This window comes from Larkinella insperata, from assembly GCF_026248825.1.
In the GTDB taxonomy this organism is placed as follows: Bacteria; Bacteroidota; Bacteroidia; order Cytophagales; family Spirosomataceae; genus Larkinella; species Larkinella insperata.
In genome coordinates, this window is sequence record NZ_CP110973.1 from 3,927,501 (window position 1) to 3,985,171 (window position 57,671).

Annotated in this window: 45 protein-coding genes and 2 rRNA genes (1 of these 47 only partly in view); 26 read left to right on the forward strand and 21 right to left on the reverse strand. The window is 51.7% G+C overall.

Going from position 1 to position 57,671, the window contains the following annotated elements:
* Together OQ371_RS15750 and rrf are read left to right on the forward strand one after the other, a co-directional pair.
* A 23S ribosomal RNA gene (locus OQ371_RS15750) occupies window positions 1–993 on the forward strand; it begins 1,907 nt to the left of the window's first position.
* A gap of 110 nt (window positions 994–1,103) precedes the next feature.
* A 5S ribosomal RNA gene (rrf, locus tag OQ371_RS15755) occupies window positions 1,104–1,215 on the forward strand.
* Window positions 1,216–1,660: 445 nt separating this feature from the next.
* Here rrf and OQ371_RS15760 read toward each other — a convergent pair.
* From OQ371_RS15760 to OQ371_RS15770, 3 genes are read right to left on the reverse strand one after another with little or no spacing between them, the layout of a single operon-like run.
* Window positions 1,661–3,319: a M1 family metallopeptidase gene (locus tag OQ371_RS15760; protein WP_374761418.1), complete on the reverse strand. Its 1,659-nt coding sequence runs from the start codon at window positions 3,317–3,319 to the stop codon at window positions 1,661–1,663.
* Between the two features lie 37 nt (window positions 3,320–3,356).
* Entirely contained in the window at window positions 3,357–5,534 is a 2,178-nt protein-coding gene (locus OQ371_RS15765) for a S9 family peptidase (RefSeq protein WP_265989058.1), read from the reverse strand.
* Window positions 5,535–5,539: 5 nt separating this feature from the next.
* A complete protein-coding gene (locus OQ371_RS15770) occupies window positions 5,540–6,403 on the reverse strand; it encodes an AraC family transcriptional regulator (RefSeq protein WP_265989059.1) in 864 nt (287 codons plus the stop codon).
* A 279-nt stretch (window positions 6,404–6,682) separates the two neighbouring features.
* Between OQ371_RS15770 and OQ371_RS15775 the strand changes: the two genes are divergently transcribed.
* The 12 genes from OQ371_RS15775 (at window position 6,683) to OQ371_RS15830 (ending at window position 22,102) form a co-directional block, all read left to right on the forward strand.
* Window positions 6,683–7,594, forward strand: coding sequence for a dihydrodipicolinate synthase family protein (locus OQ371_RS15775; protein ID WP_265989060.1), 912 nt, complete (start codon window positions 6,683–6,685; stop codon window positions 7,592–7,594).
* A 45-nt stretch (window positions 7,595–7,639) separates the two neighbouring features.
* A complete protein-coding gene (locus OQ371_RS15780) occupies window positions 7,640–8,641 on the forward strand; it encodes a 4-hydroxyproline epimerase (RefSeq protein ID WP_265989061.1) in 1,002 nt (333 codons plus the stop codon).
* Entirely contained in the window at window positions 8,638–9,885 is a 1,248-nt protein-coding gene (locus OQ371_RS15785) for an NAD(P)/FAD-dependent oxidoreductase (RefSeq protein WP_265989063.1), read from the forward strand. The genes OQ371_RS15780 and OQ371_RS15785 overlap by 4 nt, the downstream gene beginning before the upstream one ends.
* A 158-nt stretch (window positions 9,886–10,043) precedes the next feature.
* The gene (locus OQ371_RS15790) at window positions 10,044–10,361 is read left to right on the forward strand and encodes a hypothetical protein (RefSeq protein WP_265989065.1); all 318 of its coding nucleotides are present in this window, start codon (window positions 10,044–10,046) and stop codon (window positions 10,359–10,361) included.
* A gap of 455 nt (window positions 10,362–10,816) precedes the next feature.
* Entirely contained in the window at window positions 10,817–11,950 is a 1,134-nt protein-coding gene (locus OQ371_RS15795; RefSeq protein WP_265989066.1) for an FIST signal transduction protein, read from the forward strand.
* 4 nt (window positions 11,951–11,954) lie between these two features.
* A complete protein-coding gene (locus tag OQ371_RS15800; protein WP_265989067.1) occupies window positions 11,955–13,481 on the forward strand; it encodes an ATP-binding protein in 1,527 nt (508 codons plus the stop codon).
* Between the two features lie 29 nt (window positions 13,482–13,510).
* On the forward strand, window positions 13,511–13,903 hold the full coding sequence (locus tag OQ371_RS15805; protein ID WP_265989068.1) for an Hpt domain-containing protein: 393 nt from the start codon (window positions 13,511–13,513) through the stop codon (window positions 13,901–13,903).
* Between the two features lie 311 nt (window positions 13,904–14,214).
* The gene (locus OQ371_RS15810) at window positions 14,215–14,649 is read left to right on the forward strand and encodes a response regulator transcription factor (protein WP_265989069.1); all 435 of its coding nucleotides are present in this window, start codon (window positions 14,215–14,217) and stop codon (window positions 14,647–14,649) included.
* Between the two features lie 83 nt (window positions 14,650–14,732).
* Window positions 14,733–15,839 carry a sugar transferase gene (locus tag OQ371_RS15815; RefSeq protein ID WP_265989071.1) on the forward strand — a complete coding sequence of 369 codons (1,107 nt, stop codon included), beginning with the start codon at window positions 14,733–14,735 and terminating at the stop codon, window positions 15,837–15,839.
* A complete protein-coding gene (locus tag OQ371_RS15820; protein ID WP_265989073.1) occupies window positions 15,818–16,771 on the forward strand; it encodes a glycosyltransferase family 2 protein in 954 nt (317 codons plus the stop codon). The genes OQ371_RS15815 and OQ371_RS15820 overlap by 22 nt, the downstream gene beginning before the upstream one ends.
* 11 nt (window positions 16,772–16,782) lie before the next feature.
* Window positions 16,783–17,991 (forward strand): glycosyltransferase family 2 protein, encoded by a 1,209-nt coding sequence (locus OQ371_RS15825; protein WP_265989075.1) that lies wholly within the window; start codon window positions 16,783–16,785, stop codon window positions 17,989–17,991.
* Between the two features lie 754 nt (window positions 17,992–18,745).
* Window positions 18,746–22,102 carry a carbohydrate-binding protein gene (locus OQ371_RS15830; protein ID WP_265989076.1) on the forward strand — a complete coding sequence of 1,119 codons (3,357 nt, stop codon included), beginning with the start codon at window positions 18,746–18,748 and terminating at the stop codon, window positions 22,100–22,102.
* 119 nt (window positions 22,103–22,221) lie between these two features.
* On the opposite strand, the gene OQ371_RS15835 is transcribed toward OQ371_RS15830, so the two are convergent.
* From OQ371_RS15835 to OQ371_RS15875, 9 genes are all read right to left on the reverse strand, one after another.
* Entirely contained in the window at window positions 22,222–22,995 is a 774-nt protein-coding gene (locus OQ371_RS15835; protein WP_265989078.1) for a glycosyltransferase family 2 protein, read from the reverse strand.
* A 48-nt stretch (window positions 22,996–23,043) separates the two neighbouring features.
* Window positions 23,044–23,829, reverse strand: coding sequence for a glycosyltransferase family 2 protein (locus OQ371_RS15840; RefSeq protein WP_265989080.1), 786 nt, complete (start codon window positions 23,827–23,829; stop codon window positions 23,044–23,046).
* 44 nt (window positions 23,830–23,873) lie between these two features.
* Window positions 23,874–25,112 carry a T9SS type B sorting domain-containing protein gene (locus tag OQ371_RS15845; RefSeq protein WP_265989082.1) on the reverse strand — a complete coding sequence of 413 codons (1,239 nt, stop codon included), beginning with the start codon at window positions 25,110–25,112 and terminating at the stop codon, window positions 23,874–23,876.
* An 88-nt stretch (window positions 25,113–25,200) separates the two neighbouring features.
* Window positions 25,201–26,106 carry a glycosyltransferase family 2 protein gene (locus OQ371_RS15850; RefSeq protein ID WP_265989083.1) on the reverse strand — a complete coding sequence of 302 codons (906 nt, stop codon included), beginning with the start codon at window positions 26,104–26,106 and terminating at the stop codon, window positions 25,201–25,203.
* 25 nt (window positions 26,107–26,131) lie between these two features.
* Window positions 26,132–26,965, reverse strand: a complete 834-nt coding sequence (locus OQ371_RS15855; protein WP_265989084.1) for a PKD domain-containing protein — start codon at window positions 26,963–26,965, stop codon at window positions 26,132–26,134.
* A gap of 27 nt (window positions 26,966–26,992) precedes the next feature.
* Window positions 26,993–28,141 (reverse strand): acyltransferase family protein, encoded by a 1,149-nt coding sequence (locus tag OQ371_RS15860; protein WP_265989086.1) that lies wholly within the window; start codon window positions 28,139–28,141, stop codon window positions 26,993–26,995.
* A gap of 1 nt (window position 28,142) precedes the next feature.
* Complete coding sequence (locus OQ371_RS15865; RefSeq protein WP_265989087.1) at window positions 28,143–29,579, reverse strand: MOP flippase family protein; 1,437 nt, start codon at window positions 29,577–29,579, stop codon at window positions 28,143–28,145.
* Window positions 29,580–29,596: 17 nt separating this feature from the next.
* On the reverse strand, window positions 29,597–31,825 hold the full coding sequence (locus OQ371_RS15870) for a GumC family protein (RefSeq protein WP_265989090.1): 2,229 nt from the start codon (window positions 31,823–31,825) through the stop codon (window positions 29,597–29,599).
* 12 nt (window positions 31,826–31,837) lie between these two features.
* Window positions 31,838–32,563: a TolC family protein gene (locus OQ371_RS15875; RefSeq protein ID WP_265989092.1), complete on the reverse strand. Its 726-nt coding sequence runs from the start codon at window positions 32,561–32,563 to the stop codon at window positions 31,838–31,840.
* A gap of 474 nt (window positions 32,564–33,037) precedes the next feature.
* On the opposite strand from OQ371_RS15875, the gene OQ371_RS15880 reads away from it, so the two are divergent.
* Both OQ371_RS15880 and OQ371_RS15885 read left to right on the forward strand, forming a co-directional pair.
* Window positions 33,038–34,273 (forward strand): glycosyltransferase, encoded by a 1,236-nt coding sequence (locus OQ371_RS15880; RefSeq protein ID WP_265989093.1) that lies wholly within the window; start codon window positions 33,038–33,040, stop codon window positions 34,271–34,273.
* Between the two features lie 5 nt (window positions 34,274–34,278).
* Window positions 34,279–34,899: an acyltransferase gene (locus tag OQ371_RS15885; RefSeq protein WP_265989095.1), complete on the forward strand. Its 621-nt coding sequence runs from the start codon at window positions 34,279–34,281 to the stop codon at window positions 34,897–34,899.
* A gap of 4 nt (window positions 34,900–34,903) precedes the next feature.
* Here OQ371_RS15885 and OQ371_RS15890 read toward each other — a convergent pair whose 3' ends face one another.
* Together OQ371_RS15890 and OQ371_RS15895 are read right to left on the reverse strand one after the other, a co-directional pair.
* Window positions 34,904–35,752: a beta-1,6-N-acetylglucosaminyltransferase gene (locus OQ371_RS15890; protein ID WP_265989097.1), complete on the reverse strand. Its 849-nt coding sequence runs from the start codon at window positions 35,750–35,752 to the stop codon at window positions 34,904–34,906.
* A gap of 100 nt (window positions 35,753–35,852) precedes the next feature.
* Window positions 35,853–37,280: an O-antigen ligase family protein gene (locus tag OQ371_RS15895; RefSeq protein WP_265989098.1), complete on the reverse strand. Its 1,428-nt coding sequence runs from the start codon at window positions 37,278–37,280 to the stop codon at window positions 35,853–35,855.
* A gap of 604 nt (window positions 37,281–37,884) precedes the next feature.
* Here OQ371_RS15895 and OQ371_RS15900 point away from each other — a divergent pair.
* Window positions 37,885–38,403 (forward strand): response regulator transcription factor, encoded by a 519-nt coding sequence (locus OQ371_RS15900; RefSeq protein WP_265989099.1) that lies wholly within the window; start codon window positions 37,885–37,887, stop codon window positions 38,401–38,403.
* 271 nt (window positions 38,404–38,674) lie between these two features.
* Entirely contained in the window at window positions 38,675–39,868 is a 1,194-nt protein-coding gene (locus OQ371_RS15905; protein ID WP_265989100.1) for a glycosyltransferase family 2 protein, read from the forward strand.
* A 67-nt stretch (window positions 39,869–39,935) separates the two neighbouring features.
* Here the strand turns inward: OQ371_RS15905 and OQ371_RS15910 are convergent, their stop codons facing one another.
* The 3 genes from OQ371_RS15910 to OQ371_RS15920 all read right to left on the reverse strand — a co-directional run bounded on the left by OQ371_RS15910 (window position 39,936) and on the right by OQ371_RS15920 (window position 43,161).
* Entirely contained in the window at window positions 39,936–41,648 is a 1,713-nt protein-coding gene (locus tag OQ371_RS15910; protein ID WP_265989101.1) for a GMC oxidoreductase, read from the reverse strand.
* A gap of 13 nt (window positions 41,649–41,661) precedes the next feature.
* Complete coding sequence (locus tag OQ371_RS15915; RefSeq protein ID WP_265989102.1) at window positions 41,662–42,216, reverse strand: gluconate 2-dehydrogenase subunit 3 family protein; 555 nt, start codon at window positions 42,214–42,216, stop codon at window positions 41,662–41,664.
* Window positions 42,217–42,288: 72 nt separating this feature from the next.
* Window positions 42,289–43,161, reverse strand: coding sequence for a helix-turn-helix domain-containing protein (locus OQ371_RS15920; protein WP_265989103.1), 873 nt, complete (start codon window positions 43,159–43,161; stop codon window positions 42,289–42,291).
* A 455-nt stretch (window positions 43,162–43,616) separates the two neighbouring features.
* Here OQ371_RS15920 and OQ371_RS15925 point away from each other — a divergent pair, with 455 nt between their 5' ends.
* Complete coding sequence (locus tag OQ371_RS15925; protein WP_265989104.1) at window positions 43,617–44,156, forward strand: YfiT family bacillithiol transferase; 540 nt, start codon at window positions 43,617–43,619, stop codon at window positions 44,154–44,156.
* A 100-nt stretch (window positions 44,157–44,256) separates the two neighbouring features.
* On the forward strand, window positions 44,257–46,686 hold the full coding sequence (locus OQ371_RS15930) for a glycoside hydrolase family 2 TIM barrel-domain containing protein (protein ID WP_265989105.1): 2,430 nt from the start codon (window positions 44,257–44,259) through the stop codon (window positions 46,684–46,686).
* On the opposite strand, the gene OQ371_RS15935 is transcribed toward OQ371_RS15930, so the two are convergent.
* Complete coding sequence (locus OQ371_RS15935) at window positions 46,683–47,108, reverse strand: energy transducer TonB (protein WP_265989106.1); 426 nt, start codon at window positions 47,106–47,108, stop codon at window positions 46,683–46,685. The genes OQ371_RS15930 and OQ371_RS15935 overlap by 4 nt on opposite strands.
* 216 nt (window positions 47,109–47,324) lie before the next feature.
* Between OQ371_RS15935 and OQ371_RS15940 the strand changes: the two genes are divergently transcribed.
* The 5 genes from OQ371_RS15940 (at window position 47,325) to OQ371_RS15960 (ending at window position 52,601) form a co-directional block, all read left to right on the forward strand.
* Window positions 47,325–48,377, forward strand: coding sequence for a sensor histidine kinase (locus OQ371_RS15940; RefSeq protein WP_265989107.1), 1,053 nt, complete (start codon window positions 47,325–47,327; stop codon window positions 48,375–48,377).
* A complete protein-coding gene (locus OQ371_RS15945; RefSeq protein ID WP_265989109.1) occupies window positions 48,352–49,161 on the forward strand; it encodes a LytR/AlgR family response regulator transcription factor in 810 nt (269 codons plus the stop codon). Before OQ371_RS15940 ends, OQ371_RS15945 begins: the two co-directional genes overlap by 26 nt.
* A 106-nt stretch (window positions 49,162–49,267) precedes the next feature.
* Window positions 49,268–50,716, forward strand: a complete 1,449-nt coding sequence (locus OQ371_RS15950; RefSeq protein ID WP_265989111.1) for a S41 family peptidase — start codon at window positions 49,268–49,270, stop codon at window positions 50,714–50,716.
* An 18-nt stretch (window positions 50,717–50,734) separates the two neighbouring features.
* On the forward strand, window positions 50,735–51,550 hold the full coding sequence (locus tag OQ371_RS15955) for a hypothetical protein (protein WP_265989112.1): 816 nt from the start codon (window positions 50,735–50,737) through the stop codon (window positions 51,548–51,550).
* A 19-nt stretch (window positions 51,551–51,569) separates the two neighbouring features.
* Window positions 51,570–52,601: a S41 family peptidase gene (locus OQ371_RS15960; RefSeq protein WP_265989114.1), complete on the forward strand. Its 1,032-nt coding sequence runs from the start codon at window positions 51,570–51,572 to the stop codon at window positions 52,599–52,601.
* A gap of 73 nt (window positions 52,602–52,674) precedes the next feature.
* Here the strand turns inward: OQ371_RS15960 and cydB are convergent, their stop codons facing one another.
* Both cydB and OQ371_RS15970 read right to left on the reverse strand, forming a co-directional pair.
* Window positions 52,675–53,709: a cytochrome d ubiquinol oxidase subunit II gene (gene cydB / locus OQ371_RS15965; protein ID WP_265989115.1), complete on the reverse strand. Its 1,035-nt coding sequence runs from the start codon at window positions 53,707–53,709 to the stop codon at window positions 52,675–52,677.
* Between the two features lie 90 nt (window positions 53,710–53,799).
* Complete coding sequence (locus OQ371_RS15970; RefSeq protein WP_265994320.1) at window positions 53,800–55,170, reverse strand: cytochrome ubiquinol oxidase subunit I; 1,371 nt, start codon at window positions 55,168–55,170, stop codon at window positions 53,800–53,802.
* Window positions 55,171–55,382: 212 nt separating this feature from the next.
* On the opposite strand from OQ371_RS15970, the gene OQ371_RS15975 reads away from it, so the two are divergent.
* Complete coding sequence (locus OQ371_RS15975) at window positions 55,383–56,147, forward strand: creatininase family protein (protein WP_265989116.1); 765 nt, start codon at window positions 55,383–55,385, stop codon at window positions 56,145–56,147.
* Window positions 56,148–56,218: 71 nt separating this feature from the next.
* Here the strand turns inward: OQ371_RS15975 and OQ371_RS15980 are convergent, their stop codons facing one another.
* Complete coding sequence (locus tag OQ371_RS15980) at window positions 56,219–57,595, reverse strand: PQQ-dependent sugar dehydrogenase (protein ID WP_265989117.1); 1,377 nt, start codon at window positions 57,593–57,595, stop codon at window positions 56,219–56,221.
* Window positions 57,596–57,671 lie beyond the last annotated feature (76 nt).

The following is a 57,671-nucleotide window of genomic DNA, read 5'->3' on the forward strand; positions in this document are numbered from 1 at the left end:
GAAGCCCCAGTAAACGGCGGCCGTAACTATAACGGTCCTAAGGTAGCGAAATTCCTTGTCGGGTAAGTTCCGACCTGCACGAATGGTGTAACGATCTGGGCACTGTCTCAGCCATGAGCTCGGTGAAATTGTAGTTCCGGTGAAGATGCCGGATACCCGCCACGGGACGGAAAGACCCCGTGCACCTTTACTACAGCTTATCATGGACGCTGGCACAAGCATGTGTAGGATAGGTGGGAGGCTATGAGCCGGTGTCGCTAGGCATCGGGGAGCCAACGTTGAAATACCACCCTTGCGTGTGTTGGCGTCTAACCTGACAAAGTCAGGGACCGTGGTTGGCGGGTAGTTTGACTGGGGTGGTCGCCTCCGAAAGGGTAACGGAGGCTTCCAAAGGTTCGCTCAGGCCGGTTGGTAACCGGCTGTGGAGTGCAATAGCAGAAGCGAGCTTGACAGTGAGGCAGACAAGCCGAGCTGGTGCGAAAGCAGGGTATAGTGATCCGGTGGTTCCGCATGGGTGGGCCATCGCTCAAAGGATAAAAGGTACGCCGGGGATAACAGGCTGATCTCCCCCAAGAGCTCACATCGACGGGGAGGTTTGGCACCTCGATGTCGGCTCGTCACATCCTGGGGCTGGAGAAGGTCCCAAGGGTTCGGCTGTTCGCCGATTAAAGTGGCACGCGAGCTGGGTTCAGAACGTCGTGAGACAGTTCGGTCCCTATCTGTGGTGGGCGTTAGAAGATTGACGGGGGCTGCCCTTAGTACGAGAGGACCGGGGTGGACTCACCGCTGGTGAACCGGTTATTGTGCCCACGGTACGGCCGGGTAGCTACGTGGGGTTTGGATAAGCGCTGAAAGCATCTAAGTGCGAAGCCGGCCCGGAGATGAGTCTTCTATTGAAGGACGTTAGAGACGATGACGTTGATAGGCGGCAGGTGCAGGACGGGAGACCGTTACAGCCGAGCCGTACTAATGACCTGAGGGCCGAAGCGTTGACATTGTTGGTGGGAGTCTGGTGATTGTGAATCTCTTTCTTCTTAAAGAAGCTTAAAAAAGAACCATCCACGGTAGGTGTGTCCGTTGAGGCACAGCACCGCACGAGCTGGGATGGTGGCAAGGGTGCGGGGGAACACCTCTTCCCATACCGAACAGAGCCGTTAAGCCCCGTTACGCCGATGGTACTGGAGTCACTTCCGGGAGAGTAGGTTGCCGCCACCACAGATTATCCGTCCCCATTTCAGCAATGAGATGGGGACTTTTTTTTGCGTTTATATTTCCAATATCTTTCGGTCGCTAACTTGGTGCTTCTGTTTCGAATTTTATAACTAAGTGGCTTCCAGCTTCATTTATTATTCATTAGTGATTTTACAAGACGACAGATTTCCTCCCAAACATTTTATTGATGAAACTCCGAGTAAAGTATGCCTGACAATAGATTGTTTCTGTTTATAATTCCGTATCGGAGTGGCTATTTTCCTTATGCTTAACTAGAAACTATTTTAATCAAATCAATAAGAGTAGAGGCAGTTAGGAGCAGATATAAGAAAAATTAGTACGAATAGGAGAGTTGTCGGCCTTTCGCTCCCTTTTTAAAATAGCAACTGAGTCGTTTCAGTTGCTATTTTAAAAAGGGAAAAGTTATTTACCCAAAATAATACCAGCGTCAAGATTTCGGCTGAACCAACGAACGAACCAGAACATAGTAATTTGGATCACTGGTTAGAGTAGTTATGCCGGGGGTAGGCACGGTTTGCCACTGGGTGGTCGGTTTTAAAATCTTGTTGGGACCGTTCTTATTAAAACATACTTGCACCGGCATGTCAAAGCCGTTTACGCAATTTGCCCAACGGTACTGCAGCTTGTTGTTCGCAATCCGGTATTCTAGCGTTGGAATGCGGGTATCGCGTAGATACTGATCGAAGACTTTCTGAAAATCGATGCCAGATTGCCGACTGATGTATTGCTCAATTTGCTTCCCTTCTACGGTTTGATGATAAAACGTTTTATTCATTCCCCGCAGAATAGCCCGCCACTTATCATCATTGCCAATAATCTGGCGAATTGTATGTAGCAAGTTCCCACCTTTGTAGTACATGTCTCCGGATCCGGCATGGTTGACGTTATAAACACCAACGATAGGGCGATCATTGCGGATGAGAGCCCGGCAACCTATCACGTAAGCCGCCCCGGCCTCTTTGCCGTAGTAGTATTCCGTGTAAAGGTTTTCGGAATAGTTGGTGAAGCTTTCGTGCACCCACATATCCGCAACATCCTTATACGTAATGTTGTTAGCAAACCATTCGTGGCCGGATTCGTGAATAATGATGAAATCCCACAGCAAACCGAAACCGCTGCCCGATAAGTCTCTGCCCAGATAGCCGTTCTGAAAACGATTTCCGTAGGTAACAGAACTTTGGTGTTCCATGCCCAAATACGGTGTTTCAACTAATTTGTAACTGTCTTCGTAAAACGGATATGGCCCAAACCAATGTTCAAATGCTTTAAGCATCGGCTTTACCTGCTGAAATTGGCGACGCGCTGAATCTTCATGTTCCCGTAGCGCATAGAACGTCAAGTCCAATTTACCTTTTTCGCCTTGCAGCGTATCCGACCAGTGAATGTAATCCCCTACGTTCAGATTGACCCCGTAATTATTGATTGGGTTGCTAACGAACCAATCGAACGTATGAGTGCCATCGTTGTGCTCCGTAACGCGCCGTAGCCGTCCGTTCGAAACGTCGGTGAGACCTTTTGGCACGGTGACGCTGATCAGCATGCTGTCGGGTTCGTCGTACATGTGATCCTTGCAAGGCCACCACGAACTGGCCCCCAGGCCCTGGCAGGCCGTAGCGATAAACCACTTCCCGCCTTTATCGCGCTTCCAGACAAAACCGCCATCCCAGGGCGCCCGTTTGGCCTTTCTGGGTTGGCCAGCGTAAAAAATTTGAACGGACTCGGTTTTTCCAGTCTCCTGCTTTTTCTGAAGGGTCACAAAGTACGCATTACCGTCTTGCCGGAAAGATAGCTCTTTGCCATCCTGTACCACTTTCTGCACTTTCAGTGGACGCTGTAAATCGACCTGCATGGTTTGGTTAGGCTGCAAAACACGGTATTGAATCGTGGTGCTACCGCTGATGGAACTGTCGGCGGTGTTGAGCTTGACCTGCAAATGATAATAGGCCAGATCCCACCAAATCCGCTGGGGAGTGATGGACCCGCGCAGCGTATCATCGTGCGTAAACGCATACTTCTGGGCCGAAACTGATAAGGAGAGAAACAGACCTGCACTGATCCAGATGATTTTCTGAAGGGCATTCATCATAAAGGCTTTAAAACTTTCAGGTTTTGGATGTCGCAAATTAACGGGCTCCCGGAGGGCAGTGCTCCAGTAAATAATTGGTATAAAGGGTACGCAGGTGCTGGCTGGTACCTTCCCCCTCGGAGATGCTGTGTGTGCGATTCGGATAGGGCATGACCTGGAACTGCTTGTTGTGCTTCACCAGTTCATCAATCAGTACTTCGGCATTAGAGTAGTGAACGTTATCATCGCCCGTGCCATGAATATAAAGCAAGTTTCCCCGCAAATTTTTGGCGTACGTAATGGGTGAACCCGCTACAAAATCTTCCCGGTTTTCCTGCGGTAATCCCATGTACCGTTCCTGATAGATATTGTCGTAGAAGAGCTGGTTGCCAACAGCCGCAATGGAAATCCCGGTTTTGTAAATCTCTGGATACTGAAACAACAGATGAAGTGTGGTGGAACCGCCCCCGCTCCAGCCCCAGACGGCCACCCGGCTTGTATCCAGGTAAGAACGTTGCTCAAAAAGCTTTTTAGCACCCATCGCCTGATCGCGTACGTTGATCCGGCCAATTTGCCGGTATATAGCTTTGCGCCAGGCCGTACCCTTGAGCGTTGGTGTACCGCGGTTGTCCAGCGCAACGTAGCAATAACCGGCTTTAGCCATATCACCTTCGAAGAGGTTATTGTAGCCCGCCGAAAACACATCGTTGGTGGTCGTGCTGGCAGGTTCACCGTAGACGTAGAAGACGACCGGATATTTCTTGGTACTATCAAAATTGGCGGGTTTTCGCATCCAGCCGTCCAGCGTCACTCCGTCGGCGGTGGTAACCGTGAAAAATTCCATATTCCGGGGTGTTTGGATGTTCGGTGCACGGCGGGAAGCAGCCGCCCGCAGTACCTGATGATCCGCTAGCCGAATCCAGTTGCTGGCCGGAGGAGTCTGGTGGCTGTTGAACGAATGCATGGCAAACTGTCCACCGGGCGCGATGTCGTAAGTGTGCGTACCCACCTGGTTAACCGGAGAAATGCGTTCCAGCTTACCTTTACCGTCCATTCTGGTGCGGAACAAATACCGCTGGGTGGGATTGATGGGGGAAGCGATGAAGTAGATGTACCGGTTGCGTTCGTCGATGGCGCTAATGCCGGCGATGTCGTAAGAACCCGGCGTAAGCAACACGGTTTTCTTTCCATCCCGGCTTACCTGGTAAAGGTGCCGCCAGCCGTCTTTCTCAGATACCCAAATAAATGATTTGCCACCTTCGAGCCACGGCCAGCCCCCCGGGGTGCCGGCGTGTGCCTCAATCCAGGTCGTGCTGGTTTCGCGGTGAATGGGAGTGATTGTGCCGGTAGACGGTTGGGCGACGAAAAGCAGGCTTTGATTTTGCTTGCGGTTGAGCTGCTCAATAATCAGATCATTACCGGTTGGAAACCACTCCATCTGGACCAGATAGTGCTGCTGTGGATCGCCCGGAACGGCCAGCCAGCGAGTTTCTCCGCCGGTAGCCTGCACCACCCCAACGCGGGCCGGTGACGGTGATTCGCCCACTTTCGGGTATTCAACGGGAATGACACGGGAGTAAATCGAATCGGTGGTGTTCAGCATCAGATAATCGCGGATGGCGCTGGCGTCGATCTGCCAGTAGGCAATCTGCTTGCTGTCGGGGCTCCAGCGAAAACCGTCGCGGCAGCCGAATTCCTCTTCATAAGCCCAGTCGAAGGTACCGTTGATGCGTTTACGCGTACCGTCAGTGGTCAGCGGAGTTGTCTGGCCGCTTGCAACGTCTTCCACAAACAGATTATTCCGGCTTACGTAAGCCACTTTTGTACCGTCGGGCGACAACTTGGCGTAGAGCAGCGACTGACTCGGCTGGCTTTTGCCGATCTGCCGCAACTGGTTGGTTTTCCGGTTGAGCAAGTAATAGTCTCCCCGGCTGTTGTAGCGCCAGACGCGGGCGGTGTTGGTGAAGACCAGGACCGTTGATGAGTCCGGGCTGAACGCAAAACTGGCGATTTCCAACGGTTTTCCGGAGCCGGGCGGGGTCAGTTGTTCTTTGGTAACTAACGGAGTTTCCCGACCAGATACCACGTCGGTTCGCAGAATGGCTTCCCGATTGGACGACAGGTAGGCCTTTCCGTCGGGAGTCCAGCGAATGCCCTGGAATTGGGCCGTCGAAGTCTGGCTAAAAGCGGTAAAAAAAATGCCGATGAAGAGTAATGTTCTTAAGTTAAGCGTCATAATTTTTAGAAGAGGGCTTTAATATACTGACCCGGTGTCAGGTTGGTGATCAGTTTAAATTGTCGGTTAAAGTTGGATAAATTAGTGTAGCCGCACGAAAAAGCAATTTGACTAATGGGTAACTTCGATTCCTGCAACAACCGGCAGGCGTGTTCAATCCGTACTTCGTTGAGTAGCTGTGAAAACGTTTTCCGGGTGTGGAGCCGAAAAAAACGGCAAAAGGCACTCGGTGTCAGGTGCGCCTGGGCGGCAACTTCTTCCAGCGTAATGGGAGTGGCATAATGGTTCAGGATGTAAGTAAAGACATTGTCGAGACGCTGGTGATCGTCGGGACGCCGGGCCTGTTCGTAAGCCGTGATCGACAGGATTTCACGCCTGGAATCGGAGGCCATGCCGTCCAGAACCGTCAGCAGTGTTATTAATTGCTCGAAAGGCCGCAGCTTGTGCAACTGTTCCATGTGTGTTGTCAGGGAAGCCGCTTCACTGAACCGGATTCGAACGCCGTGCCGGGCTTCCTGAAAAAGCTGGTCCAGGTGGTCCAGTTCGGGCATCCCGAAAACGGTTTGTTTCAGGTGATCGGGGTGCAGGTAGACCGAGTACGATAAAGCCCGGTGAGCCGTATCGGGCGCAAAATAGTCGGGGTCGTTCCGAAAAACATGCGGCAGGTTTGCTCCCAGTAATAAAAGATCGTAGGGGCGAAACCGGTCGATGCGGTCGCCAACCACCTGCGTTCCCACGCTTTCCCTGATCAGGGTCAATTGCAGCTCCGGGTGAAAATGTAGCCGGTCGTAAAAATGCGGGCCGTCGTCGACCTGCACCCGAAACGAGCGATCATCCACTGTAGGAACCCGGAACAACAGTGGCTTCATCCGATGCAGTTAAAGTAGTAAATAAAACCGAAGAGGAACGTGAAACGCAGTGTCATATGATCTGAGGGCTTAGGGTGATGAAGTTTACCAAAGTAGCAAAAGAAATGGAAATTGATACTGAATTAGTCTGTTTTTTGTGGCTGATTAATGAAAGTGGCAAAAAAAGTACTAGAACTAATCAATCTTTGTGAAGTGCTACCCTGATTTATTCCCCAACTTTGTTCTGGCCAAAGCCGCCAATTTCTTCTGTTTCGTTTAACTGACTTATCCTCAAATCTCATGGCAACTTCTGTACAATGGCAAGGTGTTTACCCTGCGCTCCTCACGCCGTTTACGGCTTCCGATGAACTGGATCTGCCGCTGTTTGTCAAAAATATTCATGCCCAACTGGATGCGGGTGTTCACGGATTGATCATTGCCGGATCGCTGGGGGAAGTCAGCACGCTAACGGGTTCGGAGAAGTTGTCGTTGCTGGAGTCGGCGCGGGAAACCGTCAATGGCCGGGTGCCGGTCATCATGAACATTGCCGAAACCACCACCCGCGAAGCCGTACGGGGCGCCCGGGAAGCCGAGGAAAAAGGAGCCGACGGACTCATGGTGTTGCCGCCCATGCGGTATTTTGCCGACGCCCGCGAAACCGTTGCGTTTTTCAAGGCCATTGCGCAGGAGACTTCGCTGCCGATCATGATCTACAACAATCCGATTGATTACAAGATCATGACCACGGTAGCCATGTTTGAAGAACTGGCTAAACTGCCCAACATTCAGGCCGTTAAGGAATCAACCCGCGACCTGACCAACATCGCCCGGATGCGGAATGCATTTGGCGACCGGTACCGGCTGCTCGGTGGGGTCGATACGCTCGCGCTGGAGTCGCTGTCGGCCGGAGCCGATGGCTGGGTGGCCGGTCTGGTCGATGCGTTTCCGCTGGAAACCGTTACCCTTTACGACCTGGTGAAAGCGGGCCGGATGGATGAAGCCCGGAGCCTGTACTTCTGGTTTATGCCGTTGCTGGAGCTGGACATTCACCCCAAGCTTGTGCAATACATCAAACTGGCCGCGGCCGCGGTGGGTATTGGTTCGGAATACGTCCGGGCACCGCGTCTGACACTGGTGGGCGAAGAACGGGAACGGGTTTTGGGAATCATTGAAGCCGCTCTGGCCGTTCGCCCGAGCCTGCAAACGGCGTAACGTTTCTTTGTTGCCTATTTTCGAAAACGGTTTTCAACCAGTTTTATGAATTATAATTTTTTCTGCATCGACGCGCATACCTGCGGCAATCCGGTGCGGGTTGTAACCGGGGGCAGCATTCCGCACCTGACGGGAGCAACCATGAGCGAAAAGCGGCAGCATTTCCTGCGCGAGTACGACTGGATTCGCAAAAGCCTGATGTTTGAACCCCGCGGGCACGATATGATGTCGGGCAGCATTTTGTATCCGCCAACCGACCCGGCCAACGACGCGGGCGTGCTGTTTATTGAAACCTCGGGTTGCCTGCCCATGTGCGGCCACGGCACCATTGGTACGGTTACGGTCGCCATCGAGCAGGGGTTGGTCGTACCCAAAACGCCGGGGGTACTGAACCTGGAAGTGCCCGCCGGACTGGTCCGCGCCGAATACCGTCAGGAAGGCCGGAAAGTAAAATCCGTGAAAATTACGAACGTCAAGTCGTATCTGGCGGCTGAGAGTCTGACGGTCGAGTGTCCGGATTTGGGAACGCTGACGGTGGATGTCGCTTACGGGGGAAACTTCTACGCCATTGTTGACCCGCAGGCCAATTTTCCCGGTTTGCAGCACTTCAAGGCCGAACAGCTCATCAGCTGGGCGCGCGTGATGCGGCAACGGCTCAACGAACAGTACACGTTTGTGCACCCCGAAAATCCGACGATCAACGGCCTGAGCCACATTTTGTGGACGGGCGAACCGCTGGCGGCTACTTCGACGGCCCGCAACGCGGTTTTCTACGGTGATAAAGCCATTGACCGTTCGCCCTGCGGAACCGGGACCTCGGCAAGGCTGGCGCAGTGGTACGCCAAAGGCTGGCTAAAACCCGGTCAGGATTTTGTGCACGAAAGCATCATTGGTTCCATCTTCACGGGCCGGATCGAGCAGGAAACCGAACTGGCGGGCCAATCGGCCATTGTGCCGAGCATTGAAGGCTGGGCAATCATTCACGGTTACAACCACCTTATTCTGGACGAGGACGATCCGTACGTACACGGTTTTCAGGTCATATGAAGCACATCGGTATCATTGGGGGCGGAGTTATCGGTTTATGTTCAGCTTATTACCTGAACAAAGCCGGCTATCGGGTTACGGTTTTTGATAAAAATCCCATCACTGACGGTTGTTCGTTTGGGAACGCCGGAATGATTGTGCCGAGTCACATCATTCCGCTGGCCCAGCCGGGCATGATTGCCAAAGGAATGCGGATGTTGATGCGGTCGACCAGCCCGTTCTACATCAAACCACGTCTGAATGCCGATTTGCTCCGCTGGGGCTGGCTGTTTTATAAACATTCAACCCCCCAACACGTCGAGCGGTCGATTCCGGCTTTGCGTGACATCAGCCTGCTGAGCAAACAGCTCTACCAGGAACTGGCCCAAACCGAGGGACTGTCGTTTGGCTGGGAAGAAGTTGGCCTGCTGATGCTGTACAAAACCGCGTCGGCCGAACACGAAATGGCGGAAGAAGCCGAGGTGGCCAATCAGGCGGGAATTGAAGCCCGGCAATTGTCCGGCGCGCAGGTGCAGGAACTCGAACCAAACGTTCGCGTGAACGTACGGGGCGCTGTTTATTTCCCCGGTGATGCGCACCTGAACCCGGGCCAGTTGATCCGGTCGCTGGTAACGTACCTGAAAAAGCAGGGCGTAACCGTGCTGGAAGGGCAGGAGGTAACGGGAGTTGGCCGGTCGGGGGCGCGCATTACGTCGGTGCGGACAACAACCGCTGAGCATTCCGTCGATGAGCTGGTGATTGCCGCCGGAGCCTGGTCGCCCGGGCTGACGCGGTTGTTGGGCCTATCGCTGCCGTTGCAGGGCGGCAAGGGGTATAGTTTCATGGTGAAAAACCAGCAGCCGAACATTCGGGTTCCGGCCATCATGCTCGAAGCCCGAGCTACGGCTACGCCGATGGGGGCGGATTTGCGGTTTGCCGGAACGCTCGAAGTGGCCGGAACGGATTTGTCGGTGAACATGAACCGGGTGCGGGGAATCGTCAATTCCATTCAGAATTATTACCCGGAATTGCCCGCCGATCTGCCGGAGGTGTCGAAGGTATGGAGCGGGTTACGGCCCTGCTCGCCCGATGGATTGCCGTATATTGGCCGGACAACGGGCTTCGAAAACCTGACGCTGGCGACGGGGCACGGTATGATGGGCGTTAGTCTGGGACCGGCAACGGGGAAGCTGGTTGCGGACTGCGTCGGGAATCACACCCCGGATTTGGACCTGAGTGTTTTCGATCCGTTGCGATTTTCGTAAAAAATGGACCGTTAAATCGATAAAAAACCGTTTTTTTGTTCGGTCAGTGGCCTGAATGATCGGAACATTAAAAAAATGCTATCTTTCAGCACTGAATTTACTCGACGTATTTAAGCTCACGATCTTTCGCACACGGATCGCCCATAACTGTCTCGATCATGAATATCAGCTCTCCCCAAGCAGGCCGATATTATTATGTCGGAAATGAACCGACGCTGTTTACTGAAAAATTATTACAGGAAATCCTGCCTCATCACCGCCCACAGCCCATTCGTTTGACCAAGCAATGGTTGTCTCTCTTCGGTTTTAAACCTGATCCCCACCGCACGTTCTGGTATTTTCAGGATTTAAAGCTCGTGCCGGGTCTGAACTGCTGGCTGTGTGTGAGCAGCCGCCGGTACTTGTATTTCGTGCACGAGTTGCAGGAGTGTTTCGCTGATATCTACCAAATGGAGTTGCCGCTCGAAAGTCACTGACCGGCAGTTCTCCCATCCTTTTTTGCCCCATTCTCTAATTTAAACGAATCCCCAGCTACTGGACGGATCTAGCACGATATTTGCCACTTTCTCAGTGGCTGAGGGCAACCGGTAGTTGGGCAGATTTGCGCTTTTCATTTCAGATTTTTTCAGGTTTACATTTCGATTCGCTGCTTGATAGCTATTGAGCGCCAGAAGGTAGCGTTGCCGCTGTGTCACTCTCAACGGAACTGACCGGATATAACGTTACCCGGTTTGTTGCCGATGCATTCTACCGAATTGAACCAGGTTGATTGTGGGGTCAGGCATCAAAAAATAATCACCCGATGTGCCCGGGCAGTGGCACTAAACAGTCGTATGTCCATTTTTTGCACAAGACTACTTAGTGAAGTCACTGTCCCGACAGTAGGCGGTTGATGAAAGTACCTACCTAACTTTGACTGGTTGCTAGACGAATGAAATTGAATCAATCCGTTTATCAAGATCAGGCGTGGACCTTTTTGTCCGAAACGCCGGGCTTTTCTGCTACGAATGCTCAGTTGGTGCTGGCTTTCGGCGAACGGTTTCTCCTGGAGAAGCTAAATCTGTACGACGAACTGCGGCTTCGGTTTCCGGTTGCGGATATCATTATCAACTCCACGTCCGGGGAAATTTACCTGGATAAGGTTCACGATGATTCGGTCATTGTGACGGCTATCGAATTTGAGAAAACCCGGATTCAAACCGTTCAGATCGACATCAACAAGCATACGGAGAGTTACCAGGCCGGACAAAAACTGGCCGAAGCACTCGATGCGCCTGATCTGGCTGCTTTGTTTCTGATTTCCGACGGCGGAAAAGTGAATGGCAGTGACCTGACGCGGGCCCTCAATCAGCTTTTACGACCTTCCATTCCCATTACGGGCGGACTGGCGGGCGATGCGGCCCGTTTTGAACAGACTCTGGTGGGCCTCAATCAGAACCCGTCGGCCGGGAAAATTGTCGGTGTGGGCTTCTACGGCGAGCACCTGAAAATTGGCTACGGTTCCATGGGCGGCTGGGACGTGTTCGGCCCGGAACGCGAAGTGACCCAGGCTAATTACAATGTACTGTACCAGATTGACGACAAGCACGCCCTGGATTTATACAAAGAATATCTGGGTAAGTACGCCGAAAACCTGCCGGCGGCTGCCTTTCTTTTTCCTCTGTCCATGCGGGTGACAACCGACTCCGAGCCGTTGGTACGAACCATTCTGACAATTGACGAAGCAACCAAGAGCATGACGTTTGCGGGGGATATGCCGGAGAAAGCCCTGATCCGGTTTATGACCGCCAACCTGGATCGGCTCATCGATGCGTCGGCCACGGCTGCCCAGATATCCATGAAACAACTGGATTTTACGCCCGAACTGGCCATTCTCATTAGCTGCGTCGGCCGCAAACTAGTGCTGGGCCAGCGGACCGAAGAAGAAGTGGAAGCGGCCCGGGAAGTGTTTGGCCAAAATGCCGTGATGACGGGGTTCTATTCATACGGTGAGATTTCTCCCCTCAACACCCGCTGTGAACTACACAATCAAACCATGACCGTAACCGTCTTTTCCGAAAACTGAACCGATGGACGCAAATAATCTGCACAAGCTGCTGGCCCGGCAAATCAATAAACACCTGACGGAAGAATGCCTGCAACACGATCGCTTTCAACAGTTTCTGAAGGCTGTTAATGACTCCTATCAAAACTTCGATCGGGACAAAGAACTGTTTGAGCATTCGTCGTTTCTGAACGAACGGGAGTACGCCAACATCAATCAGAAGTTGAAGGAAGAGATCAGCCAGCGCCGGCAGTCGGAAGAAAAGCTGATTGAAGCCATTCAATCCCTGAAAACACCTGAAGGCGACGAAATACCGGAGTTTGGGCCGGAAAATCTCGTTACGCTGGTTGATTTTCTACAGCGGCAAATCGGACACCGCAAGCAGATCGAACAGGAGTTGCGGACGGCCAAGGAAATTGCCGAAAACGCCACGCTGGCCAAGTCGGAGTTCTTATCGATGATGAGCCACGAAATCCGGACGCCCCTCAACGGTATCGTCGGCATGACGTACCTGATGAGTCAGGAGGAAGTACCGCCCGGCCTGTCCGAGAACCTTAAAACGCTGCAATTTTCGATTGAACACCTGCAGGCGCTGATCAATGATATTTTGGATTTTAGCAAGATCGAAGCCGGGAAAGTTGAGCTGGAAGAAACTAACTTCGATTTCAAGCATCTGGTATCCAACATCAAACGGGCGCACCAGTTCAAGGCGGAGGAAAGCGGAACACGCATCAAACTAATGATCGACGACGACATTCCGGATATTCTTATGGGCGATTCGTTGCGGATCGGTCAGGTTCTGTCCAATCTGGTTTCGAATGCCATCAAATTTACCAAACAGGGGACCGTTACCATCGAGCTGTCGCTCCTGAAAAAGGATGACGAGGTGGCCTCCATGTATGTTTCGGTGCAGGATACGGGAATCGGGATTGCACCCGAAAAGCAGCAGGCCATTTTCGAGATGTTTACGCAAGCCAACTCGGCCACAACCCGAAAATTTGGCGGGACCGGACTCGGGCTCGTTATAACCAAACGTCTGCTGGAATTGCACGGCAGCACAATTGAGGTGGAAAGCCAGGAGGGAAAAGGCGCTAAATTCTTTTTCACGCTTGACCTGCGCATTGGTTACGCTGTCAAACAAACTTACAACCTGCCCACCGACACCATCAACGACCAGACGCTGAAGGGCATCCGGGTATTGCTCGTCGAGGATTATCCGGTCAATGTAAAAGTGGCGTTGAAGTTTCTGAGTCGGTGGGGCGTCTCGGTGGACGTTGCGGAGAACGGTTTGATTGGGCTGGAAAAATTCCTGGCCGGTTCCTACGACTTGATTTTGATGGACCTCCAGATGCCGGTTATGGACGGCTACACGTCGACGCAGCAAATTCGGGAAACCGATTCACAAATTCCGGTGATTGCCCTTACCGCTTCGGCCACGTACAGCAACCGCGACCGGGCCATCAGCGCCGGGATCAATGATTATGTTACAAAGCCGTTCAATCCCAACGACTTATTTCACAAGATAGCCAAACATTGTCAACGGCTGAATTGAAACCAATCCAAAACGAACTTGCATATCGTATGTCTATACTTACTGGCAGTAGGCCCCCTTCCACGGATACAATACCTGATAAGCTGGATCAAAAACGTTTGCTGCAACTTTATGCGGATGATACCGACATGCTAATCACCCACATCGAGTTGTTTCTGGGTGAAGTAATTCCGCAATTTCAGGAACTCGAAGAGCGGATTCATCTTATGGACTGGGCGGGGGTAAGGTCCCTGACCCATCAACTCAGGCCGTGGTTGAGCATGGTGGGCTTGACCGATCTGGAAAATAAATTATGGGAGATGGAAAGGATTGCCGGAAACCGTCCGGATCGCGAAACTCTGCTGGCGCTGTGGGGTACCTTCAAAGAAAAATTGCGGCAGATGACACTTGTGCTGAATAGTGAATTAGAACGGATGAAGTAAGAGCAACTGGTTGGTTTTCGAAGATTTTGGCGCACCCCGCTGCTTTCTCAAAACTGCGGAAATGGGAATGCAGGTTGATTAAAGTTTTATTAAAAAAGTGACTTTTTCGATTAAAAAACGTCATTTTAGAGCAAAAAAGGCCAATTGTCAGACAAAATCTGTATGCGTGCTTAGTTTGTGTACGATTTTTGTTACTGATATCAATAGATTGTAAATGGTAATCGTTGCCCGGGGCGGAGGGGCGTGATGGGTTGAAGAAGAACAGCCACCAGCCATGAAGCGTGTTAATTTGATTGGAACAACCTACTTATATGGAAAATAAATACAGTGTTCTTGTTGTAGAAGATGATACGTACATCCGGAAGGTACTACGTCACACCTTGCAAACGGAGTTTGAAGTAACAACCTTGAATAACGGAATCGAAGCGATGGATTGGCTGGAAGCGGGCAATCCGGTTGATATTATCGTTACGGATCTGCAGATGCCATACCTAAGCGGCCAGGATTTGATTCGGACGATTCGCGCCAGTTCGCTGTTGCGCCAGGTTCCCATCATTGTCTTGTCCACGTTTACGGATAGCGCCACTAAAATTGCCTGCCTGGAACAAGGGGCCGACGATTATATGATCAAGCCTTTTAATCCGCTCGAAGTGAGAGCGAAAATTAATGCGATCCTGCGCCGGACGAGCGACAAGAACGGTGCCGTTTATTCAGCACCCATGCCTAAAAACAGGCCAGCTTTTTGATATTTTAGCTTACCATCCTTATGCTAGCGGAATTGGCAAACGGAACTGCCTTTCGAGTTTTATACGTCGAAGATAACCCTCAGATGGCCGCGGATTTTAATCAGGCGTTCGGTGAAACCGCGTCGATTACCGTGGTGAGCAGTCTGAAAGAAGCTCTTTTTTACCTGGAAACCGAACCTGATATCGATCTGGTGGTTTTCAACGACCGGTTGAACAGTACGTCGTTTCTGAACGCTGTTCGGAACAATCCGAACAGCGGGAAAATCTCGACCATTCTGCTAACCGACGATCCCAGCATTGACCTGCAATCAGAACCGTTTCGGGGGCGCGTGATCGATGTATTTCGCTACGGGTATTCCGAGGAAGCTTTACAAACGCGGTTGTCGTATCTGATTCGCAAAAAGCAGTACGCCGAAACGGGCGGTAACGCCGAGAAAAGCGTTCAAGTTCGGATGCCAATCTGGAAACGGATTTTCGACTTTACGGGTGCTTTTATTTTGCTCCTGATCCTGTCACCCATTTTGCTGGTGGTTGCCATTTTAGTAAAACTCGATTCAAAAGGGCCTATTTTTTACGGTTCTAAGCGGGTTGGAATGGGGTATAAAGTATTCAGTATGTACAAATTCCGGACGATGCGAACCGATGCGGACAAGATGCTCTCCAGCATGTCGTCACTGAATATGTACAACACGAAAAAGGTGGATGAACCGGTAGATGCGCTATGTGAAGCGTGCCGATTGGCTGGAACGGGTTGTCAGCGGCCTCTTTTTCTGGATGATAAGCAAGTCTGTGAAGATGTCCATTTCCGTACCGAGAAAGCGAAAGCCATGTTCTCGAAGTTTAAGGAAGATCCTCGCGTAACCCGGCTGGGCAAGTTTCTGCGCAACACCAGCATCGACGAGCTGCCGCAGTTTTATAACATTTTACGGGGCGATATGTCCTTCGTTGGCAACCGGCCTCTGCCGCCTTACGAAGCCGAAAAGTTAACCGCGGCTGGTTACGCCCGCCGGTTTGCGGCTCCGGCCGGGCTGACGGGACTCTGGCAGGTGACCAAGCGGGGCGGGGCGGCTGTTTCGGATCAGGAACGCATCCAGCTTGATGTGCTTTATGCTAAGAAGTTCTCGTTCAAAACGGATTTAATGATTGTGATACGAACCCTAAAAGCGGTATGGCAGAAAGAGAACGTGTAGACAGCGTACCGTTGATTTCGCTGATCACCATCAACTACAACCAGGCTGCGGTTACCTGTGAACTTCTGGAATCGGTCCGGGGGTTGAACTACCCTCGTTATGAGGTTATTGTGGTCGATAATGCTTCGGTTGAAGATCCAACTGAGCGCATTGCAAGGGGAAATTATCCGAATGTTAAGGTTATCGTTAGTCCGGAAAATCTCGGCTTTTCGGGCGGCAATAACCTCGGTATGAAACACGCTCAGGGCGATTATTTCTTTTTCCTGAACAACGATACGGAGGTGACACCGAACTTGCTGAACGAACTGCTGAAACCGTTCAAAGCCAACCCCCGGGTTGGAATCGTATGTCCCAAAATCCGGTTTTACTTTCATCCGACAATTATTCAATATGCGGGCTATCACCCTCTGAGTCTGTATACCGGTCGTACCTGGTCAATTGGGCTGGGCGAAACCGATCGGGGACAGTATGATCAGGGCGGCCCGACGGATTTTGCCCACGGTGCGGCCATGATGGCTAGCCGCCGGGCTGTTGAGGAAGGAGGGGATATGGATGAATCGTTCTTTCTATACTACGAAGAACTGGACTGGTCAATGCAGATTCAGCGGGCTGGGTTCCAGATTTACTACCAGCCGTCGGCCCTGATTTATCATAAAGAGTCGATCAGCGTTGGTAAGGCCAGTCCGATGAAAGTTTATTACCTGACGCGCAACCGCTTGCTATTCATGCGAAGAAATGTCGGTGGTTTTCCGTTGTATGTTTTCATCCTGTATTATTTCTGTTTTGCCCTGACCAAAGCGGCTCTTGTGTATGCGGTGAAAGGGCAGATTGCGTACCTCAAATCTTTAACTAGGGCCATCTCCTGGCATTTCAAAAATAAAATTCGCCGGCCTGCAAAAGCCGTTCTCCCGCCCGTCGTTGCGATTTCTTAACGAACCTATTTATGGAAACCTTTCTGGCTGTCTGCATTGGGCTAGTGTTGTATACGTATATTGGATACGGTATTCTGGTTTGGCTGCTCGTTCGCATTCGCGGACGGCGGCCTGTGCTGGAAGTGGACCCGGCTTTCAGCCCGGAAGTAACGCTGATCATTCCGGCGTACAACGAGCGGCTGTGCCTGGCCGAAAAAGTGGCCAACTCCTTTGCCCAGCATTATCCCGCCGATAAAATCAAGTTTCTGTTCGTTACGGAAGGGTCAACGGATGGTTCATCCGACTTTCTGCGTGCGACTTACGGCTCCAGAATTGCGCTATTGGAAGGAACTGAACGTCGGGGAAAAGTGGCCGCGATGAACCGCGCCATGCAGCAGGTTGCTACACCGATCGCGATTTTTACGGACGCCAACACCATTCTCAATCGCGAGGCCGTTCAGAATCTGGTGCGCCATTTTCAGGACCCGAAGGTCGGTGCGGTAGCGGGCGAAAAACGGATTCTGACCAACGATAGCGAATCAGCAGCTGGTTCGGGGGAAGGGCTTTACTGGAAGTATGAATCGTTCCTGAAGCGGATGGACTCGGACCTTCACACCATTGTCGGGGCGGCTGGCGAACTTTTCGCCGTCCGGACCGACTTGTATGAGCCCGTCGAAACGGATACGATCCTGGACGATTTTATTATCTCGCTGCGCATCGCCGGCCGGGGATTCCGCGTTGCTTATGAACCGGATGCGTATGCGATGGAACGGCCTTCCTTCTCGATAATCGACGAACAGAAGCGCAAAATTCGCATTTCGGCCGGGGGCTTTCAGTCCATTGTCCGGCTGAGCTATCTGTTGAACGTTTTTCGTTACGGCTGGCTGACCTTTGAGTATGTTTCTCACCGGGTTATGCGTTGGGCTGTGGCCCCCCCCTGTTTACCGTTAATTTTTCTGGCTAACGGCTGGCTGGCGGTTCGGGAGTGGTTAAATGGTTCGGCAGGCGGGTATGGCTGGACGAGTTTATTTAGCCTTCAATGTTTATTTTACGCGGCTGCCTGGCTAGGATACCGGTTGGAAAAGCAAAATCTGCGCTGGAAACTTCTGTTTGTGCCATTTTACTTCACCTTCATGAACGTTTGCGCACTGGCCGGACTAGTACGTTATCTGAAAGGAAATCAGTCGGGAACTTGGGAAAAAGTTCGCCGGGCGGGTGAAGTTGAATTTAAAGCGCCGTAATTGGGGATTGTGCTTATTCTTCTAAAATATATTTTATAATTTTCTTTATCGTGTTTATATAATCTGATTAGAAGCCTATTACTACAAAGGTTTTTACCTACGCCAATAAGGAATATATAGCAGTTTAGACTGTTGCCTTCAAATCTTAAAAGTTTCATTTGTTTCTCTTAAATAGCCTCTTTAAAACCGGTTCATTTTCAACTAACCGCTAGATTGTTTTGTCTGATAAAACGGTTCCGGTGAAATGTAGCTTGTAGCCTTCTCTTCTGTTGACTGCGTTACAGCCTTGAATTGATTTTTTGTTTAAAGTATTGAAAAAGAGTATTCAAGCTGCGTTCTTCCTATCTCTTGAATCCGGTAGCGCGTAGGAGGTTCTGGTTTAGTAAGAATAACTGGCTGTGCGCAGAAAGAATTTAAGAGTCGTAAAAAAATATTTTTTAAGGTGCGCAAAAATATTTTCATATTCTGTGACCGTTTTTTATCCAAAAAATCGAATTAATGTGTATTTATCAAGTCTGATTACTTATTAATTGCAGAAATAATTTCATATTTTTTGATAATGTCTGGCAATTGCGTTTACTAACTTATTGGTACTAAATCGTTGATTGTAAGATATATTTGATTGCAAATGCGTTAGTTATTTAGTCCCCGTTTTCTCTCTTTCCCTATAAATTAGTTAGCTGTTATGCCCAAATTAAATTTCATCGCTATGAAAAAAAGTATATTGTTTTTGTTCTGTTTTTTTACATCCGTAATGCTTTTTGCTCAGGCTGAATACCAGCTTGTCCCGGCAAAGATTGAAGCGGAAAGCTTCTCGGGAATGAGTGGTGTTCAAACCGAATCTACGTCGGATGTCGATGGCGGACTTAACGTAGGATGGATTGAAACGGGCGACTGGATGAATTACAAAATAAACGTGCCAACGTCGGGTTTATACACCTTAAGTTTTCGACTGGCCACCTGGCAATCCGATGGACAACTCGAGATCCGCAATGCCGCCGGGACGGTGCTGGCTACGGTAAATGTGCCTCAGTCGGGCGGTTGGCAAAACTGGGAGACTGCCAGTGCGACCATCTCGCTCCCGGCGGGTAACCAGGTTCTGCAAATCTACGATAAGCAGGGCGGCTGGAATTTCAACTGGTTCGACATGACGTCCCGAAACGTTCCCGTTAAGGTTCAGGCCGAATATTACGAAAACATGAGTGGGGTTCAGTCGCAGACTTCAATGGATGCCGGTGGCGGTTTCAACGTGGGGTGGATTGAGTCCGGCGACTGGATGGACTATAAGATTAAGGTGCCTACAGCCGGTTCCTATGCAATCAATTTCCGCGTGGCGAAGCAGTATGGTGACGGAAAAATCGAAGTGAAAAATGCTTCCGGCACCGTCCTGACTACAATTGACGTGCCCATCACAGACAACTGGCAAAATTGGACGACGATCAGCGGAACCGTTACGTTACCCGCCGGTATTCAGACGTTACGGGTTTACGCACTTATTGGCGACTGGAACTTTAACTGGTTTGAAGTTAAGGCTGCTACACCCACTACCGTAGGCACGTCGGTCATCACTTTCGATGCTTTACCCAACAAAACCCTTGGAGAAGCGCCTTTTAATCTGGTAGCCAGCAGCAACAACACCCAGACGCCTATCACATTCTCTTCGTCTAACTCTTCCGTCATTTCCGTATCCAACTCAACCGGTGTGTGGAAAGCAACCGTTGTGGGTATAGGGACAGCCACTATAACGGCTTCCCAGGCAGCGAACGCCAACTTCAGCGCGGCCGAAAACGTAACGCGGTCGGTGTCGGTTTATCCCGCTTTGATGGGTACCAAAATTCCGATTGAAGGCAAACGCTGGTACCAGCTTAACAACGTTGCCAACGGGTTAGAGGGGTTATTCGATGGAAATACCGCTGCGGAAGTGAATACGGGTTACGGCAAGATGTTCAACAACTTTGATGCGTACTATCCGCTGCAGCCGGGCGAAACCATGACCATCGAAAGCATTCGGTTTTTTGACGGCGCCGGAACGATGGTGGATAACCCGGTTACATTGTCGATTATTACCGATCAGTGGGAGCGCATCCCCATCGCTACCTTTACCGGGCAGGAATACAATACCTGGGTGGGACCTTATCCGAACCGGCCTATTACCGGCGACGCCCGCTTCCAGCTGGATGTTCCCATCAGCAACGCCCGGTATCTGGTGCTGAATGCCTGGTGGAACTACCCGACAGAAATAGAATTTTACGGTGATTACACGCCTACTACAGTTCCGAATACGCCCATTCCGCAGAAGTCAGTGCCGTTGAAAAACTTCCTGGGTGTGAATGCATTCGAGTGGGATTTTCTGGATGGCCGGATTCCGGATGTCATTGATGAAACCCGTATGAATGCTGTTAAAACGTTCCAGGGAGTTCGTCACTACATCGACTGGGAAAAGCTGGAAGCCAGCGAAGGGAAGTATACTTACAACCCAACTCACAGCGGGGGCTGGAATTATGACGCGATCTACGAACGCTGCAAAGCCGAGGGAATCGAAGTGCTGGCTTGCTTGAAAACCCTGCCGAACTGGATGCTGGCGACCTATCCGGAAGACCAGCGGGATACGGAAAACGTACCCGTTCGGTACGGCAGCGACTTCAGCCTGCCCGCTTCTTATATCGATCAGGCGCGGGTCGCTTTCCAATACGTTGCCCGGTATGGGTACAATACCAATGTCAATCCGGCGCTGGTTAGTGTTAACCCGGCCCAACGCTGGACCGGCGACGGCATTAATACCGTTAAGATTGGAATGGGCCTGATCAAGTACATTGAATGCGACAACGAGCGGGATAAGTGGTGGAAAGGCCGGAAAGCTTACCAGACCGCCCGCGAGTATGCCGCCAACCTGTCGGCTTTCTACGATGGTCATAAAAACACGATGGGCCCCGGTATCGGTGTGAAAAATGCTGATCCGAACATTAAAGTGGTTATCGGTGGTTTGGCATCGGCCTACGCGGGTCCCGATTACCTGCAGGGCATGATCGACTGGTGTAAGCAGTACCGTGGTTACAAACCCGACGGAACCGTCAATCTGTGCTGGGATGTGATCAACTACCACCTGTATCCCGATAATTCTAACTCGTCGCAGAGCGGTATGTCGAGCCGGGGTGCCGCGCCGGAAGTTTCATCAGCGGTTGATGTGGTAAAGGACTTTGTGGAAGCCGCTCACCGGTATTCATACGATATGCCGGTCTGGATTACCGAAACCGGGTATGATGCCAACCAGGGCAGCCCGTTGAAAGCCATCCCGATTGGCAACAAAAATGAATACCAGACCCAGGCTGACTGGATTTTACGGACGGCGTTGTTTTACGCTCGCTCGGGTGTTGAACGGGTTTTCTTCTACCAGATGTACGATGATAACTTTATGAACCCAACGCAATTTGGTTCATCCGGTCTGATCAATCAGAACTTTACCCGTAAGCCAGCCGCTGACTTTATTTTCCAGACCAACAAGATTCTTGGAAAATACACCTATAAAGAAACGATCAATACCAACCCGATTGTCGATCGCTACGAGTATCAGGGTAAGTCGGCGTATGTGCTGGTGGTGCCTGATGAAGTGGGCCGGACGGCGCAGTACACCCTGAATTTGGGAACGGCGGCTTACGCCAAGGTATATACGCCCAAAATGGCCAGTGACACGGCCGACATGCAGAAGCTCAACACCTCGGCCGGCAAGCTGACGCTGACGGTTACCGAAACGCCGATGTTTGTGATTGCATCCGATCAGTTGGTTACGTCATCCAATTCAACGACGGCAACGGCCCGGCTGTCGTCGGTCGAGGCACCGGTTAAATCCCTCGATGCATCCATTCGGGTATTTCCTAACCCGACGGCCGATTATGTTACTATTGATTTCGAAAGCAATAGTAATGAGCCGGTGGAAATCAATCTGTTCAACGTTAGCCACGGAACGCAGCACAAGCGTATCAAGTCCCAGAAGACTGCTACGATGTATTCACGGAAGATTAATATGACCGCGCTTCCAGCCGGGTTGTATGTTGTTGAAGTGAAGCAGGGGTTGGAGCGGGTCGTACGGAAAGTGATAAAAGCCGACAAATAGATGAATAGGCAATTCATCAAAAAAGGCTGGCAACGTTAACGTTGCCAGCCTTTTTTGATGAATTGCGATTGTAAGCCGCCCTATTTTATTTCCATTGAGCAGTCCGTTATCGCTCCAGATTAAAAATTCAAATCAAAGTTGTATTTAATCTGCCGGTACAAGGCACGTCCCCAGACAACAAAGAAATTGCTGTCCTGATGGCGCCAGTTACTACGGGTTACCGTGCTGGGTTCATTCTCCGAGTTTTTCTGTTCGAACATCGCGTTGAAGTCCGTCAGGAATAAGCCTTTTCCGTTGTTTTTAATGAAGGAGACGCACATCCGATACTCCGTTTTGTCGGACTTTATTCCTTCCACATACCGACCGAATTTATCTAAAAAATTGCTGCGTCTTAAATGCGGATGGTCGCTATAATAATAAATCTTTGTATAATCGCCGTACCAGGGTTTATACAACATTTTTGAAAAGCCATTTTTGTAGGGCTTTAAATACGGATAGGAGAAGTAAGCGTAAAACCGCACAATGTCCAGTTGCTTATCGTCATTCATCATGTCCAGTGCATTTTTAAAATGCGTTGCAAAGGCTGGTTTGGGAATGAAGTCTTCCTGGACGTATAGCGTATAAGGTGTCTTTACGGCCTCCTGCCCTTTGTTGAGGTTGTTGGCCAAGCCCCTGTTTTTCGGTGTAGTAATCAACCGAAAGTTATACTCGGATTCCAACTTTCGAAGGACGTTTAAATGTTCAGGTTTGCTGCCATCATCCGAAACAACAACGTCGTCAAACGTGCAGTTTAATTCCTTAAACGTTTTCAATAAACGCTCCAATGAACTGCTGCGATTATAATGGGTTACCAGGAGGGTAACACCCGGAAAATGCGTAGATGAAGAGCTCATAAGATGTAATCGAAACAATACAAATTAGTCGGAGATAGGGGTGATGGGTTAATCTTTCAGGGTCGCTAGTTCGAATGTATTTTTAAGCAAACGGTATTTTAAATACCACCAGCGTAAGAACAGAAAAGCTGGATTACTGCTTTCCCGCCAGTCGGCCCGATTTAAGGTACTGGGTTCTGAATTTGAGTTCTTCTGATCGAACATGGTTGTTAATTCATTGAAGAAGAGTCCTTTTCCCTTCTTCTGAATGACAGAAAGACACATTTTATACTCTGTCTTGTCCGAATGGATTCCCTCTGCATAACGCCCGAACTTCTGCAGGAAGTTGCTCCGCCTTAGATGGGGGTGATCGCTGTAGAAATAGAACTTCAAATGATTGGAGTACCAGGGCGAATGTTTATAGACCATCCGCGAAAATCCTCTTCCGTAAGGCTCCAGGTAGGGATACGGGAAGTACGCATAAAATCGAATGAGATCCAGGTCTTTCTCCTGGTTCATGAAATCAAGGGCATCTTTAAAATGCGTTGCAAACGCTGGCTGGGGTACAAAGTCTTCCTGCACGTACAGTGTATACGGAGTTTTAACGGCGTCCTGACCTTTGTTAATGTTATTGCCTAAGCCTTTGTTCTTTGGCGTCGTAATGAGTTGAAAACCGTACTTCTTGTTTAACGCCTTGATGGCGTTTAAGTGCTCGGGTTTGCTGCCATCGTCCGAGACGACAATATCATCGAAACGGCAATTTAATTCACTAAATGTCTGTAATAACCGTTCCAGAGAACCGCTTCGATTATAATGCGTAACCAGTAAGGTTACACCCGGGAAATAGTTTTCCATTGTTGAATAAGTTAATGCACATTTGTCGTACAACCGTTCCAGCGTCAACGCATCAACAACACCTGCCCGGTTTTAATCAATGCTTTGTTAGCCGTATTGGTGTTGTTAGATGTATAGTTAATCTTCCAGTGATAAATGCCTTCCTGACAGGGTTTTCCCAGGTAAGTTCCATCCCAACGGGCACCATTCGTATCTGTTATAAAAATGACACTTCCCCACCGATTGAATATGCGGAGTTCAAACGTAATTGTTTCGTCGTGGTAGATGTCCAGAACATCGTTTACCTGATCGTGATTGGGCGTAAAAGCATCAGGAACGTAAATCCAGGGTTCCCGGCATTCGCCAGGAGGACGGACCGTTATCGTTACGGTGTTAGAAACCGAAAAGCAGTGTCCCGCTTGGTTATCCGGTAAGTTAGGATGCTGCGTGCATACCAATCGGTAATACCGTTGCTCCTTACCGACTGCTTTCAGCAAGTACGTATTCTGGGTGGCGTTGGCAATATGTTGCCAGCTTAAACCATCGCTGCTCTCCTGCCACTGGTAAACCGGCTGACTATAACCGGAGCCAAGATCTGATTTAATCAGGTAAGTAGTATTCTCGCAAATCTCCAGGTTCGCGCTGGTATTTCCGTCGTAATAGATTTGCAGAACCGGATGACAGGGGCGGAATTGAATATCATCCAGGGCCAGATCGTTGCCGCAACCACCGGGACCATTATTGATGAGTTTGACAAAGACAGAACTTTCGTTTTCCGGCATTGTAAACAGAATAGCGTATCGAAGCCAGGTCGGTGAAGTAGACCGGCCTATCGTTCCTGTATTGATCGTTTTAATCACACTTCCATCCGCCCGTTGAATTCGCATGGTAATGTTGGGGTCGAGGGGAGTGGGTTCCAGGGCATTGCAGCCATTTTCTGGAATCGGATTCATTAAATTCAGCACCCAGACGGAAAATTCGTACGTGATTCCGCTGCATAATCCCGTTACGGAATGGCTATAAAACTCCCCCGCATCGTACGAAGCATTCACGACAAGCATGACCCCGTTCTGGTCACCGCTGGTGTGATCTTCCGTGAGCGTATGCCAGTTAGTACCGTAACAGTAAGAAGAGTTGGCCAGAATGTATTCACCGTCCGTGGGGCAGCGATCAGACACAAAACGGTAGGTAGTTTGACCCGGGGCCAACGGTTTAAAAACGTCGGTACCAAACGTTTCGTTGATGATGGCATCGCCTAAAACGCCCGTGCAGGATTGGGAGAAACCGGTGTTTAAAAGGCTCATAAAAAGCAATGTCAGCAGGATGGTTTTACGAACTGATACACATACCATCAACATTGCCCGCCCCATAATTATGAAACTTTTCTGAAAGTTAGGACGGGGTTGAACCGGACGCGGAAAAGGGCAACGTCAGCCCCCGGACCGCCTGCCAGACGCGCGTGGTGAAAGCCTTGCCGAGACTGCCGTCGGCCAGCAGTCGCCGGTCGCTCGTCCAGACCCGCGCGGCTGGATCGGTTACCCGAACCGTGCGGCCCTTGCCTTGCTGTTGCAGCGAGAGCGACATCCAGCCATCTTCACACTTGCCGGAAGGGGGTGGTTTGATGCCGGCGGCTACCAGCTCGGCAACCGACCCTTCACGGCCGCTATCCAGGGCAAAGCCGCCTACCGCAAGGGCGTCCGCCCGACGGAAAGCGAAATTGAAACCGTAGACGTTCATGAAGAGCTTGTCGCGGTTACGAATGCTGTTGACCAGTTGAGCTATTTTTTCGTATCCCATCAGCGCCAGCCGGGACGAGTTTTGGCTCGGCAAAAACGCGTACAAACCGTATGCGCAGGCAATCGCCGGATCGTGCAACGGCTTGGTGATGGCTTCAACCCAACCTGCCGGATAAAGACAGTCGGCATCGGCATTGGCCATGTAGATTCCACGGGCCGCTTCCAGACCGGCCTGGCGGGCAAAAGCCACACCGGGGCGTCGCTCAGTGATCGAGCGTACTCCGCACCGGTCAAGAAGCTCCTGGGTGCGATCCGCTGAGTTGTTGTTGACCACCAGAAGTTCTGTCGGTCGCGTCAGGTTCTGATCGGCCAGCGACGACAAGGTATGCAGTAAATTGGCTTCTTCGTTATACGCCGGAATGACAATGGAAACCTCCGGTTTTTCAACATTGAATTTGGCCAACCGTTTGCGTAAATCGTGCAGTTGTTCCGTGGCAAGGTTGTCCGGACGGTAAACAAATAAATGTTTAGAAAGCCAGTTGGGTAAGAGAAGATTGCTCACGGTGTAACGGAACTGAGTTTCTGATTTATTGCGGTAATAATTTCGTGCGGCATTCGCCGTTTTTTATCGTAACCGTGCCCGACCAGGTGCGGCTTTTGGAACGCGCGTAATAGCCGTAAGTCCCCTCCACATTCCGGTAGGTTACGTTGCCTTCCTGCCCACACGTTGTCGGTGTTCCGGACGACTGATAGGTGTTGACAAGACCCTGCATGGCATTGGCAACGTACACTTCGATATCGCTACCGTCGCCGGAGCCGTTGGTCCAGAACATAATGCTGCCGGTTGTGGGTATTTCGGAGATGTAAACGCTTTTCGTGATAACATCGGCGCTGTTGCCATTTCGGGCCGTCAACTGGGCCGAAACCACACCGTTGCTTTTAAACTCGATAAGCGGACTCGCGTCGGTGGATGATTGGCCATCACCAAACAGCCATTGATACCGGTCCGCATTTGTTGATTTATTGGTAAACTGAACCCGGTTGGCCGAACCGTTCACGAAGGTAAAATCAAAAGCCGCCACGGCGATTTTAACCAGGCCAGTGATGTCGACACTATTGGAAACCTGATCCTGTCCAACACCGTTTTTGGCAGTCAACGTAATGGTATATGTGCCGTCAGTTGTGTATTCAATTTCCGGTGATTCTTCAGTCGACGCCCGGCCGTCGCCAAACGTCCACTGATACCGTTCGGAGTGCAGGGATTTATTGGTTAATTTAATTTTACCTGCCGAACCCGAAACCCGTTCTAACGTGAAATCCGCAACGGGCCGGGGAGTGATATCCGGCTGACAGCTAACCGTGTAGGAAATAAGTGTAATCAGAACGATAACACGGGTAATCAGAAAACTTAACTTATTCATAATCAGACCTGGTTGTACTACAATCTTTCAATGGTGTGCACTGTTGGATAATACTTTATTTCGGTTGTTTTGTGGTAGCCGGACTCCTTTATTAAATCGCATTTCGATGTTGTTGTATGTCCACCGGGAGACGATATAAATAAGGTAATAATTAAGAAAAACCAGATACACATAAGCCGAAGGCGGCAGCTTTAGCAGCCGGATAAACACGACGTTGAACAAGCTCAAAAGGAGTGTATGAGTCATGTAGATCGAATAGCTGTAGGTTCCGATATTTTTCAAGAGCCCTGACTTCTTCAACAGAGCAGAAATGATGCCGCGTTCAAATGAAAAAGTAAGAATTGCGAGAAAGAAAATAAATTCATACACAAAGCCGATGGCTTTCAGGGCCGTTCCGTAATAAATCATTAATCCCAAAACCAGCAGGGTCGAAACTTCCAGAAGCGTGAAGTAAGACGATTTCAGCTGGCTGAGGAGGGGATAAGCTCTGTTGAAAACGTAGTAGCAGACTGAACCCGTAAAGAAACCGATAATGCCCCGCAGAAAACCGTAATCAAAGCTGTAGTTGATTTCTGAGCGACCGGTTATGGCAATGAGCAGGAAGAGGGCCAGAATCGGCAACGCTCCAAAGACCGCGTACTTGATGGCCTGTAATCGGGTCTTGTGTATGAGAACCAACATACACCCGAAAACCAGGTAGCAGATCATTTCGGCACTGATCGACCAGCTGGGAATGTTCCAGCTCACATCCCGAATCCCCGGAAATTTGACCGAGTTCAGCAGGAAAAGGGACGTGAAGAACGTCAGGATGTTATTACTCTCGTTATAAGGCTGGTTGATGTGAATGTAAGTAGCGAAATAAAGCTTGATGTTTTCAATGATCACGAAGGAAAAGAGCAGGATAACGTGCAGGGGATAAATCCGCCACAATCTCTTTTTAATAAATCCTCCAAACTCGGAACCGTTGGAAACATTTGGGTAGCTATAGGTGATAACAAAGCCGCTCAGGACAAAAAAGAAATCAACAAACATGTCGGAGTTTTCGACGAAGTTATTGTTGAGCAGGGGCGTATCGGCGAAAGGTGATAAGTGAAAAAAGACCACCATCGAGGCAAAGATGCCCCGGAAAATATCCAGAACCTGAAATCGGTGTTTAATGGTTTGTGTCTGAGCCATGTTACAGGGATTCTTTAAACGTTCTGATTTCCGGAAGCGATACTTTAAACCGCAGCGTTAAGGCCAGATAAATCAATCCGCCCAGCGCAATCTCGATGACGGTATTGACAACGCCCTGCGAACCTACCAGCTCTTTGTAGGCGAAAATGGTGATCACCATGAGTAAGCAGAAACTAAGGGGCTTGGCGATGTTGGCCAGGAATTCTTTAAAGAAGTTACCGATCAGCGAATACGCGATGTAAAAATTCAGAATCAGACTGATAAACGTTGTCGTTAGGTACGAAAAGGCGATGCCCGTGACGTGCCAGTATTTTCCGAAGAAATAAAGCAAGGGAATCTTAACGGCCAACGTAGCCAGATTGAGGTAAAACAGGAGATTGGGTTTGCCTTTGGTAAAAGCGAGCGTAAACAGCGGGTGAGTCAGGCAGCCGAAAAAGCTTTGGAACACGAAAATCTTGATCAACGGAATGGTGTTATCCCAACCCGGACCGTAAAACAGCGGAACCACACTCTCGGCCGTAATTAATAAACCAGCCAGTAAGGGAATATTTAGATAACTGATAATGTCCAGGATTTTGATGTAGGAGTTTTTTAATTCCTGATCGTTTCCCTTCATTTTTGCCAGAACCGGATACGCCACCTGCAGAATAATCGGGTTTAATTTGTTGATTGGGAAAACCGCTAACTGATAGGCAATGGTGTAATAGCCCAGTGAGGTGACACCCAATAAGCTACCGACGATGATGTTATCGGCATTACCCTGAATGAAGCCGATTAAACCATCTCCGACATTGAATAAACCAAACCGAAGGTGGTCCTTAATCAAGTCAAGATTGAAATAAAGGGACGGCTTAAAGTATTTTAACCCCAGGATAATTGACAACACCGTCCGGACAACGTGCATGATTAAATAACCAATAATCAGGGACGTTTCGGCATACCCGTTGTAAGCCAGAGCAATGGCAATGGATGTGCCGGTAATGGTGCCAATGATTTCAATAATAGCAACGGATTTAAACTGCAGCTCTTTTTGTAAGATAAATAAGTAGATCTGGCCAAAATAATTAATAATAAAATAGATAGAAGCTAGCTTAATGACTTTATCCAGCCGGGGCTCGTTGTAAAAAGCAACCACCAGCGGAGAGCTGAAATACACAATCAAAAAGACGGTTCCACCCAGTATCAAGCCCATGAAATACAGGCTTGATAGCACCTTGGGGTCACTTTCCTGTTTGGAAATAATCGAATTGGAAAAACCCAGGTTGGTGAAAATAAAAAAGAAGTTGATGATCAGGGTGCTGACGCTAACGACTCCAAAAACGGAAGGCTCGAGCAGGCGGGCGAGAATGGAAACCTGCAAAAACTGGAAGACCGTAGAGATTACGGTGGAAATGGTAATCCATTTCCCGCCACTGATGGCCTGTTGCTTGGTACTCATGTGCCTTTAAAAGTAGACTACGATATTTTTCCGTATTGAAGCATGCGTTGGTTTTCCAGTGAACGGAGCGAGCGCTGCACTTCCGAAGAATGATCCGGTTCGGTGGGGCGTTGCTGGGCGTCCGTCTTGCTGGGAGCGTCGATGTAGCTGGTGTCAACCCGGTTCAAGACTGCCAGAGTCGTATGGGTAGCAATTTTCAGGTACATTTCCAGCAGTTTCTTTTCGGCCCGTGCCCAGATGCTGTTGACGTCAGTTACCAGAATTGACACGGTGCTCTGGTTGACCAGATAGACCGGGATCGGGCTGCTGATCAGAGCCGGAATTTCCAGGATGATCCGGTCAAACCGGGATGCGTCAAACTTGGTTTTGCCGTCGAACAGGTAATCAACTTCCGTAACGTTCATCAGATCCGAGCGCCGGGTGTACGGGAAATATGTAACCCCGTCCTGTTCCACCATTTCCGGTTCGTTGGCCGCGCGCGGGTAGCAGTAAGCCACTTTCTGACCAGCTTCGACGTAAATCCGGCCCAGGTTTGTAGCAAGCCAGGTCTTTCCCTGCTGCGAACGTACGCTGAAGAGGGTGATAACGGGCGGATACGGTTTGGTGGCCGTGGTTTTGGTAATCTCGAAATTAATCGCGTTGCACAACTGTTCGAACATGCTCAGCGCCGTACGGCCAGCTTTGGAATCCACCGATAGCTTGCGGACGATCGGGAAAAGAGCCGTCATCGGACGACCAATCGCCGACTCGGCCTGTTCGGGTGAACCAATCCGACGATCGGCCCAGAACCGGATGGCGGTCAAGACCATGGCAATAAACAAGCCAACGCCAAAGCCCAGGGCAATAAATAACCAGCGTTTGGATTGGGCATCCTGCGGGAAGCTCGGACTATCGAGAATCGTCAGTGCGCCGTCTACGGTGATGTCCTGGCGACGGGTAACGGCCTGATTCATGTACTGAACCGCGGCCATGTATTCTTTTTCGGCCAGTTCCTGATCACGGGTGAGTTGCCGAAGCTGCGACTCCAGCGGACTGAATTCATCCGTCAGCTTATCGTATTCTTTCAGACGCGTTTTATACACTTCCAGCTTGGCCGAAGACTCTTCGAGGTCGATTGTTTTGGTGAGCCACTCATCCAGAAGCGTGCGTTGCGGAATGGATTCTGGCGAAGTTTCGGCCGACGAGTAGGTTCGGGCGATTGTTTTCAGCGCTTCGGAAGTCTGATCAACCCGGGCTTGCAGGCGGCTGATGACGGCCGGCGGCTGGTTATAAGCCTGCGCATTGGCAAGTTGGTTCTGGGCGTCCGACAGCTCGGCCTGTTTGTTTTTTAAGTCTGTATTAGCCGTGATCAGAACTCCCTGCTGGCTCAGTCGTTTGTTCAGGGCATCGACCGACGCTTTAGCGGCTCTGTTCCGCATTAACTCTTTGTTGTAATCTTCGGTAAACAATTCCCGCGCTGCGGCAATGTTTTTCGATTCGGAGGGAAAGTTCAGCAACTTGTGCTCGACATTGAAAGCGCGCAGCTTGTTGTCGGCATCATCCAGTTTTTTCTTCAATTCCTGGGTCTGTCCCTCGTAGTAACCAACCACTGTGTTGGTTTCAGCGGTTTTCAGAGCGGTATACCGTTTGTTCAGCACCGCAATTGCAGCATCCAGCGTTTGCTGAGCCACCGCCGGATCATTCGATTCGTATTCCATTTCCAGCATGTCGCTGGAGTTGCGACGGGTAGCCTTCAGCTTTTTGCCCATTGCCCAAACCGAGTACGACGACTCCGACTTGAACAGCAAATTCTTGATCGGATTGTCGGTCCCTGCGCGCGAAAGACTGTCGATGCGGGTGTAAAGAGCGGCCTCATTCGCATTGCGGACCAACGAAAGCCGCAGGTTTTCCGGAATAGCCTGCCGGAGGTCCTGAAAGCCCTCCGCCGAGAGAACTTTTTCGTCCGGTTTATTGAGCGACAAATGCCGGGTCAGCAAGCTCACCCCAATCTGGCGCAGGGTTTCCTGTGAATTCAAGGTCGTCAGCAGGTTTTCGAACGCAATACCGGACTGGTCAATAAAGCCCGCTTTCTGATCGGTAAGCAGGGAATAGCCGGAAGCCAGGCCCGTGTAGAGTGTTGCCTGTGACTTGTATGCTTTGGGTTCGTTCTTCGTGAAAAAATAGACCGACGCTGCGGTTACAATCGGAAGCAAAACAAACCAGAGCGCATGTTGCCGCAAAAGACGCAGGAGTACTCGTGGTGTCATGGAATTGATAGGTTATTTACGTTTTAATTGTTGGAGTGAAACGCCCACGAGGTTTTCGAGGTAATAGACGTTTTTCATTAAGTCGCCCCGGGCTTGTTCGGTACCGGATTGGGCCTGCACGTAGGCGTTGGTAACAACGGCCCAATTTCTTGGATCCATCCGACCCGACTTGGAGTCCGCTTCCGCAATCCGGTAAACCGTCAGTGCGGCCTGTTCATCCTGAATGCGTAATTTCAAAAGCCGTTGTGCGGTCAGCATATCCTGATAAACCGTAATTAATTCCCGGCGAAACTGCCTTTCGACAACCTCTTTACGGACCAGCGAGGCCTGGTAGTTCGCGCGTGCCTGCCGGATTTTCTGGTTCCGGCCAAACAAATCGTACAGGCTCAACTGGAGCCCAACCCCGGTGCGGTATCCGTTGGCAATCTGCCCCAAGGCATCGGGCCCGAAGGAGGTATTTGATATAATGGCCTGATTCCCGAAGGAGTATGTTGTAAATCCAGTTGCCGTTTGTAAAATTGCTATTTTGGAAAGCTTGTAGTCGACGTTCTGGGTGACCACCACCTCGCTTTCGTACCGAACATCGGGAGATTTGGCGACGGCAACTTTAGCTATTTCTTCAAACGGTACTAGCTGGGTTGCCAGATCCTGCGTGATGTCCAGATACAGCGTATCGCTCGCTACGGATAGCCTGGTTGGAGCCTGATTGGGTAAAGCCGTATTTTGTCCGTAGCTCAATGAAGAAATAAATAGACAAAAAAGAGACAATCGTGTAACCTTGCGATGCGCGAATTTTACAATAGTTAGAATTGTTGCTGTCATCTGTAAGGATAGCCTTATGATTTTAAGTAAGTTACTTTTAGTAGTGTTAAAGTAGCAAAAATGGTACCACTCTCTCTGCTAAAACCAACGTTCGGGTTAGTCGGGTGGTTATAAGGTGGACAGGTAAGCCGTTGATAAGCTGTTAGTTGTATTCTTATGCAATGGCTATTTTTTCAGAAAGGAACTCGTTAATTTTAATTCAAATTACACTTCAGATTAAATTCTCATTAACGAAAAAGAGTATTTATTGAATGGTTTACAGCGCTTACTAGTTAAGCATACTATTTGCTTAAGAGTAGGAAGGATCAGCGAAGCATCTTTCCTGTTATCAGACAAATGGTGGATGTAGTAAAGAATCAATCGATTGCCGTAACGGCCTTGAATCAGCTCATGAATAGATCATCTGGCGGAACAAATTTTGTCATTACCTCACGGCAACCCTGGGAGGAAAAACAGTTGGGCAGTAACATCCGGGACATGGCTCGAACCCTATCCGCAACTCATTCGGTGCTGTTTGTCAACGAGCCGCTGGACTGGTCGGCGCGGCTTTCCGACAAGTCCGGCCGGGCACAACGGCGGGGCGAATTTGTGGCCGAACACCAGGGGCGGCATTTGATTGAGGCTGAGAAAAACCTGTGGGTGCTTTCCCCAAAATCACTGCTGGGGTCATTTAACTGGTTGCCAGACAGTACCTTGTATGATTGGGCGAACCGTTTCAATGGAGCCCTGCTGTCCAACGAAATTAAGGCCGCTATCAAAGAACTGGGCTGGACATCGTTTGTGCTGATCAATGATAACGATATGCTCCAGGGCTTCTACCTCAAAGAATTGCTCAAGCCGGAAGTGTACGTCTATTACCTGCGCGATAATTTTCTGGCGGTGGATTTCTGGAAGCGCCACGGCGCCCGGCTGGAACCACTGCTGATGAGCAAGGTTGATCTGGTCGCCAGTAATTCCCTGTACCTGGCCAATCAGGCGGCCCGCTACAACCCGCGTTCGGTATATGTCGGACAAGGCTGCGACCTGAAGATGTTCGATCCGGCCGCCATCACCGAAATTCCGGCGGATATTGCCGCGCTACCGCACCCCCGAATCGGCTACGCGGGCGCGCTCACGGGGTTACGGCTGGATGGAAACCTGATTGGAAACGTTGCCAGACAACGACCTGACTGGCAGATTGTCCTGATCGGGGCCACCGATGATTCGTTTCCGACCGAACAACTGAGCGCTCTGCCGAACGTCAGCTTTCTGGGGGCCAAAACGCCCCGCGAGATTCCGGCTTACCTGGCCGCGATGGATGTGCTGATCAACCCGCAGATCCTGAATGAAGTAACAATCGGGAACTACCCGCGAAAAATTGACGAATACCTCGCAATGGGCAAACCGGTCGTCGCGGGCAAAACCGAAACGATGGCCTTGTTTGATCAGCACGTTTACCTGGCCGAAACTACGGATCAGTTCATTGCCCGCATCGACGATGTGTTGAATGGCAACGTTTTATCGACGCCGGAAGAGCGGATTGCTTTCGCCTGGGAGCACACCTGGGAGAATTCGGTGGGGCTGTTGACCGATGCCGTTGATCAGCTCCGCATTTCCAAATCAAAAGCTACGCAGTCCATTATATAAATCGTATGAAAGAGTACCTCGACCGGAGTCCCGGGCTGAAACAGTTGATTCACTGGTTATTGATTCCCCGCCATGAGGCACGTCCCCGCCGGTGGGTTAGCTGGTTTGTGAATCCGTTTATTCACAAACGGCACCGGACATCGATGGTCCGGTCATCCGCGCGGATGGATGTGTTGCCGTTCAATCCGTTTTCGCTAGGCGCTCACAGCGTCATCGAAGCATTCAGCGTGGTGAACAATGGCGTGGGGCCGGTAGCGATCGGTGACCGTTGCACGGTAGGGATCGGTTCGGTCGTCATTGGTCCGGTAACCATCGGCCACGACGTCATCATGGCGCAGCACGTGGTATTGTCGGGCCTGAATCACTCGTACGAAGACGTGACGCGGTCGATTCGGGAGCAACCCGTCGTAACCCGACCTATCGTGATTGAAGAAGAATGCTGGATTGGGGCCAATGCCGTCATTACGGCGGGGGTAACCATTGGGCGGCATTCAGTTGTTGCGGGCGGAAGTGTCGTGACGCGGGACGTGCCCCCGTATTCCGTGGTGGGAGGCAATCCGGCCCGGCTCTTGAAACAGTACGATCCGGGAGAAAAAGCGTGGGTCAAGCCCGCCGTACGGGTTTAAACCGTTAAATTGACAGGTAGTTGGCGTCGAGTAAATCCAGGATCTCCGGCTGGGTTGTGGCGTTGAATTTCCGGGCGAACAATTTGCCGGATGCGCGCAGGGTGGCTTCATCCGTTGCCGTCAGGGTCTTCGGACTGGCTTTGCCTTCCGACCAGTCAATATACCGCAGGTTATCGTTTAACATCCTGGATTGGAACGGCGAATTATACAGTAGCGTTTGAAAGACCAGTTCGTCGGCACCCCACGTCAGCTCAAAAAAACGTCTGACATTCGAGTGCATTTGCAGGTAAAGCAGGATGTATTTAACGGCTTCCTGCGTAATTGTAAACCACTGAGAGCGGCCCACCAGCGTTAAGTTTTCCGGTACTTTCCGGTCGGGCAGGAGGGAGTTTAGCAGTTTTTCCAGCTTGTGCTTGCCGGGAATGGAATAATTGGTGAGGTGGTATTTCCTGATTCGCGGAATCGCTTCCTGCCATTCATTTTCTACAGAATAATATTCCATAAACTGCGTTCCGCTCTGTTTTTGCAGAAAATGATGGATGTAATCCGGCGATTTGAGCGGGTAATCCTGACCGCTTAACAGATTGACGTAATCATACGGTATCGCCGACGCCATAATCTGTTCAAAACCGTTGAGGGTCGCCTGAACAATGCTGTAGGCTCCCCAAGACACCCTTTGCCGTTTCCGGACCAGGTAAACATTCTTGTACTGTTGTAATTTTAGGAATGGGCCGATGTCGGTTTTCTGATCAACATGAACGTAAAAGTCCGCATCTGGATGCTGCAAGGCCCGAATAAGCCGGTCGAGTTGTTCGGGTTGTGCGTGAGCCAAAATCAGATGGGCCAGTTTCATATCGTTCGTCAAATAATAGTCTGAATGCGTTTGGTAAATTTTGAGGTGCCTTGGCCCATCTGTGCCAAGAGAGGAAATCCGTTTTGGTAAACCGTTGAGCTTATTCTACCAGATTTTGTTGAGGTACCCGCTTTTTGTCCCAGCGGTTACACGTAGTAAATAACAGGGCGTTGACGTAGAGCATGGCACTGGTCGGGAACTGACCCAGTACCGGGTTGGAATAGCCCATAACGACAATGCCGACAAAAACCGCCAGAATGGCCCTCATCAGGGATTTAAGCTCCGGGTCCCGTAGATTCCAGACCCGGTATACGCCGATACCGATTAACGATGCCAGCATGAGCAGGTAGATCGTTAGACCCACGCGCCCCACTTCAATCCAAAGTTCAACATACCAGCTATCCGGTGAAATCTGGGCCGCCCAGTGATCGGGTGAAAACCGTTGTCCGGTATCGAGTGACGTACCAATACCCGCACCGAAGGGATGATCTTTCAGCAGGGCCGCCAGTTTTTCCTGGTTTTTCAACCGCAGCAGGAAGGAGGGGTCTTCCATCGGATTCAGGGCGGTGCGCATCCGTTGAATCTGGTAATTGCTACTGCCGATACTCGTAAATTTCAGCATCAATATCAGGGGGAGGGCCGCGCATAAGCCAAGCGCGATTTTAAGCATGTCGCGCTTCAGAAATAGATAAAAACCGTAACCCGCAATCAGCACGAAAAGCGCACTGCGCGTTCCCGAAACGGCATATCCCCAGAAATAAATCAGCAACAACACCGCAAAGCCAATTTTGCGCGGCATCGAATCGGTTTCAAAAATCCAGATTAGACACAGCAGCGAAACGGCGGCCATTTCGGCCCCGAATTGAGACGCATCGGTGTAAAACGAAAAACTGCGAAGGTGTCCAAACAAAATGTGGGTGGAAGCGCCCCCGGCGTTGAGCCAGAGTATCTCGTTGGTAGTCAGACCTATGTACTGCTGTTTGAACGCCCAGAGCGCGGCCAGCACCGACCAGGTCAGCCAGGTGCGTAGAATAATCCGAAAATCGGCCCGGGTAATGTCGAGCAGCAGGATGGTGCAGGTGATGACAAAAAAGTGCAGCGAGAATGACCGGGCGTGAAAAAACCAGGCTGCGCGGTAGGGCGACTCCGGGTTGAATATTTCCAGGACTGTGAAAAAGAACCAGAAGCCGACCAGATAAAAAGCCGGATGATGCAGGCTTTTCCAGGAGAGTTGCCGGTTGTTGAGCAACAGGCTCATGACCATTAGCCCAATAATACCGTCGATGATCATCCCGAACGGAATGTTGATGGGGAGAAAGCGGGCCAGCGCGTTGACCAGAAAGATCAACTGTACGTAAACCATAAAACCAAACTTGGGTTCGGCCAGGACGGCTCCCACCAGCACAAGTCCGACAGGCATGACCACCAGCACGGCCAACGCCAGAATTCCAAACTCCGCAATCAGAAAACCGGACGCCAGAGCAATGAGGGTTCCCAACAGGCTATAGAGCCACAATCCCTTTTGCATCTGGTACGATATGGAAGCTAGCTGATCCCGCATGCTCAGTGGTAGAAGTACCGGAAGATGTCCGGATAATGATGCTGTTTTTTGATTTGTAAACTGGGATATCGGAGCTCAAATACGGTGAATTCCCAAATAAGCCACCCAAAATCCCTGTATGAGAAAGCTGTTCTTTTAACAAGGCAGCGCTATCTCCTAATGGTTATCACATATCGTGCCAAGTGCTAACTTGGATTTATAATAGAAAATAAATTCAGAAACTTAGAGTATTTATACTCGAGATTTGAGTAGTGTCGAAACGTTTAATTATGAGTTAAGTGGCTGATAAATAGTGTTTTCATATTATTGGAAAGGTGAGTTGCAAAAATAAATTCACAATTATTTTTTAATACTATAATAAGTATTTTTACATTTGTAACGTAATGAAGAAAGGGATTGCCATTGATACCGTTACCGGAAGGGCTTCTTTAAGTTGCTATTATAGAGCTGGTTATGTTTGAAGGGCGAATTTTGGGTAGTGGGCTGATGGCAAAACAACCTTATTTCGAAGACCGCCTAGAATTAGTTTACGGAATAGAAAACAACTTTTTTAATAAGTGTTTTTACTCGCTTGGAAGTTAGTTTTTTTGAGATGTTTACGTATTGCTCTGTCTTTTTAAAGTATACTCTGTCTACTATGGAAATCTTTAAATCGAATGTGCTGGTTGTTGAAAATAACCGCTTTCTAGTGAATGTTTTGTACAAGACTTTGTCTGATGAATTTAGTGTCACTGTAGCGGCTAACGGCTTCGAAGCCATGGCCTTGCTGGAAAAGGGCCATAAGGTTGACTTTATTGTGACGGATCTGAAATTGCCCAGGTTCAACGGACTGGAATTGATTCAATTGCTCCGCAAAAGCGAAAATTACCAAGAAATGCCTATTCTGGCCCTTTCTGAGTCCGGTGATAGCAACGCCCGGATCAGCAGCCTGGAGAGCGGTGCGGATGATTGCATGGAAAAACCGTTCAATCCGTTCGAAATACAGGCTAAAATAAAAGCGATGCTCCGGCGGGTGGAAGTAAGAAAACCGCGTTCCGTCGATGATCTGAAAAAACACTTTCCAGGCTTACGATCACTGCATTTTAACTAAGTCATTTGGTTATAGGCGCACAACTCTGCAATTTCTCTGTTCTACTTTATATCTACTTGGCTTTGGGGGCGTTATTCGGACATCCGGATGGAACCTCCGGGCCAGGTTTTTTTGCGCCCGATTGAATGGTATATTATTTGCTATCAGATGAGCAGAATCTGATGATTCAAAAGGCGAGATGACGGTATTGTTAAATAACCGAAAGGTCCAATGAAATTATCAGAGGAATTAATCAACAAATTGATTTGTACTGCGATAATTTTAGCACAATATGGCCCTTCTGGAATACCTGGTTATCCTGCCGGTTGGCATCTATCTGATCTTTAACAGCTTCTATCTTTTTATATCAGCCGTAGCGGGCTGGTTTGGCGGCAAAGACGATGTGCCCGTCACTAAACAACCAACCCGTACCCGGCGCATTGCCGTTCTGGTGCCCGCTTACAAAGAAGATAAGGTTATCCTGGACTCTGTACAGGTTAATTTGCAACAGACGTACCCCGCCGACTTCTACGACATTTTCGTTATTGCCGATTCATTTCGCCCCGAAACCTTACAGGAATTATCCCACCTTCCGGTTAAAGTGCTGGTAGTCAGTTTTGAACAATCGACGGTTCAGAAATCGCTGACCAAAGCGCTGGAACAACTTCCCCAAGGAGTATACGACATTGTGCTGGTTTCGGATGCCGATAACCACATGGCGCCCGATTTCCTGCACCGCATTAACCTGGCTTTCGACAGCGGCTGGCGGGCCGTGCAGGGGCACCGGGTGGCTAAAAATACCAACACCAGCGTGGCGGTTTTTGACGCCATGAACGAAGAAGTCAACAACCATCTTTTCCGGAAAGGACAGCGGGCACTGGGGCTGTCGGCTTCGCTGATCGGCTCCGGAATGGCGTTTGAGCCCGAAACAATGAAGCGGGCTATGCACCAGATTCAGTCTGTAGGCGGCTACGACAAGGAGCTGGAAATGCTGCTGCTGACCGAAGGAATTCAGATTGCGTACCTGAACGATGCCCTGATTTATGACGAAAAAGTCCAGAACCTGGAAGTGTTTGAGCGGCAGCGCTCCCGCTGGATTGCGGCCCAGATTCACTTCGTCAAGCTTTATTTTGGTACGGGGATGCGGCAACTGCTGCGGGGAAATCTGCCCGCGTTCAATGGCTTGTTGAAAGGATTCCTCATTCCGCGGATTCTGTATCTGGCCCTGCTGACCTTTGGGACGTTTCTGGGGCTGGTGTTAGGCATTCAGCCGGTATTTCAGTTTTTCGGCGGATTGCTGGCGATTCTGGTGTTCACTCTATTGACGTCCACGCCCGGCTACCTGTGGAAGAAAATTTCGATGGGGGATTTATTGACGTTGCCGTTGCTGATATTCCGAATGATTCGCTCCCTGCTAAAAGTCAAGGCCGCCAGCAAGAAATTTATGCACACACCGCACGGCGAAACGGTAGCGAAAGAAAATTGAATTTAATGGATTGTTGTCCGGAGTTAATCGTTTTTTTACTGATCAACTCCGGATAACAACAACTGCTTTACAAATTCGTCTTTTTCATTTCCTTCACCGCATAATCCACGGCCCGGGCGGTAAATGCCATGTAGGTCAGGGACGGGTTTTGGGTGGAGGTGGAGGTCATCGAAGCACCGTCGGTGACAAAAACGTTTTTGCAGTGGTGCAACTGGTTCCACTTGTTGAGCATCGACGTTTTCGGGTCTTTACCCATCCGGACACCGCCCATTTCGTGAATGTCTAGGCCCGGATTACGCTTATCGTCGCGGACGCGGATGTTTGTAAAACCGGCTGCGGTGAACATTTCTGTCATCTGCTCCTGATAATCCTTCACCATTTTATCGTCGTTGTCGTCGTAAGCGATGGAGATTTTCAGTTGCGGAATGCCGAACGGGTCTTTCAGACTCTGGTCCAGCGCCACGTAGTTCGTTTCCTTCGGAATGGTTTCGCCCATCATGTGTGAACCGACACCCCAGCCGCCCAGCGTCGGGTTGGCCAGATTCGCCTTCAAGTCGGTACCGAAACCGTCCAGATTGGTTTTCGACATCCGGTAAGCTGAGAAGCCCGCGGCATATCCGCGCAGGAAGTCGGTTTCCTGTTTGTATACGTTCCGGAAACGCGGAATATACGGACCATTGGGGCGCCGTCCTTCCGTTGTAGAATCCAGAAAACCGTCGTATTCGGCTGAAATACCGGCCCGGTAGTTATGGAAAGCCACGTATTTGCCCAGTACTCCGCTGTCATTCCCTAAGCCATTGGGGAAGCGGCTGGAAGTTGAGTTCAGCAACACCAGGTTGGTGTTCAGCGCTGCAGCATTGACGAAAATGATGCGGGCGTAAAACTCGATCATTTGCTTTGTGGTGGCATCGATTACACGCACGCCGGTTGCCTTGCCTTTTTTCTCGTCGTAAATAATCGAGTGAACAACCGAGTTGGGACGCAGCGTCATTTTGCCGGTTTTGGCCGCCCAGGGAATCGTGGAAGCATTGCTGCTGAAGTACCCGCCGAACGGACAACCCCGCTCGCAGATCGTCCGGTGCTGGCACTGCGCCCGGCCCTGCTGCAGGTGAATCGGCTGCGGTTTGGTAATGTGAGCTGCGCGGCCCATAATCACATGCCGGTCTTTGTACTTGGCCTTCATCTGCTGGCTAAAATATTTCTCCACGCAGTTCCACTCGTGCGGGGGCAGAAACTCGCCGTCGGGCAGGGTGGGCAAACCGTCTTTGTTCCCGGTAATACCGGCAAACTTTTCGACGTGGCTGTACCAGGGGGCAACGTCGGCGTAACTGATCGGCCACTCCACCGCAAAACCGTCGCGGGCCGGCCCGTCGAAGTCAAACTGACTCCAGCGTTGGGTTTGCCGCGCCCAGAGCAGCGACTTTCCACCGACCTGATAGCCCCGAATCCAGTCGAACGGTTTTTCCTGTACGTACGGGTGTTCGGCGTCTTTGACGAAAAAGTGGGCGGACGTTTCGTTGAAGGCGTAGCACTTGCCCACAATCGGGTTTTCCTGCCGGACCGACAGCGGCAGCTGCCCCCGGTGCTCCATTTCCCAGGTATTGAGCATGGTCGTCGGGTAGTCGACGACATGCTTTACATCGCGGCCCCGTTCCAGGACCAGCGTCCGTAATCCTTTTTCCGTCAGTTCTTTAGCCGCCCAGCCGCCACTGATTCCGGAGCCAATGACGATGGCGTCGTAGGTGGTTGCTTTTACGGCATCGATTGCAAAATTTGCCATGTCTTTGGGCAGCTTATTTGTTTTGTTGATTTTTGGAAGTGGTATTTTTAGCAACAACCGGTACGCAGCCGTGGTAGAAGCCGGGGATCATCTGGTAGTGCATAATGTTGTTCATGACGTATTCGGAAGTCGTATACCCCCGGATGGTCATGGCTTTTACCATCGTGAAAAAGTCTTTCTGGTTCGCTTCCGCGGACTGACTCATGCCTTTAAGCAGGTCAGTGCGCTGGGCGGTGTCCAGGGCGGTAAAGGATTTGTTGTAGGTTTTCTGGGCCAGCGTATCCACCGCCGTCAGTCCGTTGGTCAGGCTATCCTGAGCCGCTGGTTCCATACAATCGGTCACGATTTTCTGGATGAACGTGTGGACGCCCAGGGCCTTGGCCCCCGGGGTGTCGGTGGCCGGAATAATGGTTTCCACAACTTCGGCCAGCAAGGCGTCGGCCTTAGGAGACAGCAGGGCTTGGCCCGTCGGCAGCGTCGTTGGGTTCCAGTTGGAGGCCCAGCCCGGCAGACTCACCAGCCCGCCCATCGCGAACGCCAAACTTTTAAGTGCTTTTCGTCTTTCCACGAGGTGTTTGGTTAATAAATGTCAGTTTGGTTTATTTTAGGATATACAATAAGAGTTATACGGCTTTTGTCGCTAAATGAATACACGGGTGCCGGAATAATTCTGGCGGAATTCGCGCGGGGTGCAGCCGTTTTTTCGTCGGAACATCCGGTTGAAATACGACATATTATTAAAGCCGCACTTGTATGAAATTTCGGTGACGGTGTGGGTAGTGTCGATCAACAGCCGGGATGCGTGGCCGAGCCGAATTTCGTTCAAACTGTCAATAAACGTTTTTCCGGTTCGTTTTTTGATAAACCGGCTAAAAGAAACTTCCGGCATATTGACAACGCGGCTCAGATCAGCCAGCGAGATATCTTTATCGTAATTCATCTGCATGAACTCGAACGCTTTTTCCAGTCGGCGGCTGTTGTAATTCAGAGGATCGCTCGTAAACGACGCATTGGATAGCGTTCGCATGTTCCGGGATACCGACAGATCGTGCAGAATCGACATCAGCTCCAGCACCGAGTCAAAGCCGCTTTTCTGCGCCAGTCCCTCAATGCGTGGGCGCAGGGATTCGATAGTTTCCCGCGAAAACGCAATGCCTTTGGCCGACCGCTCAAGCAACGCCCGAATGAAACTGAGCTGATTGCGCCGGAGTAGTTTTTCGTCGAACAAATCGCGGTGAAACTGGATGGTTACCTCCTGAATCTCTTCACTATTGCACTGGTGGTTGAACCAGCCGTGCGGCAGGTTGCTGCCGACCAGCACCAGTTCCAGGTCGTCAATGACGTCGGTATGATCGCCGATGATTCGTTTGACACCCGTTGCGTTGGCCAGAAAATTCAGTTCATATTCCTCGTGTGAATGCAGGGGGAAGTCAAAATCCTTCTTAACTCGGGAGAACAGGGTATAGCAGTCGCTTTGCGTCAGGGGCGTAATTTCCCGGTAAATTGCACTCATCAGCAAAAAGGCAAAGAGGAAGGTTCTAGACAAAGATAAGTAAAAAGTACTACATTATTAGTAGATATAGTATCAAGAATTAGGGAAGGTCATTGAGCTAACATAAAAGTTAAAATTGAAAAATAAGAATACAAATCGGCTGCAATTGCACAATTGACAGAATAATATGTCTATTTGCTATTCACTTTTGTTTAAAAGAATGCTAAAAAAGTATTAATCAGAAAACGAAAATTAGTGGAAGGCTTCCGATACCGGAAGCCTCTTTGTTTTTCAGAGAAACGGATGGTAAAAGAGGTTCGCTCTTCCGGCGACTCCGCAATCGCCAGTCGGGTGGCAAGCGATCCCCGGCAATAATTTACGGGGAGTGGTGGGAATTTGGCGTTTTTTAGCCAAAATTTACGGCTGAGCCCCTGAAGGCGACTCCATCGAAAGCCTAAAAACCACAACATCAAGTCATGAACGCTGAACCGACTATCAACCGCAAGTTTCCCATCGGCCTATTCGTTATCCAAAATTCCTACTCACCCGACGAACTGAGGCATAATATCAATATTCTGGAAACGACTCCGGCCCAATACCGGCAACTGGTCGAAAAACGGTCCGACGAGGAGCTGGCGAAAACGTACCGCGAAGGCAGCTGGACCATTCGACAACTGGTTCACCACGTCGCCGATATGCAGTTGCTGCATTTTTTCCGAATGAAAAAAGCCGTCACCGAACCCGACTACGACACCCTGACGCTGGTGAGCATGGACGGCTGGGCTTCTACCGCCGACGCCAGAACCGCCCCCGTTGAAGATTCGCTGCTGCTGTTCGAAGGGGTACACCGGCGGTACGCTTACCTGGCAAAATCGCTCGATGAATCGCAACTGGCCCGGAAGTGCTACCATCCGGTTCGGCAACTCTGGTTCGACCAGGCACAGGCGGTGGCCATGTCGGCCTGGCACGTACAGCATCATTTGGCCCATATCAAACTGGCTTTGGGAGAGCTTTAAACGCAAGTGGATGCGGGTGCCCGGCAGGTTTGCCGGGATCATCAGCGTGCCAAGAGGTTCCGCTTCCCGCAGGGAATCTTGGCAATTAACGCAAATCACCATGAAAGTTCTGCTTCTTGTCCTTCTCACGGCGCTCCAGGCTCTGGCGCAGCGAAACCCCGCCCGAACCCGGCTCTTCGACTCCGACTGGCGTTTTCTGAAAGACAGCACGATCCGCGCGGAAAGTCCCGATTTTAACGACGAGGGCTGGCGAAAACTTGACCTACCCCACGACTGGAGTATCGAAGATTTACCGAACCCCACGCCGGATCAGGTGATTGGCCCCTTTTCCCGGGCGAGTGTCGGCGGCACTTCCACGGGGTACACCGTCGGGGGCACGGGCTGGTACCGCAAATCGTTCCGAACCCGTGCGGACGAGAAGGAAAAAGCCGTGTCCATTTATTTTGACGGGGTGTACATGGAATCTGACGTCTGGATGAACGGGCATCACCTCGGTTCTCAGGTGAACGGCTACACCCCGTTTCACTACGACTTAACCCCGCACCTGCTGCCGCCGGGTCAGGAAAACGTGCTGGCCGTTCGGGTGAAAAATAGCGGCAAAAACAGCCGCTGGTACACCGGCTCTGGTATCTACCGGCACGTCTGGCTGACCGTTACGGACCCGGTCCACGTGGCCCCGCTGGGGATTTCCATCACGACACCGGAAGTCACCGGGCAGTCGGCGCAGGTGGACGTGGTGACTACCCTCGAAAATTCGACCGGAAAGCCAATGCCGGTTACGGTACAGGTTGCGCTGCTCGGGCGCAACGGCCACGTGGTCGGCACGCGTCAGCAAACCGTTTCGCTGGCAGCCAATGCGAAAGGCGATAGCCGACAGCGCATTACGGTGAAGAAGCCGCAACTCTGGTCGCCCGAGACGCCCCGGCTGTATCAGGCCCGGGTCAGGGTTTTGTCGGCGGGCAAATGGCGGGATGAGGTGACGACGGCTTTCGGCATCCGCTCGATTCAGTTTGATGCCCAGAACGGTTTTCGGCTGAACGGAAAGCGGTATCTGATGAAAGGCGGCTGCCTGCACCACGACAACGGACCGCTGGGGGCCGTCGCCATCGACCGGGCGGAAGAGCGCAAGGTGGAACTGATGAAAGCCAACGGTTTCAACGCCGTGCGGACCAGCCACAACCCGCCCTCCACGGCTTTTCTGGATGCCTGCGACCGGCTGGGTTTGCTGGTAATCGACGAAGCTTTCGACATGTGGCAACGGCCCAAAAAACCGCAGGACTACCACCGGTTCTTCGACGAGTGGTGGCCGCGCGACCTCGAAGCCCTGATCCGGCGCGACCGTAACCATCCGTCGGTGATTATCTGGAGCATCGGCAACGAAATCAACGAACGCGCCGACCCGTCGGGACTGGAAATTACGAAAAAACTGGCCGACGAAGCGCACCGGCTCGACCCCAGCCGCCCGGTGACGGAAGCCCTGTGTGTGTTCTGGGAACATCCTGGCAAAGTCTGGCCGGATTCCGACCCGGCATTTGCCCTGCTGGACATCGGCGGCTACAATTACCAGCGGAAAAACTACGAATCCGATCACCAGCGTTACCCGAATCGCATCATGCTGGGAACAGAAACCTTCCCCGGAGAAGCGTTTGAAAACTGGCAAATGGTGGAAAAACACCCGTATGTGATTGGCGATTTTGTCTGGACGGCTATGGATTACATGGGAGAAACGGCCATCGGTCATTCGCTGCTGCAACCGCAGGCCGAAAAGCCCAACCAAACGGCGGTGCTGCCCTGGCCGTGGTTCAACGCCTACTGCGGTGACCTGGATCTGATCGGTTTCAAAAAGCCGCAGTCGTATTACCGCGATGTGGTCTGGCGCAACCGGGCCATCGAAATGGTCGTTCACAGTCCCATTCCCGACGGCATGAAGGAAACACTGACCAACTGGGGCTGGCCCGATGAACAGCCCAGCTGGACCTGGCCGCGTGCGGAAGGCAAACCGCTCCAGGTGCGGGTTTTTTCGCGAAGTCCGCTGGTTCGGCTGGAACTGAACGGCAACCTCGTCGCGGAACAGACCATCCCGGACACCAGCATCACCGCAACCTTTATGGTCCCGTACCGAACCGGCGTGCTGAAAGCGACGGCGATGGAAGATGGCAAACCCGTTGGCGTAGTAACGCTGACGACCGTTGGCAAGCCGCACCACCTGCAATTGACCGCCGACCGCCCCGCCATCCGGGCGGACCGCAATGATCTGTCGTACGTTGCCGTGGAAGTGGTGGACGAAAACGGAAAAGTCATTCCGAATGCGACCGTTCCCGTGGCGTTTCAGTTGACGGGCGCGGGAGAACTGGCGGGCGTCGGTAACGGCAATCCGACTGATTTGAGCAGCTTTCAAAAACCCGCAAAAAACACGTTTCGGGGTCGTTGTCTGGCCATTCTCCGGCCCGGTGCGCAACCCGGAACCATGACCCTGAAAGCCACCGCCCCGGGCCTGGAATCGGGCGAAGTGACGGTTACGGTGCGTTAACGACTACCGCTTAAGCGGAAGTCGACGGGTAAATTAAACCGGCAATTTACCGAATTGCCGTTTTGCTTGGCCGGTGTCCACACGGGCATGCTTTCAATGAGCCGCACGGCTTCGGCGTCCAGTTGCGGGTCAACGTTTCTCAGTACGCGCGCTTGCTCAATCCGGCCCTGGTCGGTGACGATAAACGTAACGAAGACCTTTCCTTCGCGACCGGCTTGGCGGGCGGCTTCGGGATAGCGCATGTTTTTGCGCATGTATTCGCCCAACTGGTTCATACCGCCCGGAAACTGGGGTGGTTTCTCCGTCACTGTGAAGACCATCCGGTTAGAAGATGCGGTATCGGGCCGTGACTGCTGGGCCTGAGCCGACTGCCAGACGATTCCGGTCAGGAGCAAAAGGAGCGGGAATAGGAGCTTATTCATGTGATGATGAGAATGTAGGCTTGGTTGCTGGTAACGAAACTTAGCGGTTTGCCGGGAATTCGGATGCGGTTTTTGAGCAAGTGGCAAACGCACCGGTCATTTCTGAGTCAGCGGTTTTTAATAAAGAAGCGATTTCTCACTGTTGAGTCCGCTTTTCCGACGCTTCGGCCCGCCAGTCTTTCGCTTCAACGGCTTTTCTCGCATCTTTACGGAACAATGGAAAAACTGAACGACAGATGGTTGCGGGTCATTGGGATTCTGGTGGTGGCGCTGGTGGCCAACTTCGTTTTTTACCAGCCCGACAACGGTCCCGAAGACATTAGCTGGTTTCACGCCCTGCTCATCAGCCTGGTCGAATGGACAGTTTTGCTGGAAGTCAACCGCCAGGGCATTCTGCTCGCCCGGCGGCATTACCCACGACTGAACCAGACCCGGAAACGGATTTTGCTAGAAATGAGCTGGTTTGTCGCGGCAACCGTCATTCAACGGGTGACGGTAACTTACCTCTACGACGTAACGCAGTTCTGGGGCTACCCGCTGCCGGGCGGTACGTACTGGGTGACAACGCTGGTTTCGTTCCTATTTACGCTGCCCATTGCCGCCATTTACGAAGGCCGGCACCTGTACCGGCAATGGTGGGCCACGTATTACGAAGCCGAACAACTCAAGAAAGAAAACCTGCAAAGCCAGCTCGATTCGCTCAAGGCGCAGATTAACCCACATTTTTTGTTCAACAGCCTGAGCACCTTGTCGTCACTGGTTACGGAAGATGCCCGCCAGGCCGAACGGTTTATTGAAGAACTGGCGTCGGTGTACCGGTACGTGCTCCAGACCAACGAGCAGCCGCTGACAACGCTCGACAACGAATTGCAGTTTATCCGGGCCTATTTCAACCTGCTGCAAATGCGGTTTGGTCGCAGCGTCGAACTGGACGTCCAAACCGACGAACGGCTGAACGGGTTTCTGATCCCCCCGCTGACGCTGCAACTGCTGGTCGAGAATGCCGTCAAACACAACGTGGCGCTGCCCAGCCGTCCGTTGCTCATCCGGATTTACACCGACGAAGCCAATAATCTGTTTGTTGTCAATAGCGTACGGAAGAAACAAAACGTCGTGCCCTCCAACCGCACCGGCCTGGCGAACATTACAACCAAATACCGGCTGTTGAAGCAGCCGGAGGTGGTGGTTCGGCAAACGTCGGATTGTTTTCAGGTCATGATTCCCCTGATTGAAGCCGCTCAGTATGAATATTCTGCTCATAGAGGATGAAGAAGCCACCGCCCGCCGACTCTGCCGGATGGTGCAGGAAGTAGAACCCACCGCCCGGATTGTGGGCATGACCGTCAGCGTCGACGAGTCGGTCGAATGGCTGCAAACCCACCCGAAACCGGACCTGATTCTGATGGACATCGAACTGGCCGACGGGCAGAGTTTCGAAATTTTTAACCGGGTAACGGTGACGAGTCCGGTTGTCTTTACCACCGCCTACGACGAATACGCCATCAAAGCCTTCCGGGTCAACAGCATCGACTACCTGCTCAAACCCGTCAAGGAAGACGATCTGCGGAACGCGCTGATGAAGTTGCAACGCCTGAAAGAATCGCTGCTCGAACAACCCGACAGCCTGACGACTTCCCTGACGAATCTGCTGCGGCAGATGGCGGGAACGGCTTCGCCCGAACCCACCCGGCAGCCGGTACATACCGGCCCACCGTACCGCGACCGGTTTCTGGTCAAACAGGGGCAGCGGCTTTTTTCGGTGGACGTGGCCGAGCTGGCTTACGTATTCACCCGCAACAAGCTGACGTTTTTGAAAACCCGCGACGGCCACGAATGGATGATCGACTACTCGATGGATGAAGTTTCGACGATGCTCGATCCCCAGCGTTTTTTCCGGCTCAACCGCCAGATCATCGCCGAACTGCGGGCCATCGACAAAGTGAATCTGTATTTCAACGGGAAGCTGAAAATCAGTATGCGCCCGGTTTTCGACGAGGAAGTGATTGTCAGCCGCGAAAAAGCCGGGGAGTTCAAGGTTTGGTTGGGGGAGTGAAATCCGACGTTTCGGAAGCAAAAGCCGTCAATTCGGTAGGCGTTTTGTTTGGACAGCGGCTTTTTTCGGGGAGTTTTGCCGCATCGAACGACTAACAACAAATGCCATGAAAATCCAAATTCTGTTTCTCGCGCTGCTCATCCTCAGTGGTTTCCGGGTAAAAGCCCAGACGCTGAACCCGGAGCAGTTGCAGGCCGATTTCGTCCGCTTTCAAACGGCGCTGAACGAAGTCCACCCCGAACCGTACCGCTACACGCCAAAACCGGTTTTCGATTCGCTTTTTGCCGCCACCCAAGCGCAGTTGGACCGCCCGATGACGCAGCAGGAATTTTACGTCACGATGGTGCCGCTGCTGGTGGCCTTGAAAGACGGACATATCAAATGGATTCCCGCCGGGCAGGACGAACATTATCCCTTTTCGACCAGCAAGCTGTTTCCCCTGAACCTGTATTGGGTCGAAAACCGGGCCTGGGTTGTGGGCAGCTACGGTTCCGAAAGCATTCCCAACGGGGCGGAAGTGCTCCAGATCAACGGAAAGCCGGTTCGCGATGTGATTCAGGACCTGCTCCCGAAAATGACGTTTGCCGACGGCAATACCGTAAACGGCAAGTACGAAGACCTGAACGACTTTTTTTCGGGCTATTATGCCACGTTTATAGCAGCACCGGATGCGCACGAAGTTCAATACCGCTGGGCGAAGGAGGAAAAAACGGTTACCCTTCCGTCGGTCACGCTGGACCAGATCAGGCGTTACCAGGAAAAGCACAAATCCGCACCGCAAAAACCGTTTCGCCTGACGTTTACGGAAGACCGTAACGCGGCCGTCATGACCATTGAACGGTTTTGGGACGATAAAAAAGAGCAGGATTACGCCAGATTCCTGAGAGAATCGTTTCGGGAGCTGCGTGAAAAACGGGTTGAAAACCTGGTGCTGGATTTGCGCAACAACGAAGGGGGCGAAGAAAAGTACGGCGTGCTGCTCTACCAGTATCTGGCCCTAAAACCGTTTCGATATTACGACTACATCCGCGTTCGGCAGAAGAAGGCCTATTCGTTTCCGGCCTGGTCGCCCAAACTTTACCAGAGGTTCAAGTGGCTCGTTGTCAGGAAGCGGGGCAACGGGTATGTATTTACCAAACAAGCCGGTTTGAAGCGCCAAAAGTCAAAACGGGAGGCTTTCCGCGGAAAGCTGGCGGTGCTGGTCAACGGGGCAAGCTTCTCGGTCACTACGGAATTAGCCGCCCGGGTACACGCCGATCAGCGGGCGATTTTTATCGGGCAGGAAACCGGTGGAGGCTACGGGGGGGACAACAGCGGCATTTTTGCCATCACGCAGTTGCCCCATTCCAAAATCGATCTCGGCATCGGGATGTTTGGGTTTCACATGGCCAACCTGCCCACCACAATTAAACCCGGTCAGGGCATTATTCCGGATCATATCGTCGTGCCCACCGTTGACGATATGCTGACGGGCAACGACCCGGTCCTGAAGAAGGCGCTCCAACTCATTCAACCCCGTGCGGGAGCCGCAGGAAGTAGCATTACAACCCGATAAACAACAAATAGAACCACCATGAAAAGAATGATTTCGACGGCTCTGCTGTCGGCGGGGAGCCTTTTTGCCCTGGCGCAAACTCCCCGAACTGTTTCCGAACTGCACGTTGGCTACGTACGCGAGACGTTTCACCTGCGGGATTTGCAGGCGTCGCCGATACACTACGTCGCCAACCTGAACGGCGGCCGGTTGGCCTACACCCGGCAAACCACGAAGCATCAATGGCGGGTAGAAGCGCAGGCCAGCCGGGCCGATCTGGTGGCACCGAGCCTGGGGATTCGCGGGATTAAATTCTCGCCCGAACAGGAGCAACCGCTGTGGCTCGTGCCCACCCTGTACCGGGGCAGCCTTGGGCTGGAATATCGTCGGGTGGTTCGGCAGACCGCCCGCCGAACCACCCGGCTGGGCGTGGGATTGCACGATTCGTTCGGGTACGCCGACGGCTTGGCGCTCAACACCTGGGCGGTGAATACGGCTTCGCTCCACGTGCTATACCAGACCCGGATTGTGGTTGGAAAGAAGGGCGCGGTTGCCATTGATGCATCGATACCGGTGCTGGCGGCCGTAAGCCGGATGCCCTACGGCAATGTCGTTTCCCAACCGAACCGGTCGGAGGTGGCTGCTTTTTTCGATGGAACGCGGCTGGCGACGGTCAACCGGTTTGTGAATCCGCAGGTGGGGGTTGGTTACCGTTTTGATGCCAGTTCACGGCTGGCCTTCCGGGCCGATTACCGCTACGGCTGGATGCGCTACACCGAGCCCCGCGTGATTCGGACGGCGGCCCACACGGCTTCGCTGTCAGCGGTTTATAAATTTCAACGCCAGATTCGGTAAACAACAAATTAAGCAAATCATGAAAAAGTATCCTCTAAAATCCGCCCTGTTGCTTCTGCTGACGCTGGTGACGATTTCCTGCAACGACCTGGCCGTGGGTCCCGAACCGGCCAACACGCCCGAATCCAATTTTGAAGTGCTCTGGCAGGAGTTCGACCGGATGTACGGTTTGTTCGACGTTCAGAACCTCGATTGGAACGCCATGAAGCAGAAATACCAGGCGCAGATCAAACCGGGCATGTCGGACAACCAGCTTTTTGACGTACTTTCCGGGCTGCTGGGCGAGCTAAACAACGGCCACCTCTGGTTGCTGAAACCGGGACCAAATTACCGCCGGTACGACAGCGGCCCGGTGTATCCGCTGGACGAATTCAGCGTTGAGGTGGTGAAAAAGTACGTGCGGGATGCGAAACAAGTAAGCGGCCCAAACGGTTTAAGCGTTCTTTATGGAAAACTGGCCGGGAACGTCGGCTACGTTCTAATCACGGATTTTGGTCTGGAGCCGAATTTTTACGAGCGGGCAATGGATGATGTGCTGGCGGCCCTGGCCGATACGAAGGGCATGGTCGTGGATGTCCGAAATGTGCCCGGTGGGCTGGACCGGTCGAGCCAGCACGTGGCCGGACGGTTTGCTTCGGAGCGAAAGCTGTTCATGACCACCCGGTTTCGCAACGGTCCGAAGCACACGGATTTCACGGCCCCGGTGGAGTGGTACGTCGAGCCTGCCGGCAAAAGCCAATACACAAAACCCGTGGTGTTGCTGACGAACCGCATCACGGCCAGCGCGGGCGAAACGTTTACTTTGGCCATGAACCAAATCGCCACGGTGACGCACCTGGGCGATAAAACCTACGGTGTTTTCTCGGATAATCCGAAGCGCGAACTGCCCAACGGCTGGATTTACAGCGTAACGCCGGGCGATTTCCGGGCTGCCGATGGCAGGAACTACGAAGGCATCGGAATCGAACCCGAAATCCGGGTAGTTAATACGAAAGATGAAATTGCGGCCGGAAAAGATAAGGTTCTGGAAGTCGCTTTGGGAAGGTTTTGAGAAAGGTTTCCCGGAGCGAAGATTCAGCTTTGCTCCGGGAAACAGCTTTTCTTACTGCGCAAAAGAACGCTTTTCAATAACTGTGCTCCTCCAGCTTCACTTTTCCGCGAAACGTCCAGAAAACAAACACTGTGTAAGTAAGCACCAGTGGCATGCCGATGGCCGCAAAGAGCAGCATCGTCCGCAGTGAACCGTCCGTCGAAGCGGCTTCGTAAATGCTGATGTGGCCGCGTGCGTCGGTTTTGGAAAGCACCAGATTGGGGTACAGACCCGAGGCAAACAGAATCAGCAGCAACGCTGTTGTGATGGCCGACGAGATAAAACCGCGCAAATACCGCCGTTGCTCAATCATCCGGCGCATGTTCAGCACAATCAGCACCGCCGACAGGGGCAGGGCGAAAAAAAGCGGGTATTTGTGGAAAATAGCTTCCATGTGCGGCACGTAAATCAGCGTTGCCATCGAAGCCGTAATGAAGCAGAGGATGAAAAATTTGCTGGTCTGGTTGATCAAAACCGTCATGCGGGCGTACAGCCGGTCTTCGGTTTTCATGGCCAGGTACATCGCTCCGTGCAGCATAAACAGCGATAAAACCGTCACCGAAATCAGCAGGGCATAAGGATTGAAAAAATCCCGCAGCCGCCCGACAAACTGGTGATCTTTGTCCAGTGGAAGCCCCTGGATCAGATTGCCCAGAATCAGGCCGAACAGCAGGGCGATGGACGCGCTGGACAGGCAGTAGCAGACATCCCAGAGCGTGCGCCACCACTTCATTTCTTCCTTGCTCCGAAATTCAATCGAGATGGCCCGGAAAATAATCGCGACCAGCAACACGATAAACGGCAGGTAAAATACCGACAGCAACGTGCCGTATACCAGCGGGAAAGCCGCAAACAGCGCTCCGGCTCCAATGACCAGCCAGACTTCGTTGCCGTCCCAAACCGGACCGATGGCGTTCAGGGCAATCCGGCGGCTTTGTTCTTTGCGGAAAAAGAGGTGCAATGCGCCCGCGCCCAGGTCAAAACCGTCGAGAATACCGTATCCGCTGATCAGGGCGCCAATCAGTAAAAACCACCAGGTGGGAAGATCAAGACCGAGAATGGTGTCCATAAGTTTCAATGAGCGAATGAAGGATTGAGTGGATAGCCCTGCCAGATGCATGCTCCCTGCGGAGCTATTCGCTCAATCGCTCATTCACAATTAAATAGGAGATGGGTTAAATTTTGAACGAGGTGATGCCAGGTCCTCCTGCTCGACATCGGGGCCGTGCTGAATTTTTTTGTTCAGCAGGTAGAGAAACAGCAGGAACAGCACCACATAAACCAGGGTAAACAGCACCAGCGAAATCAGCACGTGCTCGGCTTTGACGGCCTGCGACAGGGCGTCGGAGGTGCGCAGCAGGCCGTAGACCACCCAGGGTTGCCGACCTACCTCGGCGGTGTACCAGCCTACCTGGTTAGCAAGTTGCGGCAAAAGCACCGCCCCCACGAAAACCGCCATGAGCCAGCGGGTCTGGAAGAGTTTCTGGCGGTACAACAAAAAGATGGCCAGCCAGCAGAGGCCAATCAGCGTCATGCCGATCCCGACCATCAGGTGGTAGGTCTGAAAAACGAAGTTGACGGCTTTGGGACGGTTCTCGGGCTTGAAACTGTTCAGGCCGGGAATGGGCTTCTGAAAATCCTGGTGCACGAGAAACGACAAACCGCCCGGTATTTTCAACCCCGTCACTTTCTGTTTTTCGGCATCGACCCAGCCCAAAAGATACATATCCGCCGGGGCCGTCTCAAAGTGCCCTTCCATCGTGGCCAGTTTGGCGGGCTGGTGTTCCGTTACCACTTCCGCCGATTTATGGCCCGTGAACAGTTGCCCCAGCGAGGAAATGGCCGCCACCCACAGCGCAATTTTAAACGCTTTCTGCGAATGCACTTCGTATTTCCGCTTCAGGATGTACCAGGCACTCACGCTCAGCACCAGAAACGAACCCGCCAGAAACGCCCCGATCAAAACGTGTGAATACCGTTCGATGGACGACGGGTTAAGCACCATTTCCCAGAAATCGGTTACCACGGCGCGGGCCTTCATGCCTTGGCCTTCGATGCGGTACCCGGCGGGGGTTTGCTGCCAGGAGTTGGCCACTACAATCCAGAGCGCCGAAAACATGGAGCCCAACGCCACCAGAACCGTCGACATAAAGTGGACGCGCGGACTGACGCGGTTCCAGCCGAAAATCAGGATGCCCAGAAAGGCCGATTCGAGCGCAAATGCAAAAATTCCTTCGGCGGCCAGCGCACTGCCGAAAATGTCGCCGACGTAGCGGGAGTAAACCGCCCAGTTGGTGCCGAATTCAAATTCCATGACGATGCCGGTTGCAACGCCGATGCCGAAAATGAGCGCGAAAATCCGGACCCAGAAGCGGGTCAGCTCTTCGTAAACTTTGTCTTTGGTTTTCAAATACAAGCCTTCCATGAAGACCAGGCACACACCGAGGCCAATGCTCAGGGGTGGGTAGATGTAGTGGAAAGCAATCGTAAAGGCAAATTGAATGCGGGATAGTAACTCAACGTTGTCCATAGCCAGGTGTAGATAGGGAAGTGGGCTATCGGGTGCAAGGTACGGTAGAAGCCGATACGAAATCATGGTTTTGGACAAGATTTTTTGAGCCGGTTTGCGAATAAAAAAGTTAATTCGCAGCGTGGATCAGAGAGCACCATTGTTGAGCGGATTTCTCTCTGATTACCTCCATTGTTCTCCGCTCAACGCAGCGAAATAACGTTATCTAAACCATGCGCCCTTACATCCTTGCCGAAGCCAACTGGAAACACATTCACGATCACCCCATCGACCTGGTTATCCTGCCCTGGGGAGCCACCGAAGCCCACAATTATCACATGCCCTACGCCACGGACGTTATCGAAGCCGATGCCATTGCGGCCGAGTCGGCGCGGCTGGCCTGGGAGCAGGGGGCGAAGGTGATGGTGCTGCCTACGGTTCCGTTTGGGGTCAATACCGGCCAGGCGGATATACTGCTGGATATCAACCTGTACCCAAGTACCCAGAAAGCCATTCTGAACGACATCATTGAAGTACTCAACCGGCAGGGAATCCGCAAGCTGCTGATTCTGAACAGCCACGGCGGCAATGATTTTAGAACCATGCTGCGTGAACTGGGCGTTGCATACCCCAACATGTTTCTGAGCACCTGCTCCTGGTTTAACACGCTGGACAAAACAAAGTACTTCGACGAATACCAGGGCGACCACGCCGACGAGATGGAAACGAGCCTGCTGCTGCATCTGCGCCCTGATCTGGTGCTGCCGCTGGAGGAAGCGGGCGATGGGGCCGCCAAAACCTGGAAGGTTCAGGGGCTGCGGGAAGGCTGGGCCTGGGCCGAACGCAAATGGTCGAAGGTGACGGAAGATACGGGAATTGGCAACCCCAAAGCCGCAACCGCCGAGAAAGGCAAGCGGTATTTCGACGATGTGACGCAGAAACTGAGCGGTTTGCTGGTCGAACTGGCGAATCTGGACGTAGACGACTTATACGAGTAGATACAATTCAGCCACGGGCCAACGGCAAACCGCTCCGCCCGTGGCTGAGTACCGGAAATTCTCCCAAGTGCTTATTTTTTCGCCGTGTACATAACCCGCCAGACTTTCCCTTTCACCGAGTCGGTAATGTACAGCGAACCGTCTGGACCCTGAGCCAGCCCCATCGGGCGGTGTTGGGCCTGGCCGGGGCTGGTCAGGTCGAGCTTTCCGGCGTTGGCGTTCGTACCGGGTTTGCCCTGTTCCGCCACCCCCGCAAAGTTTTCGGCAAACACTTCATACTGGCCCGACGGCTTTCCGTCTTTGCCGAACGGCACAAAGGCCACAAAGTAACCGCCCTGCTTCATCGGAGCGCGGTTCCAGGAGCCGTGGAAGCAGATAAACGCGCCGTTTTTGTATTTGGCCGGAAACTGATTTCCGGTGTAAAACAGCACGTCGTTCGGTGCCCAGTGACCCGGAAAAGCCATAATCGGCTTGTCTTTGCCCTCGCAGCGGTCAATTTTAGAGCCGTCACCGCCGTATTCGGGGGCCAGCACTTTCTTGTTCTGTTCGTGGTCGTTGTAGCAGTAGGGCCAGCCGAAATCCGACCCCTTTTTCACCATCAGAAATTCCTCCGACGGCAATTCGGCACTGACCTCGTCGGTGAATTTACCGCCCCAGTTGTTGAGGTTGTCGCGGCCGTGTTGCAGGGCGTAGAGCGTGTTGCTGGCGGTGTTCCAGTCGATGGCTACGGCGTTGCGGATGCCGGTTGCGTAGCGTGTTCCGTCGCTTTGTTTCTGGTTCGGCTTGTTGGCGTCAAATTCCCAGATGCCGCCGTATTGCTCCAGGATGGGGCAGGGGTCCATGCCTTTTGAGCCTTTCACCCGGTCTCTTTCCTGGCAGGCATTCGAGGGCGCGCCGAACGTAACGTACAGTTTGCCGCTGGGCGAGAACGCCAGCGGTTTGGATGCGTGCTGCCGTTGCAGCGTCAGGCCCACCACGATGGGCTCCGGCGGGGTGGCCGGATCGACTACGCCGTTGGTCATTTTGTAGCGGTATACCGAGGTGTCGGACGACGCATACAGATAGCCGTTGTAAATTGCCATACCGGTTCCGGCGTAATTGCCAAACGTAACGGTTTTGTCGGCCTTACCGTCGCCGTTGGTGTCCTGTAATTCAACGATGCCTTTGCCGTCCTTTAGTTTGTTAAGTTTAACAAAAACCGTCCCGTTCTCGTCAACGGCAATGTGCCGGGCGGTGCCCAGACCGTCGGCTACTGTCAGGGCTCCAAAGCCGGTTGTGAGTTTCAAACCACCGTTGTCGGGATCAGGGGCGGGCAAAACGGCTCGTTTGGCGGGCGAGTCACCGGAGGGGAGTGGACCGGCTAGACTCGTAAAAACCGAATACAGAACCGCCAGGGTAACTTCAGCCAGCAGGAACTTCTTGGTCATGGGAAAGGACGGTTTTTTCATGAGATGAAGGGATTTTTAGCCACCGTAATTATTCTAAAATATAAAATCGGAATACATTATTTTTGTAAACCTGATC

What these genes read in the sequence shown, in the direction of transcription:
- OQ371_RS15760 (WP_374761418.1), bottom strand. Translation starts at nt 3,319, where the DNA reads ATGATGAATGCCCTTCAGAAAATCATCTGGATCAGTGCAGGTCTGTTT.
- OQ371_RS15765 (WP_265989058.1), bottom strand. Translation starts at nt 5,534, where the DNA reads ATGACGCTTAACTTAAGAACATTACTCTTCATCGGCATTTTTTTTACC.
- OQ371_RS15770 (WP_265989059.1), bottom strand. Translation starts at nt 6,403, where the DNA reads ATGAAGCCACTGTTGTTCCGGGTTCCTACAGTGGATGATCGCTCGTTT.
- OQ371_RS15775 (WP_265989060.1), top strand. Translation starts at nt 6,683, where the DNA reads ATGGCAACTTCTGTACAATGGCAAGGTGTTTACCCTGCGCTCCTCACG.
- OQ371_RS15780 (WP_265989061.1), top strand. Translation starts at nt 7,640, where the DNA reads ATGAATTATAATTTTTTCTGCATCGACGCGCATACCTGCGGCAATCCG.
- OQ371_RS15785 (WP_265989063.1), top strand. Translation starts at nt 8,638, where the DNA reads ATGAAGCACATCGGTATCATTGGGGGCGGAGTTATCGGTTTATGTTCA.
- OQ371_RS15790 (WP_265989065.1), top strand. Translation starts at nt 10,044, where the DNA reads ATGAATATCAGCTCTCCCCAAGCAGGCCGATATTATTATGTCGGAAAT.
- OQ371_RS15795 (WP_265989066.1), top strand. Translation starts at nt 10,817, where the DNA reads ATGAAATTGAATCAATCCGTTTATCAAGATCAGGCGTGGACCTTTTTG.
- OQ371_RS15800 (WP_265989067.1), top strand. Translation starts at nt 11,955, where the DNA reads ATGGACGCAAATAATCTGCACAAGCTGCTGGCCCGGCAAATCAATAAA.
- OQ371_RS15805 (WP_265989068.1), top strand. Translation starts at nt 13,511, where the DNA reads ATGTCTATACTTACTGGCAGTAGGCCCCCTTCCACGGATACAATACCT.
- OQ371_RS15810 (WP_265989069.1), top strand. Translation starts at nt 14,215, where the DNA reads ATGGAAAATAAATACAGTGTTCTTGTTGTAGAAGATGATACGTACATC.
- OQ371_RS15815 (WP_265989071.1), top strand. Translation starts at nt 14,733, where the DNA reads ATGGCCGCGGATTTTAATCAGGCGTTCGGTGAAACCGCGTCGATTACC.
- OQ371_RS15820 (WP_265989073.1), top strand. Translation starts at nt 15,818, where the DNA reads ATGGCAGAAAGAGAACGTGTAGACAGCGTACCGTTGATTTCGCTGATC.
- OQ371_RS15825 (WP_265989075.1), top strand. Translation starts at nt 16,783, where the DNA reads ATGGAAACCTTTCTGGCTGTCTGCATTGGGCTAGTGTTGTATACGTAT.
- OQ371_RS15830 (WP_265989076.1), top strand. Translation starts at nt 18,746, where the DNA reads ATGCTTTTTGCTCAGGCTGAATACCAGCTTGTCCCGGCAAAGATTGAA.
- OQ371_RS15835 (WP_265989078.1), bottom strand. Translation starts at nt 22,995, where the DNA reads ATGAGCTCTTCATCTACGCATTTTCCGGGTGTTACCCTCCTGGTAACC.
- OQ371_RS15840 (WP_265989080.1), bottom strand. Translation starts at nt 23,829, where the DNA reads ATGGAAAACTATTTCCCGGGTGTAACCTTACTGGTTACGCATTATAAT.
- OQ371_RS15845 (WP_265989082.1), bottom strand. Translation starts at nt 25,112, where the DNA reads ATGAGCCTTTTAAACACCGGTTTCTCCCAATCCTGCACGGGCGTTTTA.
- OQ371_RS15855 (WP_265989084.1), bottom strand. Translation starts at nt 26,965, where the DNA reads ATGAATAAGTTAAGTTTTCTGATTACCCGTGTTATCGTTCTGATTACA.
- OQ371_RS15860 (WP_265989086.1), bottom strand. Translation starts at nt 28,141, where the DNA reads ATGGCTCAGACACAAACCATTAAACACCGATTTCAGGTTCTGGATATT.
- OQ371_RS15865 (WP_265989087.1), bottom strand. Translation starts at nt 29,579, where the DNA reads ATGAGTACCAAGCAACAGGCCATCAGTGGCGGGAAATGGATTACCATT.
- OQ371_RS15870 (WP_265989090.1), bottom strand. Translation starts at nt 31,825, where the DNA reads ATGACACCACGAGTACTCCTGCGTCTTTTGCGGCAACATGCGCTCTGG.
- OQ371_RS15880 (WP_265989093.1), top strand. Translation starts at nt 33,038, where the DNA reads ATGAATAGATCATCTGGCGGAACAAATTTTGTCATTACCTCACGGCAA.
- OQ371_RS15885 (WP_265989095.1), top strand. Translation starts at nt 34,279, where the DNA reads ATGAAAGAGTACCTCGACCGGAGTCCCGGGCTGAAACAGTTGATTCAC.
- OQ371_RS15890 (WP_265989097.1), bottom strand. Translation starts at nt 35,752, where the DNA reads ATGAAACTGGCCCATCTGATTTTGGCTCACGCACAACCCGAACAACTC.
- OQ371_RS15895 (WP_265989098.1), bottom strand. Translation starts at nt 37,280, where the DNA reads ATGCAAAAGGGATTGTGGCTCTATAGCCTGTTGGGAACCCTCATTGCT.
- OQ371_RS15905 (WP_265989100.1), top strand. Translation starts at nt 38,675, where the DNA reads ATGGCCCTTCTGGAATACCTGGTTATCCTGCCGGTTGGCATCTATCTG.
- OQ371_RS15910 (WP_265989101.1), bottom strand. Translation starts at nt 41,648, where the DNA reads ATGGCAAATTTTGCAATCGATGCCGTAAAAGCAACCACCTACGACGCC.
- OQ371_RS15920 (WP_265989103.1), bottom strand. Translation starts at nt 43,161, where the DNA reads ATGAGTGCAATTTACCGGGAAATTACGCCCCTGACGCAAAGCGACTGC.
- OQ371_RS15925 (WP_265989104.1), top strand. Translation starts at nt 43,617, where the DNA reads ATGAACGCTGAACCGACTATCAACCGCAAGTTTCCCATCGGCCTATTC.
- OQ371_RS15930 (WP_265989105.1), top strand. Translation starts at nt 44,257, where the DNA reads ATGAAAGTTCTGCTTCTTGTCCTTCTCACGGCGCTCCAGGCTCTGGCG.
- OQ371_RS15935 (WP_265989106.1), bottom strand. Translation starts at nt 47,108, where the DNA reads ATGAATAAGCTCCTATTCCCGCTCCTTTTGCTCCTGACCGGAATCGTC.
- OQ371_RS15940 (WP_265989107.1), top strand. Translation starts at nt 47,325, where the DNA reads ATGGAAAAACTGAACGACAGATGGTTGCGGGTCATTGGGATTCTGGTG.
- OQ371_RS15945 (WP_265989109.1), top strand. Translation starts at nt 48,352, where the DNA reads ATGAATATTCTGCTCATAGAGGATGAAGAAGCCACCGCCCGCCGACTC.
- OQ371_RS15950 (WP_265989111.1), top strand. Translation starts at nt 49,268, where the DNA reads ATGAAAATCCAAATTCTGTTTCTCGCGCTGCTCATCCTCAGTGGTTTC.
- OQ371_RS15955 (WP_265989112.1), top strand. Translation starts at nt 50,735, where the DNA reads ATGAAAAGAATGATTTCGACGGCTCTGCTGTCGGCGGGGAGCCTTTTT.
- OQ371_RS15960 (WP_265989114.1), top strand. Translation starts at nt 51,570, where the DNA reads ATGAAAAAGTATCCTCTAAAATCCGCCCTGTTGCTTCTGCTGACGCTG.
- cydB (WP_265989115.1), bottom strand. Translation starts at nt 53,709, where the DNA reads ATGGACACCATTCTCGGTCTTGATCTTCCCACCTGGTGGTTTTTACTG.
- OQ371_RS15970 (WP_265994320.1), bottom strand. Translation starts at nt 55,170, where the DNA reads ATGGACAACGTTGAGTTACTATCCCGCATTCAATTTGCCTTTACGATT.
- OQ371_RS15975 (WP_265989116.1), top strand. Translation starts at nt 55,383, where the DNA reads ATGCGCCCTTACATCCTTGCCGAAGCCAACTGGAAACACATTCACGAT.
- OQ371_RS15980 (WP_265989117.1), bottom strand. Translation starts at nt 57,595, where the DNA reads ATGAAAAAACCGTCCTTTCCCATGACCAAGAAGTTCCTGCTGGCTGAA.